At 60.9% G+C, this 56,713-nt stretch carries 52 protein-coding genes and 6 pseudogenes (2 of these 58 cut by a window edge); 28 read left to right on the forward strand and 30 right to left on the reverse strand.

The features are described 5' to 3' along the window. Window positions 1-77 carry the beginning of a response regulator transcription factor gene (locus IVB54_RS23765; RefSeq protein ID WP_007592584.1) on the reverse strand. It extends 598 nt beyond the left edge of the window, so the window shows 77 of its 675 coding nt (coding positions 1-77); its start codon is at window positions 75-77; its stop codon lies off the left edge, out of view. A 306-nt stretch (window positions 78-383) separates the two neighbouring features. On the opposite strand from IVB54_RS23765, the gene IVB54_RS23770 reads away from it, so the two are divergent. Together IVB54_RS23770 and IVB54_RS23775 are read left to right on the forward strand one after the other, a co-directional pair. Next, window positions 384-1,430 carry an alpha/beta hydrolase gene (locus tag IVB54_RS23770; RefSeq protein ID WP_026233795.1) on the forward strand — a complete coding sequence of 349 codons (1,047 nt, stop codon included), beginning with the start codon at window positions 384-386 and terminating at the stop codon, window positions 1,428-1,430. A gap of 227 nt (window positions 1,431-1,657) precedes the next feature. After that, complete coding sequence (locus IVB54_RS23775; protein ID WP_157643099.1) at window positions 1,658-2,638, forward strand: sensor histidine kinase; 981 nt, start codon at window positions 1,658-1,660, stop codon at window positions 2,636-2,638. Between the two features lie 57 nt (window positions 2,639-2,695). Here the strand turns inward: IVB54_RS23775 and IVB54_RS23780 are convergent, their stop codons facing one another. The 4 genes from IVB54_RS23780 to IVB54_RS23795 all read right to left on the reverse strand — a co-directional run bounded on the left by IVB54_RS23780 (window position 2,696) and on the right by IVB54_RS23795 (window position 6,367). Next, window positions 2,696-3,040, reverse strand: coding sequence for a hypothetical protein (locus IVB54_RS23780; protein WP_085395846.1), 345 nt, complete (start codon window positions 3,038-3,040; stop codon window positions 2,696-2,698). A gap of 383 nt (window positions 3,041-3,423) precedes the next feature. After that, on the reverse strand, window positions 3,424-4,515 hold the full coding sequence (locus IVB54_RS23785; RefSeq protein ID WP_018459388.1) for a TRAP transporter substrate-binding protein: 1,092 nt from the start codon (window positions 4,513-4,515) through the stop codon (window positions 3,424-3,426). 218 nt (window positions 4,516-4,733) lie between these two features. After that, window positions 4,734-5,876 carry an Mrp/NBP35 family ATP-binding protein gene (locus IVB54_RS23790; protein WP_018459389.1) on the reverse strand — a complete coding sequence of 381 codons (1,143 nt, stop codon included), beginning with the start codon at window positions 5,874-5,876 and terminating at the stop codon, window positions 4,734-4,736. 53 nt (window positions 5,877-5,929) lie between these two features. Further along, window positions 5,930-6,367: a VOC family protein gene (locus IVB54_RS23795; protein WP_018459390.1), complete on the reverse strand. Its 438-nt coding sequence runs from the start codon at window positions 6,365-6,367 to the stop codon at window positions 5,930-5,932. Window positions 6,368-6,549: 182 nt separating this feature from the next. Here IVB54_RS23795 and IVB54_RS23800 point away from each other — a divergent pair, with 182 nt between their 5' ends. The 5 genes from IVB54_RS23800 (at window position 6,550) to IVB54_RS23820 (ending at window position 11,286) form a co-directional block, all read left to right on the forward strand. Continuing rightward, window positions 6,550-7,422, forward strand: coding sequence for an NAD(P)-dependent oxidoreductase (locus tag IVB54_RS23800; protein WP_026233796.1), 873 nt, complete (start codon window positions 6,550-6,552; stop codon window positions 7,420-7,422). Window positions 7,423-7,444: 22 nt separating this feature from the next. Beyond that, complete coding sequence (gene nhaD / locus IVB54_RS23805) at window positions 7,445-8,722, forward strand: sodium:proton antiporter NhaD (protein WP_247776468.1); 1,278 nt, start codon at window positions 7,445-7,447, stop codon at window positions 8,720-8,722. A 137-nt stretch (window positions 8,723-8,859) separates the two neighbouring features. Continuing rightward, on the forward strand, window positions 8,860-10,455 hold the full coding sequence (locus IVB54_RS23810) for a HAMP domain-containing sensor histidine kinase (protein ID WP_018459393.1): 1,596 nt from the start codon (window positions 8,860-8,862) through the stop codon (window positions 10,453-10,455). 44 nt (window positions 10,456-10,499) lie between these two features. Further along, complete coding sequence (locus IVB54_RS23815) at window positions 10,500-10,703, forward strand: DUF1289 domain-containing protein (RefSeq protein WP_018459394.1); 204 nt, start codon at window positions 10,500-10,502, stop codon at window positions 10,701-10,703. 28 nt (window positions 10,704-10,731) lie between these two features. Then, window positions 10,732-11,286 carry a TIGR02281 family clan AA aspartic protease gene (locus tag IVB54_RS23820; RefSeq protein WP_018459395.1) on the forward strand — a complete coding sequence of 185 codons (555 nt, stop codon included), beginning with the start codon at window positions 10,732-10,734 and terminating at the stop codon, window positions 11,284-11,286. A gap of 33 nt (window positions 11,287-11,319) precedes the next feature. On the opposite strand, the gene dusA is transcribed toward IVB54_RS23820, so the two are convergent. From dusA to IVB54_RS23835, 3 genes and pseudogenes are all read right to left on the reverse strand, one after another. Continuing rightward, window positions 11,320-12,315 carry a tRNA dihydrouridine(20/20a) synthase DusA gene (gene dusA / locus IVB54_RS23825; protein ID WP_018459396.1) on the reverse strand — a complete coding sequence of 332 codons (996 nt, stop codon included), beginning with the start codon at window positions 12,313-12,315 and terminating at the stop codon, window positions 11,320-11,322. 199 nt (window positions 12,316-12,514) lie between these two features. After that, window positions 12,515-12,604, reverse strand: a pseudogene (locus IVB54_RS23830) (DUF3606 domain-containing protein); the annotation flags it as partial. Window positions 12,605-12,663: 59 nt separating this feature from the next. After that, on the reverse strand, window positions 12,664-12,804 hold the full coding sequence (locus tag IVB54_RS23835) for a hypothetical protein (protein ID WP_018459397.1): 141 nt from the start codon (window positions 12,802-12,804) through the stop codon (window positions 12,664-12,666). Window positions 12,805-12,972: 168 nt separating this feature from the next. On the opposite strand from IVB54_RS23835, the gene IVB54_RS23840 reads away from it, so the two are divergent. The 4 genes and pseudogenes from IVB54_RS23840 to IVB54_RS23855 all read left to right on the forward strand — a co-directional run. Continuing rightward, window positions 12,973-13,431, forward strand: coding sequence for a YidB family protein (locus tag IVB54_RS23840; RefSeq protein WP_026233798.1), 459 nt, complete (start codon window positions 12,973-12,975; stop codon window positions 13,429-13,431). 24 nt (window positions 13,432-13,455) lie between these two features. Continuing rightward, on the forward strand, window positions 13,456-13,719 hold the full coding sequence (locus IVB54_RS23845; protein WP_018459399.1) for a GlsB/YeaQ/YmgE family stress response membrane protein: 264 nt from the start codon (window positions 13,456-13,458) through the stop codon (window positions 13,717-13,719). Window positions 13,720-13,783: 64 nt separating this feature from the next. After that, the gene (locus IVB54_RS23850) at window positions 13,784-14,122 is read left to right on the forward strand and encodes a hypothetical protein (protein WP_018459400.1); all 339 of its coding nucleotides are present in this window, start codon (window positions 13,784-13,786) and stop codon (window positions 14,120-14,122) included. A 238-nt stretch (window positions 14,123-14,360) separates the two neighbouring features. Next, window positions 14,361-14,534 (forward strand): annotated as a pseudogene (locus IVB54_RS23855) (DNA ligase); the annotation flags it as partial. A 31-nt stretch (window positions 14,535-14,565) separates the two neighbouring features. Here the strand turns inward: IVB54_RS23855 and IVB54_RS23860 are convergent. Then, the gene (locus IVB54_RS23860) at window positions 14,566-15,390 is read right to left on the reverse strand and encodes a ribonuclease HII (protein WP_018459402.1); all 825 of its coding nucleotides are present in this window, start codon (window positions 15,388-15,390) and stop codon (window positions 14,566-14,568) included. 260 nt (window positions 15,391-15,650) lie between these two features. Between IVB54_RS23860 and IVB54_RS23865 the strand changes: the two genes are divergently transcribed. Continuing rightward, window positions 15,651-16,754 (forward strand): DNA topoisomerase IB, encoded by a 1,104-nt coding sequence (locus tag IVB54_RS23865; RefSeq protein WP_018459403.1) that lies wholly within the window; start codon window positions 15,651-15,653, stop codon window positions 16,752-16,754. Between the two features lie 38 nt (window positions 16,755-16,792). Further along, window positions 16,793-16,930, forward strand: a complete 138-nt coding sequence (locus tag IVB54_RS23870) for a hypothetical protein (RefSeq protein ID WP_018459404.1) — start codon at window positions 16,793-16,795, stop codon at window positions 16,928-16,930. A gap of 169 nt (window positions 16,931-17,099) precedes the next feature. Here IVB54_RS23870 and IVB54_RS23875 read toward each other — a convergent pair whose 3' ends face one another. From IVB54_RS23875 to IVB54_RS23895, 5 genes are read right to left on the reverse strand one after another with little or no spacing between them, the layout of a single operon-like run. Then, the gene (locus IVB54_RS23875; protein ID WP_085385585.1) at window positions 17,100-17,939 is read right to left on the reverse strand and encodes an endonuclease/exonuclease/phosphatase family protein; all 840 of its coding nucleotides are present in this window, start codon (window positions 17,937-17,939) and stop codon (window positions 17,100-17,102) included. Then, window positions 17,939-18,748: a carbohydrate ABC transporter permease gene (locus tag IVB54_RS23880; RefSeq protein ID WP_026233799.1), complete on the reverse strand. Its 810-nt coding sequence runs from the start codon at window positions 18,746-18,748 to the stop codon at window positions 17,939-17,941. The genes IVB54_RS23875 and IVB54_RS23880 overlap by 1 nt, the downstream gene beginning before the upstream one ends. Continuing rightward, window positions 18,745-19,665 carry a sugar ABC transporter permease gene (locus IVB54_RS23885; RefSeq protein WP_018459407.1) on the reverse strand — a complete coding sequence of 307 codons (921 nt, stop codon included), beginning with the start codon at window positions 19,663-19,665 and terminating at the stop codon, window positions 18,745-18,747. The genes IVB54_RS23880 and IVB54_RS23885 overlap by 4 nt, the downstream gene beginning before the upstream one ends. Before the next feature lie 45 nt (window positions 19,666-19,710). Next, on the reverse strand, window positions 19,711-20,964 hold the full coding sequence (locus IVB54_RS23890) for an ABC transporter substrate-binding protein (RefSeq protein WP_018459408.1): 1,254 nt from the start codon (window positions 20,962-20,964) through the stop codon (window positions 19,711-19,713). A 58-nt stretch (window positions 20,965-21,022) separates the two neighbouring features. After that, a complete protein-coding gene (locus IVB54_RS23895) occupies window positions 21,023-22,042 on the reverse strand; it encodes an ABC transporter ATP-binding protein (RefSeq protein WP_018459409.1) in 1,020 nt (339 codons plus the stop codon). Window positions 22,043-22,274: 232 nt separating this feature from the next. Here IVB54_RS23895 and IVB54_RS23900 point away from each other — a divergent pair, with 232 nt between their 5' ends. After that, on the forward strand, window positions 22,275-23,078 hold the full coding sequence (locus tag IVB54_RS23900; RefSeq protein WP_018459410.1) for a DeoR/GlpR family DNA-binding transcription regulator: 804 nt from the start codon (window positions 22,275-22,277) through the stop codon (window positions 23,076-23,078). Window positions 23,079-23,266: 188 nt separating this feature from the next. Here the strand turns inward: IVB54_RS23900 and IVB54_RS23905 are convergent, their stop codons facing one another. After that, window positions 23,267-24,292 (reverse strand): aldo/keto reductase, encoded by a 1,026-nt coding sequence (locus tag IVB54_RS23905; protein WP_018459411.1) that lies wholly within the window; start codon window positions 24,290-24,292, stop codon window positions 23,267-23,269. A gap of 199 nt (window positions 24,293-24,491) precedes the next feature. On the opposite strand from IVB54_RS23905, the gene IVB54_RS23910 reads away from it, so the two are divergent. Both IVB54_RS23910 and IVB54_RS23915 read left to right on the forward strand, forming a co-directional pair. Then, the gene (locus IVB54_RS23910) at window positions 24,492-25,391 is read left to right on the forward strand and encodes an SMP-30/gluconolactonase/LRE family protein (RefSeq protein ID WP_018459412.1); all 900 of its coding nucleotides are present in this window, start codon (window positions 24,492-24,494) and stop codon (window positions 25,389-25,391) included. Window positions 25,392-25,671: 280 nt separating this feature from the next. Beyond that, entirely contained in the window at window positions 25,672-26,892 is a 1,221-nt protein-coding gene (locus IVB54_RS23915) for an IS701 family transposase (RefSeq protein WP_247285483.1), read from the forward strand. A gap of 182 nt (window positions 26,893-27,074) precedes the next feature. Here IVB54_RS23915 and IVB54_RS23920 read toward each other — a convergent pair whose 3' ends face one another. The 4 genes from IVB54_RS23920 to IVB54_RS23935 form a co-directional block, all read right to left on the reverse strand. Further along, window positions 27,075-28,034, reverse strand: coding sequence for an ABC transporter permease (locus IVB54_RS23920; protein WP_018459505.1), 960 nt, complete (start codon window positions 28,032-28,034; stop codon window positions 27,075-27,077). After that, window positions 28,031-29,143, reverse strand: coding sequence for an ABC transporter permease (locus tag IVB54_RS23925; protein ID WP_018459504.1), 1,113 nt, complete (start codon window positions 29,141-29,143; stop codon window positions 28,031-28,033). Before IVB54_RS23925 ends, IVB54_RS23920 begins: the two co-directional genes overlap by 4 nt. Beyond that, window positions 29,136-30,677: a sugar ABC transporter ATP-binding protein gene (locus IVB54_RS23930; protein ID WP_018459503.1), complete on the reverse strand. Its 1,542-nt coding sequence runs from the start codon at window positions 30,675-30,677 to the stop codon at window positions 29,136-29,138. Before IVB54_RS23930 ends, IVB54_RS23925 begins: the two co-directional genes overlap by 8 nt. A gap of 66 nt (window positions 30,678-30,743) precedes the next feature. Next, window positions 30,744-31,874, reverse strand: coding sequence for a sugar ABC transporter substrate-binding protein (locus IVB54_RS23935; protein ID WP_018459502.1), 1,131 nt, complete (start codon window positions 31,872-31,874; stop codon window positions 30,744-30,746). A gap of 688 nt (window positions 31,875-32,562) precedes the next feature. Here IVB54_RS23935 and IVB54_RS23940 point away from each other — a divergent pair. The 6 genes from IVB54_RS23940 to IVB54_RS23965 all read left to right on the forward strand — a co-directional run bounded on the left by IVB54_RS23940 (window position 32,563) and on the right by IVB54_RS23965 (window position 39,287). Then, window positions 32,563-33,564, forward strand: coding sequence for an autoinducer 2 ABC transporter substrate-binding protein (locus tag IVB54_RS23940; protein ID WP_007608730.1), 1,002 nt, complete (start codon window positions 32,563-32,565; stop codon window positions 33,562-33,564). Window positions 33,565-33,666: 102 nt separating this feature from the next. Further along, entirely contained in the window at window positions 33,667-35,151 is a 1,485-nt protein-coding gene (locus IVB54_RS23945) for a sugar ABC transporter ATP-binding protein (RefSeq protein ID WP_026233826.1), read from the forward strand. After that, a complete protein-coding gene (locus IVB54_RS23950; RefSeq protein WP_018459499.1) occupies window positions 35,144-36,148 on the forward strand; it encodes an ABC transporter permease in 1,005 nt (334 codons plus the stop codon). The genes IVB54_RS23945 and IVB54_RS23950 overlap by 8 nt, the downstream gene beginning before the upstream one ends. Beyond that, entirely contained in the window at window positions 36,145-37,152 is a 1,008-nt protein-coding gene (locus tag IVB54_RS23955) for an ABC transporter permease (protein ID WP_018459498.1), read from the forward strand. The genes IVB54_RS23950 and IVB54_RS23955 overlap by 4 nt, the downstream gene beginning before the upstream one ends. 6 nt (window positions 37,153-37,158) lie before the next feature. Continuing rightward, window positions 37,159-38,577 carry an FGGY-family carbohydrate kinase gene (locus IVB54_RS23960; RefSeq protein ID WP_026233825.1) on the forward strand — a complete coding sequence of 473 codons (1,419 nt, stop codon included), beginning with the start codon at window positions 37,159-37,161 and terminating at the stop codon, window positions 38,575-38,577. Next, window positions 38,574-39,287 (forward strand): class II aldolase/adducin family protein, encoded by a 714-nt coding sequence (locus IVB54_RS23965; RefSeq protein ID WP_026233824.1) that lies wholly within the window; start codon window positions 38,574-38,576, stop codon window positions 39,285-39,287. The genes IVB54_RS23960 and IVB54_RS23965 overlap by 4 nt, the downstream gene beginning before the upstream one ends. Window positions 39,288-39,720: 433 nt before the next feature. Here IVB54_RS23965 and IVB54_RS23970 read toward each other — a convergent pair. Beyond that, window positions 39,721-40,333 (reverse strand): annotated as a pseudogene (locus IVB54_RS23970) (PfkB family carbohydrate kinase); the annotation flags it as partial. A 221-nt stretch (window positions 40,334-40,554) separates the two neighbouring features. On the opposite strand from IVB54_RS23970, the pseudogene IVB54_RS23975 reads away from it, so the two are divergent. Both IVB54_RS23975 and IVB54_RS23980 read left to right on the forward strand, forming a co-directional pair. Next, a pseudogene (locus IVB54_RS23975) lies at window positions 40,555-41,001 on the forward strand (class I SAM-dependent methyltransferase); the annotation flags it as partial. A 16-nt stretch (window positions 41,002-41,017) separates the two neighbouring features. Next, window positions 41,018-41,419 carry a hypothetical protein gene (locus IVB54_RS23980; RefSeq protein ID WP_245288542.1) on the forward strand — a complete coding sequence of 134 codons (402 nt, stop codon included), beginning with the start codon at window positions 41,018-41,020 and terminating at the stop codon, window positions 41,417-41,419. A gap of 171 nt (window positions 41,420-41,590) precedes the next feature. Here IVB54_RS23980 and IVB54_RS23985 read toward each other — a convergent pair whose 3' ends face one another. After that, complete coding sequence (locus tag IVB54_RS23985; protein WP_039800822.1) at window positions 41,591-41,869, reverse strand: hypothetical protein; 279 nt, start codon at window positions 41,867-41,869, stop codon at window positions 41,591-41,593. Window positions 41,870-41,906: 37 nt separating this feature from the next. Next, complete coding sequence (locus IVB54_RS23990; RefSeq protein WP_247376855.1) at window positions 41,907-42,950, reverse strand: adenylate cyclase; 1,044 nt, start codon at window positions 42,948-42,950, stop codon at window positions 41,907-41,909. A 1,284-nt stretch (window positions 42,951-44,234) separates the two neighbouring features. Between IVB54_RS23990 and IVB54_RS23995 the strand changes: the two genes are divergently transcribed. From IVB54_RS23995 to IVB54_RS24005, 3 genes are all read left to right on the forward strand, one after another. After that, window positions 44,235-44,516: a hypothetical protein gene (locus IVB54_RS23995; RefSeq protein ID WP_247336339.1), complete on the forward strand. Its 282-nt coding sequence runs from the start codon at window positions 44,235-44,237 to the stop codon at window positions 44,514-44,516. A gap of 39 nt (window positions 44,517-44,555) precedes the next feature. Then, entirely contained in the window at window positions 44,556-44,885 is a 330-nt protein-coding gene (locus tag IVB54_RS24000; protein WP_247776469.1) for a GcrA family cell cycle regulator, read from the forward strand. Window positions 44,886-45,388: 503 nt separating this feature from the next. Beyond that, on the forward strand, window positions 45,389-46,159 hold the full coding sequence (locus IVB54_RS24005) for a ThuA domain-containing protein (protein ID WP_018459492.1): 771 nt from the start codon (window positions 45,389-45,391) through the stop codon (window positions 46,157-46,159). Here the strand turns inward: IVB54_RS24005 and IVB54_RS24010 are convergent. From IVB54_RS24010 to IVB54_RS24025, 4 genes and pseudogenes are all read right to left on the reverse strand, one after another. Continuing rightward, window positions 46,156-46,611 (reverse strand): AAA family ATPase, encoded by a 456-nt coding sequence (locus IVB54_RS24010; RefSeq protein ID WP_247336336.1) that lies wholly within the window; start codon window positions 46,609-46,611, stop codon window positions 46,156-46,158. The genes IVB54_RS24005 and IVB54_RS24010 overlap by 4 nt on opposite strands. A 91-nt stretch (window positions 46,612-46,702) precedes the next feature. Further along, the gene (locus IVB54_RS24015; RefSeq protein WP_245288539.1) at window positions 46,703-46,912 is read right to left on the reverse strand and encodes an adenylate/guanylate cyclase domain-containing protein; all 210 of its coding nucleotides are present in this window, start codon (window positions 46,910-46,912) and stop codon (window positions 46,703-46,705) included. A gap of 493 nt (window positions 46,913-47,405) precedes the next feature. Next, a pseudogene (locus IVB54_RS24020) lies at window positions 47,406-48,697 on the reverse strand (IS1182 family transposase). A 1,312-nt stretch (window positions 48,698-50,009) separates the two neighbouring features. Further along, window positions 50,010-50,495, reverse strand: a complete 486-nt coding sequence (locus IVB54_RS24025) for a hypothetical protein (protein WP_157643136.1) — start codon at window positions 50,493-50,495, stop codon at window positions 50,010-50,012. A gap of 1,480 nt (window positions 50,496-51,975) precedes the next feature. Between IVB54_RS24025 and IVB54_RS24030 the strand changes: the two genes are divergently transcribed. Then, window positions 51,976-52,800, forward strand: a complete 825-nt coding sequence (locus IVB54_RS24030) for an FkbM family methyltransferase (RefSeq protein WP_018459971.1) — start codon at window positions 51,976-51,978, stop codon at window positions 52,798-52,800. Between the two features lie 345 nt (window positions 52,801-53,145). Here IVB54_RS24030 and istB read toward each other — a convergent pair whose 3' ends face one another. The 4 genes and pseudogenes from istB to ligD form a co-directional block, all read right to left on the reverse strand. Continuing rightward, a complete protein-coding gene (gene istB / locus IVB54_RS24035) occupies window positions 53,146-54,009 on the reverse strand; it encodes an IS21-like element helper ATPase IstB (protein WP_346658833.1) in 864 nt (287 codons plus the stop codon). 8 nt (window positions 54,010-54,017) lie between these two features. Continuing rightward, window positions 54,018-55,508: pseudogene (gene istA / locus IVB54_RS24040) on the reverse strand (IS21 family transposase); the annotation flags it as partial. 91 nt (window positions 55,509-55,599) lie between these two features. Further along, on the reverse strand, window positions 55,600-55,788 hold the full coding sequence (locus IVB54_RS24045; RefSeq protein ID WP_247776470.1) for a hypothetical protein: 189 nt from the start codon (window positions 55,786-55,788) through the stop codon (window positions 55,600-55,602). A gap of 5 nt (window positions 55,789-55,793) precedes the next feature. After that, window positions 55,794-56,713: the 3' portion of a DNA ligase D gene (gene ligD, locus IVB54_RS24050; RefSeq protein ID WP_247363340.1), read on the reverse strand. It continues 898 nt past the right edge of the window; only the last 920 of its 1,818 coding nucleotides appear in the window; its start codon lies beyond the right edge, outside the window; its stop codon occupies window positions 55,794-55,796.

The raw sequence follows: 56,713 nt of genomic DNA on the forward strand, positions 1-56,713 counted from the left end.
TCATAGCCGGCCGCCGACAGCCCGCCGGCAACGAGCCGCGACAGCTCGGCATTGTCCTCGACGATCAGAAGGCGCATCGCATTTTCCCGCGGGATGTTCCGGTGTCACCGCACGGCTTCCGCCGCATCTTCGCTGTCTTCCATCATCCGGGGCATCTCGGCCAGCGAAAAAGCACCCGGCGGGCCGGCCGCTCCCTTCCGTCAGGTTCCTGTAAGCCAGTCCGGGCACGAGCGGATGAGGTCGCGGATGGCCCGGAAATTTACCTCCTTGGGCCCCGCCGCCGTCGGCCCTGCCGAGGAACGAACACCCCCGCGAACCGTTCAACTCAGCTGCAACATTTCTCATTTGATGGGGCGTCGTGCAGACCACCTAAGGTAATGCACATGCGCCTTGCACGACGAACACGTTCCAGCTCCCTTCTATCCGATTGCTTGAGCGCCATCACGCGACATCCAGGCGCCGCCGCGTTTGCTGCCGCAGGTACCCTCGTTGCGGCTACCGCAATCATAAACCGGCGGCTCGCGAACAAAGCGCAACGCGATAATCCTCCGCAGGGTCGGTTCATCGACGTCGAGGGGGTTCGCCTGCACTATTTGGAACGCGGCAGAGGCAAGCCGCTGGTCTTGTTTCACGGCAATGGGAGCATGGTCCAGGATTTCGTCTCGAGTGGATTGATCGATCTCGCAGCCGAGAACTACAGGGTCATGGTGTTCGATCGTCCCGGTTTTGGGCATAGCTCGCGGCCAAGGCACGTCGTCTGGACTCCGGATGCCCAGGCGGACCTGTTCAAGAAGGCCCTCGATCAGTTGGGCGTCTCTCAAGCGATTGTCCTTGGCCATTCATGGGGAGCGTCGGTTGCGGTTGCGCTGGCGACAAGACATCCTTCGTTCGTGCAGGCTCTCGTATTGGCCTCGGGCTATTATTTCCCGACTCCCCGCGCGGACAGCGCGGCGTCGGTGCTGTCCGCCCTACCGGTGGTCGGGGACGTCATCAGCTCCACGATTTCGCCGCTAGCCGGTCGGATGATGTGGCCCGCGATGTTGCGCAAGCTGTTTGGCCCCCGGCCGGTCCCGAACAAGTTCGCCGGCTTTCCGAAAGAAATGGCGTTGCGCCCATCACAGATGCGGGCCACAGCGGCCGAAGCGACCATGTTGATCTCCGCCGCATTCTCAGGTTCGAAGACTTATGCAGAACTCAAGATGCCGACGATCATTATCGCGGGCCAGAACGATCGTCTGATCGATATCAAGCAGTCGGTCAGGCTGCATGGCGAGGTCAAGCAGAGCAAATTGCACCGGATCGACGGAGCGGGACACATGATTCATCATTCCGCAACCGCTGATGTGATGGCGGCCATCGACGAAGCTGCTGCCGAGGCGGTGTTGACTCATGGAAGGGAAGGCCCAGGCGTTTCGCGAAGCAACGCGTAATCGCTCACGAACAACGCCGCTGATCGCCGTCGGCGAACCTCACGGCTCGTTTGCGGAGGATCGCTTCTGAGCCAACTCGGGCGCGGGACCACACTTCAACCCGCCCTCTCGGTCGAACGGAGACCTTTTCGACCGGGTATGGTATCTGTCGATCGCCCGTTGGCCGAGGTGCCGATTGGTCAGATAAAGCGGGAAAACGAAGCACAATGGTTCCTAGCCAGGTGACGATGCCCTTGTGGCACGAAAAGCACCTCCGGGCTGCCACTCGCGCCGCCGGTGTCGCTCTATGGTCCTGGAACGTTGATACCGACGCCATCACCATGGATGAACCCGCGTACGACCTTTGGGAGGTGCCCAAGGGCGAGCAGAAAATTACGTTCGAGATACTGTCCAAGAACATCCACCCTGCCGATCTCGAGAGGGTGAGATCGGCATTTGCCGCTACTCGCGCAGTCGTAGGCTCCTACGAAATAGATTTTCGTATTCTGACCGGCAGCGATATCCGTTGGATTTCCGCGCGGGGCCAGGGCGACGATGCCGACATCGCGGATCGAACGATGTTCGGTATTTTCCTGGACGTCACCCAACGCAAGCAAGCCGAGGAAGCCAACGAGCTCCTGGCGGGCGAGATGAGCCACCGGCTGAAAAACCTTCTCACCGTCGCAACGGCGCTGACGCAAATGAGCTCACGCTCGGCAGCATCAAAAGAGGATATGGCCCAGGAGCTGACCAGTCGCCTGATCGCTCTTGGACGTGCTCAGGACCTTGTGCGCCCGGTACCGGGACGAAATAGAGAAGGGACGCTTCTCGGAGACCTCATCTCTGTTCTGCTTGCGCCGTACGATGAGGAAGGAGCCAGCGTTCGTATTCGTGTCTCGGTCCCCAAGATGAACGTGGGAGAGGCTTCCAGCACAGCACTCGCCTTGGTGATGCATGAACTGGCAACCAACTCTGCGAAATACGGTGCGCTGTCCCTTTCAAGTGGCACCCTGGACGTATCGTGCAACGCTCACGAGGACGAGGTCGTGGTCAAGTGGACGGAGCGGGGTGGTCCCCCCGTTGTCGCTCCAACAAAGCTCGAAGGCTTTGGAAGCCAGTTGGTGCACCGAAGTATGGCCGCCCAGCTTGGCGGGACCATAACTTTTGACTGGTCGGAAGAGGGTGTGGTGGTCATCCTGCGCATGAGCAAAGACCGTCTTGCGAATTGATGTTCAGCTGATTCCCCGCGCCCACTCCTCTCACCCGTCTGCGATCGGCCCTTGGCTTTACTTCGTACGACGCTCCTGAAAAGCGGCTCTGAGTTCGGCCAGTTCATCGCTTGTCGCTCCCAATTCCACATCGGCACGGCTTGCGGGCAAATCCTTGTAAGCAATCGGCTGATCGAACTGGCTCGCCGTGAAGTCGTACCGCCGGCCTCTAATGCGATTGTAAAAATGGTCGCCGGCCGGCAGCGGCGTCCTCAGCAACTCGCCGCCGAAGAGCTCGTGAATCAGCAGCGAGGTGACGTTGCATTGCCCTGCCGCCGGATTGCTCGCCGTCCATTGACTGGCGGTTGCCAACGACCAGGCCTTGCGCAGCGCGCTTTGAACCTCATCGGGATCGAAGCTCATCATCAACCCCAGGCCAGCCGCCGAGGCGCTCATTTCGGATTTTGCGATAATGCCTTTATGCCACTGTTTTGCCCGACGAGTCAAACGATCTCGCTGAAGCACGCGCGCCTGCCCGCTTTGACGCCCAAAAATACGAAGTTGCCCTCGACCGCGCGATGCTCGGGCGTGCCTGCCAATTAGCCCATCGCATCAAGCTGTTGGCTACACTCGCAACGCCTTGTCCTCTCACCCCTCGTCTACTGTGCATGGGGTTGTTTTTCAGATTTTTTGTTGGAGGCCCCGCCCGTCCCCCGGCGACAACGCCGCTCCGCAGCGTCGCCCCAAAGAAAAAGCCCGGCCTCGCGAACGAGACCGGGCGTGTCGTCTTGCGACTTGTTCGAAGATCAGCCGCGGGTGCGCGAGCGGATCATGAAGCTGTCGTAGGTGTATTCGGCGACCTGCCACCACAGATATTCGTCGGAGCGGTAGGCCTGCATGGCGTCGATCGACTTCTTGAAGTCGGGATTCTTGGCCGAGATCTCGCCCCACAATTCGTTGGTCGCCTTGAGGCAGGCTTCCAGAACCTCATTGGTGAACGGGCGAAGCTGCGTTCCGCCGGCGACCAGACGCTTCAGCGCGCCGGGGTTCACCATGTCGTAGCGCGCGGCCATCCAGGTGTTGGTGTTGACGGTCGCGTTGGTGAGGATCGCCTGATAGTTCTTCGGCAGCTCGTTCCACTTGTCGATGTTGGCGAAGGCGTGAACGGTCGGACCGCCTTCCCAGAAGCCCGGGTAGTAGTAGTACTTGGCGACCTTGGCGAAGCCGAGCTTCTCGTCATCGTAGGGACCGACCCATTCGGCCGCGTCGATGGTGCCCTTCTCGAGCGACGGATAGATGTCGCCGCCGGCGAGCTGCTGCGGCACCACGCCGACCTTCTGAAGCACCTGGCCGGCAATGCCGCCGATGCGCATCTTCAGGCCCGACAGGTCGGCAACGGTCTTGATCTCCTTGCGGAACCAGCCGCCCATCTGGGTGCCGGTGTTGCCGCAGGGGAAGCCCACCACGTTCGTCTTCTTGAAGAACTCGTTGGCGAGCTCGTTGCCGCCGCCTTGGTACAGCCAGGAATTCTGCTGGCGTGCATTCAGGCCGAAAGGCACCGACGCGAAAATCGCGAAGGTCGGGTCTTTGCCGACGTAATAATACGACACCGTGTGGCACATCTCGACGGTGCCCTTCTGGGTCGCATCCAGCGCCTGCAGGCCCGGGACGATTTCACCCGCCTGGAAGACCTGGATCTGAAACTTGTTGTCGGTCATCTCGGCGACGTACTTCGCCATCTGCTCGGCACCGCCATAGATGGTGTCGAGCGACTTCGGGAAGCTCGACGTCAGGCGCCACTTGATCTCGGGCGAGGACTGCGCGATCGCCGGCGAGGCCACCGCGGCGGTCGCCGCCGCGCCGGCTGCCGACACTTTCAGGAAATCACGACGCTTCATCTTCAGTCTCTCCTTGTTGGGGCGTTTCCCCTAACTTCCTCTTTGCTGCCGCTCATTCCGGCGACGCGTTCTTGGGCCGCGTCGAACCGAAGGGGCTTGACTGCCGTGGGCCTTTAACACGGAAGCCCTGCTTTCGAAACGCGACATTGGCATGACAGGGCTCTACGAAAGTCGCATGTCCCCAAGGTATTGGTTTCAAGGGATCGGCTTGGATCCGCTTAGGCCGCGGCGATGACGCCCTTGAGCTGGTCCCGCACCTGTCCCGCAATGGCGCGGTAGATCGCCGCATGGGGACCATCCGGCTCGCTGTCCACTACGGGCGTGCCCGCATCCGAGGTGGCGCGAATCGCCATGTGCAGGGGGATCTCGCCCAGGAATGGTACCCCGAGCTTCTCGGCCTCGTGGCGCGCGCCGCCATGGCCGAAAATGTCGGATTTCGTGCCGCATTGCGGGCACTGGAAATAGCTCATGTTCTCGACGATGCCGAGCACGGGCACGTTGACCTTCTTGAACATCGCAAGCCCCCGCCTTGCGTCGATCAGCGAGAGGTCCTGCGGGGTCGAGACGATCACGGCGCCCTTCAAAGGGACGTTCTGCGCCAGCGTGAGCTGGGCATCGCCGGTGCCTGGCGGCATGTCGACGACGAGCACATCGAGCTGGCCCCATACGACGTCGCGCAGCATCTGCGTCACTGCCGACATCACCATCGGCCCGCGCCAGATCATCGCGGTCTCTTCCTCCACCAGGAAGCCGATCGACATGATGGCCAGGCCAAAGCGCCTGAGCGGAATCATCTTGCGCTCGTCGTTCAGCTCCGGCTTCTCGTGCAGGCCCGTCAGCCGCGGCACCGATGGGCCGTAGATGTCGGCATCGAGCAGCCCGACCTTGAGGCCGAGATCGCGCAGACCGAGTGCCAGGTTGAGCGCGGTGGTGGATTTGCCGACACCGCCCTTGCCCGAGGCGACCGCGATCACGGCCGCGACGCCCGGAATCTCGGACTGCCGCGCCATCGGCGATTGGGCGCCGCCCTGCGGCGGCGGCTTGTGGGCGTGGACGGGCTGCACGCCCGGCGTGCCGCGGCTGGGAGTTGGCGGCGGTGGCGGCGCCGCGCCGGCCTTCCGCTCGGCGGTCAGCGCCACCATGACGGTGGTGACGCCGGGAATGGCGCGCACCGCGGCCTCGGCCTCGGCCCGGACGGATTCCCAGGCTCGCGCTTCGGCGGCATCGACATTGATCGAGAAGAACACCTTGCCGTCGGCCGCGCTGATCGCGCTCAGCACATTGGCATTGGTGAGCGCGACCCCGCGGGGCGACTTGATCCTGGCGAGGCTGTCGAGAACCTGTTGCTGCGTCACGCTCAAAGCGCATCTCCTAGAATTCAAGATGCCCCATTAGAGCGGAAACGCCCAAAAGGCTACTGCCTGCCGATATCGTCAGCCATCTCGGCGGGCGCGGCCCCCTGCTCCAGGGCCGCCTCGTAGTTGAGCTCGATCATGACCCCGTTGGGGTCGTGGACGAAGATCTGCCAGAGCTCACCGCCGGGCACTTGGCGGGAGTCGAACTTCATCCCCTTTGAGGCCAGCCGCTGCTTCATGCCGTCAAACCCGCGGCTGGCGAAGGCGACGTGGTGGACAACGCCGGAATCCGGCTTTTGTGGCTCGGCAGTCGGAGAAATATCGACGAGGTGCACCACCGGCTTTCCCTCGCTGTACATCCAGGCGCCGGGGAAGGCGAAATTCGGCCGGGCGCCTTTTTCCAGGCCCAGCACGTCCTCGTAGAAGCGGACGGTTTCGGCCAGATTCCGGGTCCGGACATTGAAATGATCGAGCACGCCCACGCTTACGCCGCCCATGCCTTCGCTCCCTTTTTTTGAAGTCCTTAGGTCCACCATCCTAACACAGGCGGGGGCCAAACGAACCCGTTGCCCTCCGGCCTCAAGGGTTTATGGTGCGCCCGATCTGCCGCAATGGCGGAACCGGACGGCCCTCGCCCGGCAAGAACCGTAAAACCCAAACTACGGACAAGGTACTACAGATGGCTAAAGTCGCTTTCCTCGGTCTCGGCGTGATGGGCTTCCCCATGGCCGGACACCTCGTGAAAAAAGGGGGCCATGAGGTCACCGTCTATAACCGCACCGCGGCCAAGGCGAAGGAGTGGGCGGACAAGTTCGGCGGCAAGACCGCGGCGACCCCGAAGGCCGCGGCCGAGGGCCAGGATTTCGTGATGTGCTGCGTCGGCAACGATAACGATCTGCGCGCGGTCACGATCGGTGCCGACGGCGCGTTTGCCGGCATGAAGAAGGGTGCAACCTTCGTCGACCACACCACCGCTTCCGCCGAGGTCGCGCGTGAGCTCGATGCGGCCGCGACCAAGGCCGGCTTCAAGTTCATCGACGCACCCGTGTCCGGCGGCCAGGCCGGCGCCGAGAACGGCGTGCTGACGGTGATGTGCGGCGGCGCGCAGGACGCCTATGCCGGCGCCGAGCCGATCATCACAGGCGCCTATGCGCGGATGTGCAAATTGCTGGGGCCCGCCGGCTCCGGCCAGCTGACCAAAATGGTCAACCAGATCTGCATCGCCGGCCTCGTCCAGGGCCTCTCCGAGGGTATTCACTTCGCCAAGAAAAGTGGCCTTGACGTCGCCGCCGTGATCGAAACCATCTCCAAGGGCGCCGCGCAGTCCTGGCAGATGGAGAACCGCTACAAGACCATGAACGAGGACAAATACGATTTCGGCTTCGCGGTCGAATGGATGCGCAAGGATCTCTCGATCTCGCTGGCCGAAGCCCGTCGCAATGGCGCCAATCTGCCGGTGACCGCGCTCGTCGACCAGTTCTACGCCGAGGTCGAGAAGATGGGCGGCAAGCGCTGGGATACATCGAGCCTGCTCGCGCGCCTGAATCGCTGACACCTCACGAAGTGATCCTGCCTTGCTGACCGCACTCGCCGCAATCTTCATCCTCGCCTATGCGGCGATCGCGCTCGAGCATCCTATCGGGGTGAACAAGAGCGCGTCTGCGCTACTCGGCGCGGGCGTGCTCTGGACAATCTACGCGCTCGCGACCGGCGACCACACGCTGGTCGGCCGTCAGCTTGACGAGTCCGTCGCTGCCACCGCGCAGATCGTGTTCTTCCTGGTTGGCGCGATGACCATCGTCGAGGTCATCGACGCCCATGACGGTTTCGAGGTCATCACCTCCCGCATCAGCACGACCAGCCAGGTCCGTCTGATATGGCTGATTGGCTTCGTTACCTTCTTCCTCAGTGCAATCCTCGACAATCTGACCACCACCATCGTCATGGTCTCGCTGATCCAGCGGCTGATCGCCAAGCGCGACGACCGCTTGCTGTTCGCCTCCCTCATCGTCATCGCCGCAAATGCCGGCGGCGCATGGACCGTGATCGGCGACGTCACCACGACCATGCTGTGGATCGGCGGACAGATTTCGCCCCTGAAAATCATGAGCGCGGTGTTCCTGCCCTCCTTGCTCAACCTGCTGGTGCCGCTCGCATTCATCAGCTTTTCACTCAAGGGCAAGACCATCGCACCACCGCCGAAAGAGGACGGATTGCAGGGCGTCGATCCGTTCGAGCGGAACGTGATGTTCTATCTCGGACTCGGCGTACTGATCGCGGTGCCCGCCTTCAAGACGGTCACGCACCTGCCGCCCTTCATGGGCGTCCTGCTCGGGCTTGGCATCGTGTGGTTGGTCGGCGAGATCGTTCATCGCAAAAAGGATGAGCATGTCCGCGGTCCCCTCACGCTTGCGAATGCGCTGACGCGGATCGACATGGGCTCGATCGTATTCTTCCTCGGCATCTTGCTCGCGGTCGCCTGCCTCGAACATGCCGGCCTGCTCTCCATGGTGGCCAAATGGCTGGACACCGCGATCGGCCGACAGGACATCATCGTGATCGTGCTCGGCCTGCTCAGTGCTGTCATCGACAACGTGCCGCTGGTCGCCGCGACGATGGGCGTGTACAACCTCGCGCATTATCCACCCGACAGCTTCATCTGGGAGTTCATCGCCTATTGCGCCGGAACCGGCGGCTCGATCCTGATCATCGGCTCGGCCGCAGGCGTCGCCGCCATGGGGCTCGAGCGCATCGAGTTCCTCTGGTACGCCCGCCGCATCGCCGTTCCCGCGCTCGCCGGCTATCTGGCGGGCGCCGTGGTGTACATCGCGCAGCACGCGGCGCTGCATTGAGCGGCTCACGCCGGATCCAAAATTAACGCCGGGTTAACGTAATTCTTTAGCTCCTTAAGTCACCTCTTAAGGATTTCTTGCCAGAGATAGACAATGCAGAAGGCCCGTCCCGCGCGGGCAGGAATTGTTGTTGTGCGATGAGTAAACCCGCTGAAAAGCCCGAGGTTGTGCAGCTTCCGGCCGAGCCGGTGAGCGTGCCGTCGGCGAGCCATCGCCGGGCTGCGGCACAGCGGGTGCGCGAGGCGCGCGATAAGTTAACGTCGACCAGTGGAACCCGGCCGGCTTTCGATGCCGAAATGCTGCGCCAGTACGCCCAGACGCGGCTGTCGGCCTCCTATGTCGTGATGCTGCTTGTGGTCGCGACAGGCGTGCTGTTTGGGCTGTGGATGCAGCCGATCCCGGCCGCGGCCTGGACCGCCGGCATGCTTTGCATTCATGCCGCAATGATCCGCAGCTGCCACCGCTTCCTGGCCGAGCCCGCCTCGCCCGCGGCAACGCGCGCATGGCAGACGCGTTTCGTCGTGCTCGACCTGCTCTATGGCCTTTGCTGGATGGCGATCCTGATCCATCCCGTGCTCGACATGATCACGGAAACGCTGATGATGTTCCTGATGCTGCTGGTGATCGCAGTATCAAGCATGCTGGCCGCCAATCTGCCGATCGCCGCCCTCGCCGCCACCGCACCGGTCGCGGTCGCGATGGCGCTGAGCTTCGTGATGACTGGCTCGCTGGATAATTACATCCTGGCCGCGCTCGCCGTCGCCGCCGAAGGCTATTTCGTGTTGCTGGCTCACCGCCTGCACTCTTCGACCTTCGCCACGCTCGAGGCGCGGGCCGAGAAGGACGCGCTGATCGGCGAGCTCGAACAAGCCAAGGCGATCTCGGACGAAGCGCGCCACCGCGCCGAATCCGCCAATGTGGCCAAGTCGCGCTTTCTGGCGCAGATGAGCCACGAACTGCGGACGCCGCTCAATGCAATCCTCGGCTTCTCGGAAGTGATGAAGAGCGAGATTTTCGGCGCGCATGCCGTGCCGGTCTACAAGGAGTACTCGGCCGACATCCACAATTCCGGCGTCCACCTGCTCAACCTCATCAACGAGATCCTCGATCTGTCGCGGATCGAGGCTGGCCGCTACGAGCTCAACGAGGAAGCGGTCTCGCTGGTCGGCATCGTCGCCGACTGCCATCATTTGATGAAGCTGCGCGCCTCGAGCCGTGGCATCACCATCCACGAGGTGTTCGAGCAGGCGATGCCGCGGCTGTGGGCCGACGAGCGCGCGATCCGCCAGGTCGTGCTCAATCTGCTCTCCAACTCGATCAAGTTCACTCCGCAGGGCGGCGAGATCTGGCTCAAGGCCGGCTGGACGGCCTCAGGCGGACAATATCTCTCGGTGAAGGACACCGGCTCCGGGATTCCCGAGGACGAGATCCCGGTCGTGCTCGCATCGTTCGGCCAAGGTTCCAATTCGATCAAGTCGGCCGAACAGGGCGCCGGTCTCGGCCTGCCGATCGCCAAGAATCTGGTCGACCTGCATGGCGGTACATTCACGCTGAAATCGAAGCTGCGCATCGGCACCGAAGTGATCGTCACCTTCCCGCCCGAGCGCGTGATGAGCGCGCTGGCGCCGATGTCGGATGATTCTCCGCCGCTCCAACCCGAGAGTTCCGCGGTGGCGGACGAGAAGCGCCGGCCCCGCCGCAAGCCGATCATGAGCGCGGGTACGGGCTCGTAACGAGATGCTTGCAGACATGCCCGACCATCCGCCACTATGCCCCAATGAGCAAAGAAACGCCGTGCGTGGCGGTCTGCATGATCGACCCCAAGACCAGGCTGTGCTTCGGCTGCGGACGCACATTGCCGGAGATCGCGCGCTGGCACGCCATGGAGAGCGCGGAGCGGCTCGCCCTCATGGCGCTGTTGCCGGCGCGCATGAATCAGGCTGGACTTCCGCCCATCGCGGGATCGCCGAAACACACCTGACCGGTCGGCGCGCATCTGGAAATGCGCAATGATCCGCTTTCTGCTCGTCTTCATCATGCTCGCCTGCACGGCCGGTGCCGTCGTCGCCTATGGCGATTCCGACCAGATCGCGCGCGCAAGCAGCAAGGTCTCGCATATCTTTCGCACGCAGACCGCAGCGCCCGCGCCCGCCGTGCAGATTCCGCGCGGCCAGGGCGGCGAATTCGCGCTGCGCGCGAAGATCAACGGCGTGGCCGCACCGATGGTCATTGACACCGGCGCGACCTCGGTGGTGCTGACCTGGGAAACCGCGAAGGCGATCGGGCTGCCGCTCGAGATGCTCGAATACGACGTCGATCTCGAAACCGCGGGCGGTCATACCAAGGCGGCCCGCCTCACGATCGACCGCCTCTCCGTCGGTCACCTCGTCGAGAAATCGGTGCCAGCCCTCGTCGTACAGCGCGGGCAGATGAAGACCAACCTGCTCGGGATGAGCTTCCTCGATCGCCTGGAGAGCTGGGGCGTGCGCGCCGACAGGCTGATGCTCACGGGTTATCCGGAGCTCCAGACCAGTCGCCGCCGCTCGCGCCTGGCAGTCGACTAGACTCTTGCAATCCGGCTCGTCATGCGATTACGGCTAGGCCGCCGCCTCCGCCGGTGCGCGCGCACCGACACGCGCAATCGCTTCGCGTAGCACCTCGAGGCCAGCGCCCGGCTTCACCCCCTGCTCGGCAAGATGCCGGCGGAAGGCGCGCGCGCCGGGGACGGCGTGGAATGCGCCGACGAAATGCCTCGCCATAGAGTGCAGCCTCGTGCCGCGCGCGAGCTGCTGTTCGATGTAGGGCACCATCCCTTCGAGCGCATCCTGCATCGAGGCATGCGGCGCCGCCTCGCGGAAAATGTCGGTATCGACCGAGAGCAGCCGCCACGGCTCCTGATAGGCGGCTCGTCCAAGCATCGCGCCGTCAACGTGATCGAGATGTGCCCTTGCCTCGTCGACACCGGGGATGCCGCCGTTGATGATGACAGGCACATCCGGCATCGCGCGCTTGAGGCGATAGACGCGATCATAGTCGAGCGGCGGGATGTCGCGATTCTCCTTTGGTGACAAACCGCTGAGCCATGCTTTCCGGGCATGTACGATCAGCGCATCGCAGCCGGAGTCAACGACTGCGTGCGCAAGGTTGTCGAGCGCGACTTCGGGATCCTGGTCGTCGATCCCGATGCGGCACTTCACGGTCACGGGCACGGCCACCTCACCCTTCATCGCCTCGACGCACCTCGCCACGAGATCAGGCTCTGCCATCAGGCAAGCGCCGAAACGGCCGTCCTTCACGCGGTCGGAGGGGCAGCCGACGTTGAGGTTGATTTCGTCATAACCGAACTCCTCGCCGATCCGCGCCGCCAGCGCCAGCTCGCGTGGGTCCGACCCGCCGAGTTGAAGCGCGACCGGGTGCTCGACTAGGTCGAACCCAAGCAGCCGCTTCCGGTCACCATGAATGATGGCGCCAGTGGTCAGCATCTCCGTATAGAGCAGCGCCCGCCTCGTCAGGTGACGGTGGAACACCCGGCAATGCCGGTCGGTCCAATCCATCATGGGCGCCACGGAAAAGCGATATTCTTGATATTCCAAGTAGTTATCCTATCCTTACAATGGACTAGAGCAGGAACAAGTGCACACGTGTGCACTCCAAACTAGCCAAAATTGCACACGTTTGTACCGCGTTTGATCTCCCGGTGCACACTAGCGCACATGAAATCCGGGTGGAGCGCACACGCGGTGCCGACCTTTAAGAAGCTCAAGTCGGGCAGCTGGCGCGTTCAAGTCAGGAGGAATCGTATCGCACTTCGTAGTCCTGGCCGTTAGCCACGCGGGCGCGATCTTGTTTGCGTCCCCGTGCGGTCTCCTTCTTCGCTGCCATCTGCTCCTCCGTCCGCGAAACTCATCGCGGTGCGACGCTTCAAGGAATCGCGAGTTCCTTCAAAGAAGCTGTTGCGAGCGCGAGGCCGAACGAACGCGAGCGACGCAGCATCGCGGCTCCAACTTGGTGGGCTTTTCCATTTTCAGTTCCTCGACCGCCTGCACGAAGGCTTCGTCGCGCCGCATGAGCAAAGCGGCCATTTGGCGCACGTCGCGCGAGCTGGTTTGCTCCGGACTTTCGCCCGGAGCCCGCTCCCGTTTTCTTGCAGATGCTTCTCTAGATCCTCCTAAAACCCACGGCTCGGGAAAACTTGGAACTTCTCAGCCCAGCGTAGGTTGGTTGCCGATCGTTGAACTCAGGAGCCGAAAATGAGCCGCGGAATGCCATCGATGACCGCCCTCTTGGGTATGCTCGCAATCGCGGGGTATCAAAATCGGGACAAGCTGGCGGACATGTTTCGCAATGCGACCTCCGGCCAGCCGGCGGGTGCCAAGGATTCCCTGAGCGGCATGCTCGGCAGCCTTGGCGGCCTAGCGGGCACCGGAGGCGTGGGTTCGCTGCTGAACGGCGGGATCGGCGAATTGCTCGAGCACTTCAGGCAGAACGGGCAAGGCGATGTGGCTCAATCCTGGATCAATCAGGGGCCGAACCGCGAAGTCACCCCGCCCGAACTCCAGCAGGCTATCGGTCCGGACGTCCTTCAAAAACTGGAGCAGCAGACCGGCTTGTCGCAGCAGGAGATTCTCGACCGTTTGTCCCGAGAGCTTCCGACTGCCGTGGACAAATACACGCCTGATGGACGTCTTCCGGCTTCATCGGCGGGATAACACCACAGCGATCGAGGGAGAGACATGAGCATCATCTGGACGATCATCATCGGTTTCATCGCAGGCGTCATCGCGAAGTTCATCATGCCCGGCGACAACGAGCCCTCGGGTTTCATCCTGACCACCATCCTGGGAATAGTGGGCGCGTTCGTTGCGACCTATCTTGGCCAATCTCTCGGCTGGTACCGGCCAGGAGAAGGCGCAGGACTAGTGGGGGCAGTGGTAGGCGCCATCATCGTGCTTTTCGTCTACGGTTTTGTAGCCGGTCGCAGCCGTCGGGCCATCTAACCACAGTGCACGGAATTCTGCGCGTCAGCGGAGAATTCGCCCGGTGTGAAAGGCGATCGGCAAGATGAAATGGATGCTCGTTGTCCTGGTAGGAGGCATGACCCCGGTCAACACCGACCTGGTGTTCGACAAGTTCGCCGATTGCCTTGCCGCCGAGGAGCAGATGCGGAAACATTATACCGACGCCTTCGAAGTCTGGGACCGATGGGCCGCCGCGAATATCGAGCGAAGACGCGAATACACGAAGGTGCGCGACCTCCAGGCCAAACGCCTGCTCAGCAACATCGGTACGTGCGTTCCTCATGCGGGCGGCGACCCCGCGGCGCTTCAGCAGCAGAGCAATCCGACACCTCCCCAAACTCCTCAAGCCGCACCTATGCTTCAGCCAAGTCCGAAAACGTGATGTCTGAACGTTTCGAACAGGCGCAGCCGCAAACGAATGTTGCAGCTGCGCATTCATCGCCCCTGCCTTCATTGTTCTCGCCCGCGCTGACCTTTGGCCTGCTGACGATTATAGGTGAACGCCTAAATGTCGCCCTGACGGACCTGCGGGCTGACGATGTCGGCCGAACTATAGCGCAAGCACCGGCTCAAGGCCCTCCTGCCGCGCCACAAGCTGATCGCGTTCAGCAAGCACCGCAGCCAAAGTAAAGGATGAGCGGGTCACGACCTGGGTGCATCCTTCGTTGGTCGTGGAAGTGAAATTAGCGGAGTGGACCAGCAAGGGCGAGCTGCGCCAGCCGGTCTATCTCGGCCTGAGGTCGGACAAATTGGCCAAGGACGTCGTTCGCGAAAAGAAATGGCCGCGAAAATAGTACGCCGAGACGAAACGTGGACCCCAGGAGTTCAACCAGCGGTGCGCTCGGATGCCGAAGGCCACGGCGGCAGGGGCGGCAGTCCGAGGGCCTTGCGTACTGGTCCGAACGACCTCCGGTGAGCTGCGCATGCACCAAGCCTGGCGAGCGCCTGATAATGAGCCGGCACCGGGTAGCCCTTGTGATCCGCGAATCCGTAGCCGGGGTGACGCACATCGAGCGTCCGCATTATGCGGTCGCGCTCGACTTTCGCGAGGATGGAGGCGGCGGCGATGCTGGCGGACTTGGCGTCGCCTTTAATGATGGACTGCTGAGGGATCTCGATTTCCTTCAACCGCTTCGCGTCAATCAGCAAGTGCTGCGGCGCCAACCCTAGCCCCCGGACCGCACGCTGCATCGCCTGGATGCCTGCCCAATAGATGTTGATCGCGTCGATCTCCTCGACCTCGACGAATGCCACACACCAACTCTCTGCCTTTTCCTTGATCTCCTTCGCGAGTTCTTCGCGAGCGGCGGCATCGAGTTTTTTCGAGTCGTCAATTCCGATTATCCGCGTGCCGGGTTTCAGGATCACGGCGCCGGCGGAGACTGGCCCGGCGAGAGGGCTCATTCCCGCCTCGTCCACGCCTGCCACAATATGATGGCCGCTTGCCCAGAGAGAGGTCTCGAAGCGGAGCATCTTTCGCAGGCGCTGCCCTTCGGACCTGTTTTCGGAGCGCCGTTTATCGATGGAAGCCAGGATGGCACGGGCTCCCGCGCGGGCGTCGGCCCGTAAGACCTGCTCGACGCTGGCCTCGAGGGGTCTTTTCTCGACGACATAGCGCCGCCGCAATTCATCGAGTGAATACTGGGACATGGCGGCCTTCCTGAAGATTGACTGCGGGAAGCGTGTCGGTGAAATTTGTGGCGATTGTCTGAAGCTAGACCATGCCGTCATCGACTGCGCAGCGCCTTGTCGAAAGAACCGGACCGGCTCTCCATCTGAGGTCCCGCTGTTCTGGAGGCCACTGATCCACACCTCGCGTCCACCGACCTCCGAGCGGAACCAACCGGTGTCTTCATCCCTTTAGAATGAGTGGAGCCTCGATCCCAGGGTGCTTCCGAGGGGACCGGCCCATGCTCCGACAAACCAGCAACGAAGAAGAGGTTCTGGACCGCACCGCGGGGGTCGCGGCCACCATCGCGGAAGAAGGCCTCCGGTATGTCAGCGACTCCGCGCCGGGGTACACGCGCAAGCGGACTGGAACCACTTTCAGCTACTACGACAAGGACGGCAAGCGCATCACCGATGCCGCCGTCATCCGACGCATCAAATCAATCGGCATCCCGCCGGCCTACGAATCCGTGTGGATCTGCCCGTCTTCGAACGGCCACATCCAGGCAACCGGGCTCGATGCGCGTGGCCGCAAGCAGTACCGCTACCACGCAAAATGGCGCGAGTTGCGCGACCAGAACAAGTACGAGCACATCATCCAGTTCGCGGCCGCGCTGCCAGCGCTGCGGGAGCGGGTCGCCGCCGACATGAAGCGGGACGGACTGCCCCGCGAGAAGGTGCTGGCCACGATCGCCAGTCTTCTGGAGAAGACGTTGATCCGGGTCGGCAACGCCGAGTATGCCGAGAAAAACAAGTCCTACGGGCTCACCACTATGCGCCGCAAGCACGTCGCGGTCGGGCGCGGCGTCCTTCGGTTCGACTTTACGGGCAAGTCGGGCAAACAGTGGAAGCTTCGCATCGAGGACAAGCGGATAGCCGCGATCGTGAAGCGCTGCGCGGAGATCCCCGGACACGAGCTCTTCAAGTACCTGGACGACGACGGACAGCCCCGCACCGTCGATTCCGGCGACGTCAACGCCTACATCAAGGATATCACGGGCGAGGACTTCAGTGCCAAGGATTTTCGGACTTGGGCGGGAACGGTTCTGGCAGCGTTGGCCCTGACCGAATTCAAGAAGTACGATAGCCAGGCCGAGGCGAAGCGCAACGTCGTCGCCGCCATCGAAAGCGTCTCGAAGCAGCTCGGCAACACACCGGCGATCTGCCGCAAGTGCTACGTGCACCCGGAAGTCCTGAACGCCTACATGTCTGGTGACCTCGTGAAGATGATTGATGCCAAGATCGCGCAGAAGTTCAAGCGCCAGTACGCCAAGCTCACTCCCGACGAGATCGTGGTGCTGGCATTTCTCCGCAAGCGTCTCAATTCTCTGAAGGCGCCCGCCTAGCCTCGCGTACCAGTCTCCGGACGCCCGCGTCCTCCTCGATGCTTGCGCGCACGCCTCGGCAGGTGCCGGAAGCTGTCGAAGGCGAACAGAAGCTGGCCGGCGTGCTTGTTATTGTCGGCTTGCTTGCCGCCTTCGCGCTTTCGGCCAAACGTAAAAGGGCATTGGACGCCTTCTGAATCAATCACGTGTTGGCCCACCTGCCAGAGTGCATAAATTCAGGCGGGGCTTTGGGGTCAGCCGCCGTCGCGTTCATCGTGGCGTGTTTGACCGAGTTCAGACGTATCGCGATGTAGACCGAGGAAGCCCCCCTTGCAACGACAACTTTTTAGTAGCTCCTCTATTCCTCTATTCCGAAACTTCGATTGCAATGGGTTGGTGATCGGATGCATCCGTCGCTTCGTTGACCTCGATGCTGCGAACGTAGCCGGTCAAATCTTCCGTCACGAAAATGAAGTCGCGGCAGTCGGGCCCCTCGGCCCACTGCGCGCGGTCGTAGATTCCGCAAGTCGGCGCACGCGCGCGGCCGGGACGATCGGCGGTCCATGCATCCCGATACGCCAGACCAGGCCGGCCAGATCGGGCAATCAATGCGTGCTGAGGGTCGGCAACGTCAAAATTGAAATCACCACACAGCAGGCTCGACGCCGCGACGGTCTGACTTTCATACGGCTCATCGTGCCGGGAGCCGGCCTGCTTCGGACTCATTGACGCGTCCTCCTGCAAATCCAGCAGGCGAGCGATCTGTGCCTCGCGCTGGCCGGCCGAATGGAACTCGAGATGCGTGTTGACGACGCGGACCACGCCAAACGAGGCCTGAACCGTCACCTCCAGGGCGTGACGGCGCATGCTCCGCACCGCGGCTGCGGCGGGCCATGGCAGCAGATGGTTTGCAATCTGCAGCACCGGCAACCTCGACAGCGTCATGTTACCGAAGCGATGGAGGTTGCCATCAGGATCGACAGTTTCGATCGCGGGCCGGAATATTGCGGAGTAGCCGGGCAAAAGGGCTGCCAGCTGTTCGCTCTGATCCGCTCCATCACCAAATCTCGAGAAGTTCGCGCTCACCTCCTGGAAGCAGAACACGTCCGCATCGAGCGTCTGTCGGGCGACGGCAACGATCCTTGCCAGATCGGTCACGCCGTCGCAGCCCTTTCCGCACTGTATGTTCCAGGTGAGAAGTCTCATTAACGGATGCCTGCACGCATGAATGACTGGACGAACTGACGCTGGAACAGCAGAAACGCGATCAGCAGCGGCGCCATCGTCATCACGGTTGCCGCCGTGATCACTGACCAATCCACGCCGGTCTCAGGCGCGCCGAACACGGCAAGCCCCACGGTGAGCGGCCGCGCTTCCACCGAATTCGTGACGATCAACGGCCACAGGAAATTGTTCCAGTGATAGCTGACGGAGACGAGGCCAAAGGCGACATAGGTCGGGCGAGCCAGCGGGACATAGACCCGCCACAGGATTCCGAGCGGACCCGCTCCCTCGACCCGCGCGGCTTCGACCAACTCCTGGGGCACACCCTTGAAGGTCTGCCGCAGCAGGAAGATGCCGAAGGCGCTCGCGAGATAGGGCAGCGCGATCGCAGGGATCGTATCGAGCAATCCCAACCTTGCGATCGCGCGGTAGTTCTCGACGATCAGGACGTCGGGCATGATCATCAGCTGGAGCAGAACGAGGGCGAAAGCGATGCCGCTGCCCCGGAACCTGAAGCGCGCAAAGGCATAGGCGGCCAGCGTCGACAGGATGAGCTGACCAACCAGGATCAGCGTCACCAGCACCACCGTGTTGAGATAGTACCGAGCGAACGGCGCCTGGTTCCAGGCCCGGGCAAAATTCTCCAGCGTCCAGGGCGCGGACAGGCTGAACGACGTGGCGTAAGCGGCCGGATGCAGCGCGCTCCAAAAGGCATAGGCCAATGGGGCAAGCCAGATCAAAGCCAGGAGCCATGCTGCGACGGCCTCAATGGGGCGTGTCCGGCCTCTCATTGATAGTGGATCCTGCGATCGAGGTAACCGAACTTGATCAGCGCAACCGAGCTCAGCAGCATCAGAAGCACAACCGTCAGCGTTGCCGCGTAAGAGGAATCTTGGAAGGTGAAGGCAACTTCATAAATGTAGTAGAGCAGCAGCGTGCTGGCGTTGTTCGGACCGCCCTTGGTCATGATGACCAGATGGTCCACCAACTTGAAGGAGTTGATGACTGCGTTGATCGTCACGAACAACGTGGTCGGCATCAGCAATGGGAACGTGATCCGGCGGAACGTATACCACCGGCTCGCGCCTTCGATGGACGCGGCCTCTTCGAGGTCCGGCGAGAGCTGCTGCAGCGCCGCCAGGTAGAAAATCATGAAGAAGCCGGCCTCCTTCCAGATCACCATCACGACCAGACAGCCCATCACCGTCGAGGGATCGCCCAGCCAATTCCAGCCGCCGAAACCGAAAAGGCCGCGCAATTGATCCACCAACCCGTAATCCGGCGTGTAGAAGAACAGCCAGATATTGGCGACGGCGATCATCGGCAGCACGGTCGGCGTGAAATAGGCCAGTCGCAGAAAGCCGCGGCCGCGTATGTTGCGATTGACCCAGATCGCCATCACCAGGGCCAGGGCAATCGAGGTCGGGATCGTGCCGAGCGCGAACCAGAAATTATTGACCAGCGCCTTCCAGAAGATCGGATCGGCCGCCATGGACCGATAGCTGTCAAGCCCGACGAAGGCGTCCGTGCCGTTCCGCCGTGTGACGAATAGCGAATGCCGGATCGTCGCCAGAATCGGAAAGTGCGTGAATGCGATCAGCAGGACGGCCGCCGGCAACAGCAGCAGCCAGGCATTCACGGCGTTCCACCACGCCTGCGATCGGACGCGGCGCGGGGCAATCGGCGATGAGGCGATGGAGTCGGACATCTGTGAGCCGGCGGGATGGCGGTGGCGCGCCATCCCGCCACGTCCCTATTTGTAGGCGCGCAAGACGCGGTCGGACTGCTGTTGCGCGGAGGCCAGCGCCTCCTGCGGCTTCTGCGCGCCCGTGATCGCGGCCTGCACGGCATCCCCGATGAACTTGTAGATGCGGCCGTTCTCATGAACGGAGAGCTCCGGCACCGCGTGCTCCAGCTGATCGCGCGCAACTGTGGCCTGCGGGAACGCCTTTGCGTAGGCCTCCATCGTCGGCGTCTTGTAGGCGGCCGGCGACACTGCCACGTAGCCGGTCTTCATGCTCCATTCGGCCGCGCGATCCGGAGCCGTCATCCATTGAATGAACTTGACGGCCGCCTTCTGCTGTTCGGGAGACGCACTCTTGAAGATGTAGAAATTGCCGCCGCCGGTCGGTGATCCGCGCCGCTCTCTGGCCGGCAGCATGGCCACACCGAACTGGAATTTCGCGGCGTCCTTGACCGCCGTCAGATTGCCGGTGGTGTGCCACATCATCGCCGTCTTGCCTTCGAGGAAATCGTTGCGCAGCGTCGCCCAATCGATGCTGCCGGCCGGGGCGACGTTGTGCTTGCGCGACAGGTCGACCCAGTACTCGAGGGCAGCGACCGTCTTCGGAGCGGTCAGATAGACCTCGTTGCCGGGTTCGTTCATCATCTTCTGCCCGTTCTCGATCGCCAGCGCCTGCAGCATCCAGTAGGCATATCCGGTCGAGGGAATTTCGATGCCCCAGCGCGTCGTGTTGCCGCCATCCTTCTTGACCAGCTTCTTCGACATCTCGACCATTTCGTCCCAGGACGCCGGCGCCTTCTCGGGATCAAGGCCCGCCTCCTTGAAGGCGTCCTTGTTCCAGTACAGCACGATGGTCGAACGCTGGAACGGCTCGCTCCAGGTCTTGCCGTCGATCTGCCCGTTCGCCATGAACGCCGGATAGAACTCCTTGAACCAGGCCTTGTCGCCGACGAGATCGTCAAACGGCACGATCGCGTTCTCGTCCATCAGCGTGAACACGTCGGTCGACAGCAACACCGACAGTTGCGGCGGCTGCCCGCCCTTCATGGCGGTCATCGCCTTGGTCATCGTATCCGTGTAGTTGCCGGCATAGACCGCCGTCATCTTGATGTCGGGATTGTCCTTCTCGAAGCGCGAGACCATGTCGTCGATGATCTTGGTGACGGGACCGCCGACCGCGACCGGATAGTACATGGTCAGATCCACCGCGGCGGCCGGGCGTGCAGCCATCGAGAGTACGGCAAACGCCGCTGCCATCAACATCGTTCGTCGCGCAAACATGGGACAATCTCCTTCGTTACTGCGTTTGAAACAGCCGCTGCTATCGACCGGATATCGCCCGCTGGCCCTCTGTGACGATGGTCTCCAAGCGAGTTTCCAAACTTGAATCGAACCGATGCTCGAGCCCGGGTTCCCACGCGATCCGGACATCCTCGCCTGGCCGAACCTTGCTGAAACCTTCGAGCCGCACCGAGATGGGCTGACCATCGACCTCGCACAGAACGATGCTGTCGGCCCCAAGATGCTCGATCGCCCTGACGCGCGCAAAACGGTCCCCGCCCGACACGATGCGGATATGCTCCGGCCGGATGCCGATGAGATGATCACCCTGGCGCAACAGGTTCATCGGCGGCGTGCCGATGAACCGCGCCGTGAATGCCGTCGCCGGCCGGTTATATAGCTCCTCTGGTGTGCCATTCTGCTCGATACGACCATCGCGCATCAGCACGACGCGATCCGCCATCGTCATGGCTTCGGTCTGATCGTGGGTCACGTAGACCATCGTCATTCCGAGCCGCTGTTGCAGGGCGCGGATCTCCGTCCGCATCTCATGCCGCAGCTTGGCGTCCAGATTTGAAAGCGGCTCGTCCATGAGGCAGACCCGCGCTTCCGCAATGATGGCTCGTCCCAGTGCAACCCGCTGGCGCTGGCCGCCAGATAGCTGCGACGGCTTGCGTTCAAGCAGATGCGCAAGGCCAACAATCTCGGCCACACGCCGGAGCCGCTCGTCTCGTTCCGCGCGCGACACGCGACGCACACGCAGTCCGAAGACGATGTTCTCGGCTACGCTCAAATGCGGAAACAGCGCATAGGACTGGAAGACCATGGAGATATTCCGCTGCGCCGGGGTCAGATGGGTCACGTCGACGCCGCCGATGGCGATCGTACCGGCATCAGCATCCTCAAGGCCGGCGATCAGCCGCAGCGTGGTCGACTTACCGCAGCCGGACGGTCCCAGCAGCACAAGCAGCGAGCCCTCGTTCGCCGTCAGACTGACGTCATCGACGGCGCGCATCGCGCCCCAGAACTTGGAGACATGACTCAGCGTGATCGCTGACATGGCCTGTTCGCTCTCACCGTGATGCAGCTACGCCGCTGGCGACGGCTCGCTGCAACGGACCAATGCAACGCCGCTCACCGCAGACAGACCGGTCCATGCGCCCTCCCTCGTGCCACGCGCATTCGTCGGCGTAGCCACTACGATGTTCATTTGAACATAGCGTAACACCATATGAAACAGAAAATTGCGTCCTTGGAGTTCAAATGATACTTTCGTTGAGAACGGAGGGCCTATGCTCAGGACCGCCACGACCCGTCAGACCTACATACTAGAGATCGTGCGCGAGCAAGGCTTCGCCTCCATCGAGCAGCTCGCGGTGCGTTTCGACGTCACTCAGCAGACCATTCGCCGCCTCGTGAATGCACTCTGCGACCAGGGCCTGCTCCGGCGGGTGCATGGCGGGGTCGGCCTCCCGGTCCAGAACCAGAACCTCGCCTATGGCAGCAGGCACAGGTTGAACGCCAGCGCGAAACGGCGGATCGCGCACGCAACCGCCAACCTCATCCCTGACGGGACGTCACTGATGATCGGACTTGGCACGACGCCCGAATACGTCGCGCAGGCGCTCTCCCGCCGTCGGGATCTGCGGGTGATCACCAACAGCCTGAACGTGGCCGCAGCATTCGCGCACAATCCGGACGTGGAGATCAGCATCGCGGGCGGCACGCTGCGGCAACTCGATCGCGATATCATTGGCGAGTCGGCTGCGCGCTTCTTCGCGGGTTTCCGCGCCGACTTTGGTATATTCGGTGTCGGGGGGATTGATGAGGACGGCACGCTGCTCGATTTCCATGCCGATGAAGTCAAGGCGCGTCAATCCATTGTGGCCAATTCGCGAACGTCCGTGCTAGTGGCCGACATCACCAAGTTCGGTCGCAATGCGACGGTCCGGGGCGGCCATCTCGACGACTGCCACCATCTCGTCATCGATGATCGATTGCCTGGATCGTTTAAGCCAATCGCGGACAGGTATGGCGGTCTGATCCACACGGCCCGCGACGCCCGCGCAGATTTCGAACGCCTTGGCCATACCTAGCGGACAACATAGAGTCCCTTGCTCAGATCGATCGCGGACTTCAACGCACGCCGACAATCCGCGCCGCAATCGGCACTGAGCCAGTCCCACGTGCCGCGCACCTACGGGGGCGAGCTCGAGCGGTGGGGAGCTGTTTTCCCGGTGATCCGAGCCCTCGGCTTGAACCAATTCAAGCGTGTTCATCCGGTCTACCTCGGAACAGGCGCTTCCGATTCCAGCAGGGACGCGGCCTTGAGATCGCTCCAGAGCGCGCCCGGCACTGTGGTGGTCAGCGCTGCCACATTGCGCTCGACCTCCTGCGCATTATGCGCCCCGAGAACCACGCTCGCGACCGCGGGATGACCCAGCGCAAAATGTAGAGCGGCCGTCGGCAGCGCTACGTCATGAGCTGCGCAGATACGCTGGATCTCAGCAACCTTCGAAAGGATCTGCGGCGGTGCGTCTTGATAATTGTACTTGGCGCCCTTGATGGCGCCCGTCGCCAGAATCCCCGAATTGAACACGCCGCCAAGCAGCACCGCGATGCCCTGCTTCAGCGCCAGCGGCATGAACTCCTCGAGTGCTGGCTGCTCCAGCAGCGAATAACGCCCGGCGAGCAGCATCACCTCGAAGGACCCGGCCTGCGCAAAGCGCACGCACATCTCCGCCTCGTTGACGCCGATCCCGATGCCCGCGACCACACCTTCGGAACGAAGTTTGTCCAGCGCTACATAGGCCCCGGACATCGCTTCGCGAAACCGATCCTCGATCGCGTCCTTACCGTGGGTCCACACATCGACATCATGGATCAGCAACAGGTCGATCCGGTCGGTGCCAAGCCGCAACAGCGACTGCTCGACCGAGCGCATGGTGCCATCATAGGAATAGTCGACGACGGCTCGGTGCGGCTGTCCACCAATAAATCCGGACCGAGTCTCCGGCTGGTGAAACGGATCCATCCAGCGACCAGTTTTTGTGCAAAGCACCACATCCTTGCGCGGCACGCGCCGGAGCGCCGTTCCGCAGCGATGCTCCGACAGGCCGTTGCCATAGTGCGGCGATGTATCGAGCAGATTGATGCCGAGCTCGAAGGCACGGCTCGCTGCGGCAATTGCAGTGTGGTCGTCGAGCTCGAGAAAGAGATCGCCGAGCGGTGCGGTTCCGAACCCGAGGATGGAAACTTCGAGACCGGTCCGGCCAAGTGTGCGGCGCGGCAAAGCCGATTGCGAAACCATGGTGGATTGCTCTTCCTTCTCCGCGCCTCGATCCGCGCTAGTCTCATTGCAGCGACGCGCAGCGTATGTATTTGCCGTCAGGTGTCAACGCGAGGATTACGGGTCTCGTACAAGACTATTCCGCTCATACATTCGGGTTGCTAAGAAAAGCGGAACCGGCACGCGGGCACTTCACGGCCCGCGGCAACGAGGAGGAACGATGCTCCCCTATGTTACGCACGATGCACGCTTTGCTCGCCTGGTCTTTGGTCACGCCAATCTCGAAAAACTCACCAGCGGCTGCCGCTGGGCCGAAGGACCCGCTTACTTTCCGGCCGGCCGCTATTTGATCTGGTCCGACATTCCGAACAACCGGATGATGCGCTTCGACGAGACGGATTCATCGGTGTCGGTGTTCCGCTCGCCGAGCTTCAACTCGAACGGCAACACGACCGATCGCGAGGGGCGGCTCGTCACTTGCGAGCACTTCATGCGCCGCGTCACCCGGACCGAGCATGACGGCTCCATCACGGTGCTTGCCGAGCAGTTCGAAGGGCGTCGGCTGAACTCGCCCAACGATGTCGTGGTGAAATCGGACGGCTCGATCTGGTTTTCGGATCCGACATACGGCATCGACAGCGATTACGAGGGCCAGCAGACCAAATCCGAGATTGGCGCCTCCCACGTGTATCGGATCGATCCAGCGGGCGTCGAGATCAGCCTCGTCGTCTCTGACCGCGTGCAGCCGAACGGGCTGGCGTTCTCGCCAGACGAGAAGCTGCTTTATGTCGCCGATACCGGCGCGACCCACGTCGACGGGCTGCCCGCGACGATCTGGTCCTACAAGGTCCAGGGAAACAAGGTCGCTGAGCCCTCGCTGTTTTCCACCTGCCCCGACGGCCTCTACGACGGATTTCGCTGCGACATCCATGGCAACGTTTGGACGTCGGCGGGACGGAGCGTGTTCTGCTACGCAGCCGACGGGACACATATCGGCACCATTCCCATCGGCGAGATCGTGGCGAATGTCTGTTTCGGCGGTCCGCAGCGCAACCGTCTCTACATTTGCGGACAGACATCGCTGTATTCGATCTTCCTCAATACGCGCGCGGCCGTGTGAGGGAAAAGGCGGCGCGGGGCGGCGTGCGGCGCCATCCTCAGCCGTTCTGACCGCGCTTTCGCCGGCCGTCGGTGCCCTCGTCACCCTGCAGATCGGATTCAAGTTCCTCGATAGCGCGCGATCCGAACTTGCCGGTCTCTGAGCTCGCGGATACTGTGTCGAGCAAGGCAGTTCGTTTCGCTAAAATTTTGATTTACGATGATTTCCAATTTGTAAAGAAGGCGGGCCACCTTAGCATTACAGTTGCTTTTGTTGCGGGCTTCTGAATCCATGGGCAACCATGATTCGAATGTCGTGGGCGCGGGCCGCGTCGGTTGAGGCGACGCTTGCGTTGTGGGCGGCGTCGCTTCGAGAGATCAAGCAACGGATACGTCCGTTGTTCACGCAAGAGCGTGTTGCGACGAATGCAGGTCTGTTCCTGGAAGGTCTGCTCGGAGATGAGCAGCGCAAGACCGGTTGGATGCGCGCGGAGGCGGCTGGCGATCCCGGCCCATGGCGGCAGCAGGCGATTCTGGGTCGTGGAGACTGGGACGCTGATGCCCTGCGCGATATCGTGCACGACTATGTCATCGAGCATTTGGCGGATGACGATGCGGTGCTCGTGATCGACGAGACCGGTTTTCTCAAACAGGGCAAAGCGTCATGCGGAGTGGCGCGGCAATACACTGGTTCGGCAGGAAAGATCACGAACTGCCAGATCGGCGTCTTCGCTGCCTACGTTTCGCGTCATGGCCATGCGTTCATCGATCGCGCGTTGTATCTTCCGAAGGAATGGACCGACGATCCAGATCGTCTGGAAGCCACATATGTGCCTGCCGATGTCGGCTTTGCGACCAAACCAAAGCTTGCGACGAGAATGATCGCACGCGCGATAGCCGGGTCTGTACCATTCAAGTGGGTTGCCGGTGATACCGTCTACGGTGTTGGCAACATCGAACAGCAACTACGTCGGGCAGGCAAAGGCTACGTGCTTGGGGTCAGCAGCGCTCATGTGTTTCGATCCTGGGGCAAGCGACCGCCGGTCGCCGGTACGGCTGCAGACCTCGCCCGGACGCGGCGCTCATCCGACTGGAAGCGCCTGTCGGCGGGAGCCGGAACCAAAGGACCGCGGCTGCACGATTGGTGTTATCTCGAATTGGCGGATCTCGAGGCCGAGCAGTCCAACAGTGCAAATGACGGTTTGTGGACACGCGGTCTACTGATCCGTCGTCGCATTGCCGATGATGACCTCGCCTTCTTCACCACCTGGTGCCCAGCGGGAACAGCCATTGAAACGCTGGTCGCGGTCGAAGGCCATCGATGGGCGATCGAGGACAGCTTTGAAACGGCGAAAAACGAGTTCGGGCTCGATCACAACGAGAGCAGATCCTGGCATGGCTGGCACCGTCATGTGTCCTTGGTGATGCTCGCCTTCGCCATGATGGCCGCGATCCGACATCGCGCTAATCCGCCACCGCCCAAAAAAACGAAACGGCGCCCCCCGGCAAAAGCCAAAACATAACCACCCCACCACTGATCCGTTGGTCAATCCAGGAAATCCGCCGCATTGCTATCAGACTTGCGCGGAAGCGGATTCAACCCGCACACATCATCGCATGGTCCTTCTGGCGCAGAGCTCACCAGGCTGCCGCTCAACGCGCCCACTTCAAATCAAAAAAGCAACTGTAATGTTAGGCTGGCCATCTAGCTCGTGACGCGTTCGCCCCGCCCGTAGACGAGCAGCATGAAGATGATAACGAGACCATAGATCACTTGGCGGCCCGCCTCCGGCATCTCCATGATCGACAATACACTGTTCAGGAGCACGATCAGGACGACGCCGATCAGCGTGCCGAGATAGCGGCCGCGGCCGCCGAGGATGTTGGTGCCTCCAATCACGACGGCGGCGATCGAGGGCAGCAGATAGGCGTCTCCCATGCCTTGGTAGGCCTTGGTGGAATAGCCGGCGAGCAGCACGCCCGCGAGCGCGGCAGCAAGGCCGCAGAGGACGAAGCAGACCACCGTGACGCGGCGCGTGTTGACGCCGGCGAGATAGGCCGCCGCCTCCTTGTTGCCGATGGCGTAGATGTAGCGGCCGAGCGACATGCGCTGCAGGATCACGACCACCAGCACGGACACCCCGGCCCAGACGAACAGCGCGTTGGGAATGCCGAGCGTACGATCGCCCGCCAGCATCCGCATCAGGTCGGTCGCCCCGGTCTGAGGTGCGTAGCCGCCAGTATGCGCGACCATCAGGCCGCGCATCACGGCATTCACGCCCAGCGTAAAGATCATCGAGGGGACCCGCAGATACGCGACCCCGACGCCGTTGACGAGCCCGACCAGAACGCCGACCCCGAGCCCGACCGGAATTGCGAGAGGACCGCCGACCGAGGTCGCCATCATGGCCGCGGCCGCGAGCGTCCAGGGCACCGACAGATCAATCTGCGCTATCAGGATCACGATCATCATGCCGGCCGAGACGATCCCGAGGAACGCACCGATCTGCAATTGCTGCAGAAGATAGGCCGGAGACAACAGGGGAGCGCTGCCGAAACGGGCGAATGTGTAAACCGTACCCGCGACGAGAATGACGACGATGAACACCGCCGCAATCAGGATCGGGCGATCGTCGCGCGAGAGGCTGAATGAGGCCGCCGTCATCGAAACAGCTCCAACGTGTTCTTGACGCGCAGCATACCCAACGCGCCGATGCTGACGGCAGCGAGCAGGATCACGCCCTCGAACAGCGGCTGCAGAAGAGGGGCAATGTCGAAGATGCGGAAGAAGAAGGAAATCACGCGCAAGACCATAGCGCCGAAGATCGACCCGATCGCACTGCCGGTTCCGCCAAGCAGCGAAGTGCCGCCGATCACCACGGAGGCGATCGAGTTGAGCGTATAGGCGCCGGCCTGCGGAATGTCCGCATTCCCAGACGAAGTCTGGATAGCAAGGAAGAGACCGCCGCAGCCGGCGAAGAAGCCCGCGAGCGTGAAGGCGGCGATCTTGGCGCGCTCGATCGGAAGGCCGGACATATAAGCTGCGCCCTCGGCCGAGCCGATCGCATAGACGGCGCGGCCGAGAACGGAGCGGCGGAACGGCACCCATACCAGCAGCGGAATGAGAACGAGAAGCACGAAGGGGACCGGGATCCAGGCGAACGGCGCAAACCAGGCAGCCGCGCCATCGTCGAAGATGTGCACGGTCGAGGCGAAATCGCCGAGCGAGTTAGTCAGCGCCCAGTTCAGATCAACATCGATCTTGCCGCCCGGGGTCGGACGCAGGAAAAGCGCGATGCCGATGTAGACCGCGCCGGTCGCAAGCGTCGCGATGATCGGCTGGATGCGCCCATAGACGACGACGCAACCATTGATAAAGCCGGCAGCCGCGCCGATCACAAGGCACACGGCGATCCCGAGCAGAATGCCGCTCACGCCGCCCGGAAAGGTGCCGAGGCCGAGATGCACGCCGAACAGGTCGAGATGCAGCGGCGCACCACCTGCCGCGCCGGTCAGGAGGTAGCTTGCAAAGCAGCCGACCATGGTCATGACCGCTCCGACGGAGAGATCAAGGCCCGACATTAAGACCGGCACTGTCTGCGCCATCGCCAGCATGGCGAGCGCAAAGATTTCGTCGCCATTCTGCACCAGCACGGCGGAGGAGAAGCCGCGGGGATGCGCGGCGTTGTAGAAAATGTAGAGAGCACAGAACAACAGGATGGCGGTGACCAGACCAATGTTCTGGCGGATCCTGATCGCGAGATCGTCAAGCATGCGCCGCCCTCGCTGCGGTATCGGTGTCGACATTCAGGGAGCTTGCGACAATGTTGGTCTCGGTGAGGTCGTCGCCCTCGAGCTCGCGCACGATGCGGCCGTCATACATGATGACGACGCGGTCGCAGCAGCCGATCAGCTCGTCATAGTCGGTTGAGTAGAACAGGATTGCGGCGCCCTGGTCGGCGAGTTCGCGCATCAGCCGGTAGAGCTCCTGCTTGGTGCCTACGTCGATTCCGCGCGTGGGATCGTTGAGCAGGATGATGCGCGGATCGGTCATCAGCCATTTGGCGAGCACGACCTTCTGCTGGTTTCCGCCCGACAGCGTCGAGACCGCATCACTCGCGGCGTCCAACTTGATCTGCAGCCTCGCGATGGCTCGCTGGATCGCGGTGCGTTCCTTCCCGGTATCGATGAATGGGCCAGTCGAAAGCGCGTCGAGCGATGCGATCGCAAGATTGTCTGCGATCGACATCGGCAGCATCAGTCCTTCGGTCTTGCGGTCCTCAGGCACGAGTGCGATGCCGACCGATTTTGCCGCCGCCGGGGAGCCGGGACGTACCTCGCGATCTGCCACCGTGAGGCGACCAGTGACACCGCGCAAAACACCGAACAGCGCAAGCAACAGGGATTTCTGGCCCTGCCCGTCGAGACCGCCGAGCCCGACGATCTCGCCGGCGCCGATGCTCAGTGAAATGCGATCGAGCTGCCTCTCCCAGCACAGGTTCTCGAGCGCCAGCACCGGCTTCGCGGCATTTCGCGCCGGCTTGGGCGGATACTGGGCCGCGATGTCACGCCCAATCATGAGCTGGATGATATCGGCGGTCGAACGCCTCCCCTTGTCGAAGGTCTCGATATGGCGGCCGTTGCGAAACACCGAGGCCCGGTCGGCGAGCGCCTCGACCTCGTGCATGCGGTGCGAGATGTACAGGATTGCGACGCCCTCGGCCTTGAGCCGCGCCAGCATCGCATAAACCTTCTCCACATCGGCGCTCGTCAGTGCCGATGTCGCCTCGTCGAGGATCAGCAACTGCGGCCGCTTGCCGAGCGCCTTCGCGATCTCGACCACCTGGCGCCTCGATAGGGGCAGATCGCGCACGCGCCTCAGGGGGTTGACGTCCTCACAGCCGATCTCGGACAAAAGCTCTTCGGCGCGGCGGCGCTGCGCCTTCGCATCGATCAGGCCGAACCGCCGCGGCGGGGATGCAATGGAGATGTTGTCCGCGACCGAGAGGTCGGGCATCAGCGATAGTTCCTGAAAGATGCAGACGACACCGGCCGCATTCGCCGCCGACGGCGTGGCGAAGCTGACCTCGCTCCCCGCGAGGCGCATGCGACCGCTGTCGGGCTGCACCACACCGGCAATGATCTTGATCAGGGTCGACTTGCCGGCGCCGTTCTCGCCCAGCACGGCATGAATCTTGCCGCGTTCGCAGGCGAAGTCGACGCCTTCAAGCGCGCGAACGCCGGCATAGCGCTTGGAGATGCCGGCAAGCTCCAGGAAGGCGGATTGCGTCGGATCGGCAGCCGGCATGGCCGGGCCTTCACGCAACGACGGCCCGGCGAATGCCGGGCCGTGACAGAGACATCGCTGGAGCCGTCACTGGGTGTTCTTCTCGCTCTGCGACATGATCTCCGGTGCAGTGAAGTTCACGCCGCACGGTGTGAACTGGTTCGGCGCAAAGAAGTTGGCATTGAGCTCGGGCCAGTAATTCGTGCCCGGCTTGAGATCCTTGTAGGTCGCCACTGGAATCGGGATCGAGATCAGCTGCGGCATAATGTTGCCCTGCAGCGCCGAGATCGCCGCCTTGGTCGCGATCGCCACCAGCGCCGGCGACTGGCCGTAGGACATTCCCTTTAGTCCGTCCTTGGCGTGATCGGCAATCTGTTTGCGGTACTCGTTTTCGCCCTCGCCCGACATCGGCACAAAGGGATGCTTGGCAGCCATCAGTGCCTGCACGGTGCCGTCGGATCCGCCTTGGGTGAATACTCCGTCGAAATGACCATGCACAGCTAACGCATCTGCAGTCACCTTCTGCGAGGTGCCGGTGTCCCAATTACCAACCACCTCGGTGATTTTGAAGCTGTTGCCGGGCGATTCTATTACCTCGCGGAAACCGAGATGACGGTCGCGGTCAACGGAGTTTCCCGGGAGGCCACGGACTTCGAGGATGTCGCCGGATTTCTTGCCGCTCTCGTCGATCAGCCATTTGGCCGACATGCGGCCCATTTCCTTCTGGTCCTCGTTGACCATCATCACCTTGTCGGTGTCGAGGACGTTGTCGAACGGCACCACCACGACGTTGTTCTTGTCGGCAAGACGGATGATGCGATCAAAACCGTCGGGAGCTACCGCAATGGTAACGATTGCGTCGAAGCCTTGGTTGATGAAATCCTCCATCGCGCCAAGTTGCGCCGCGACATCGGTCCCGGTGGAAACAACCTTGAACTCCTTGATGTTCTCCTTGATACCCGGCTGATCGGCGAAAGCCTTGGCAGTCTTCACCATCTGGATGCGCCAGGTGTTGCCGACAAAACCGTTGACCAGCGCGATTCTGTAGGGGCCCGCCTTCTTGGGCCACTGAAAGAATTTGGTCTCGGACGACCACGGCTTGAAGCAGGCGGGGTCGGCGCCGGGACCGGAGACGACCTTTGGACCTGCCAGAGCACTCACCGATGACAACAGCAAGCCGGCGCAAGCCAGCCCCGCCAGACGAAGCGTCCACACCATGTCGTGTCTCCCTGAGCGTTTGTGTTCCACCCTAACGCGGCGCGTAGCCATGCCGGGAATTGACTTTCCCATGCGCGTGTCGGGCTAGGATGGCACGCAGCTTGCGATGCTGACAAGCCGAGGGCGGACGCTCCGGCGCGAGACACGATCTGAACGCACGGCCAAACCGACGGCAATTGTGGAAGCAGAAAACGTAACAATGACAGTCGGGTGTTCGTGGGCGGCAAGGGATTGTGCAACGGCGAAGCTGGCGATGGCCGGGCTTTCATGGTGGCATCCACGCGCGTGACGAAAAAAATGACACTCAGGGAAAAGTGTGAATCGCTACGCGAAGCCGAACGAAGCCCGCTTGCGGAAGCCGGGTTTTGAAAACCAGAGGCTGGGACTACTTGCTTTCGTCCGGCGGCCTGGCGCTCCTCCGCTAAGATAATGGCTGTAGCAACGCCGATCGCTCGCAGCTCCTCACTCAGCAGCTCGACGGCGAGATCAGGTATCGCACCGCGACGGTGGCTGGCGAACATGTCACTTGCTTGACACGTTCTGAAGCGCCGGTCTCTAATGTCCTTCAAGGTCCTGCGGTTGGACAGGCAACACTTTCTGCCCCCAAGCAAGAACAGGCTCGACTGCCCCACCCAGCGACTGTCAGGTCAAGGGTGCGGAATCCAAGATCGTTTCCTGGGAGGGAACAATGGACAGACGCCAGACGCTCAAGCTGATCGGTGGTACGGCCGCGTTGGCCGGTGCCGGTTTTCCGGGCTTTGCCTTTGCGCAAGCCCAAAAGGAAATGGTCACGGTCGTGAAGATCGCGGGAATTCCGTGGTTCAACGCACTTGAAAAGGGAATCCAGAAGGGTGCGAAGGATTTCAGCATTAATGCCACTATGGTTGGCCCGGCGAACGTCGATCCGGCACAGCAAGTAAAGCTGCTTGAGGATCTGATTGCCAAGAAGGTCAACGTGATCGGCTTGGTGCCGCTTGATGTAAAAGTCTGCGAGCCCGTACTGAAGCGCGCCCAGGCCGCCGGAATCAAGGTCATCACGCATGAGGGTCCGGAACAGGAAGGCCGTGACTGGAATGTGGAATTGATCGACTCCGTTCGGTTCGGCGAGGTGCAGATGGAACGTCTCGCCAAGGACATGGGCGGCGAAGGTGATTATGTGGTTTATGTCGGGACTCTTACGACGCCACTTCACAACAAATGGGCCGATGCCGCGATTGCCTACCAGCAGAAAAATTTTCCAAAAATGAAGCTCGTCGCCGACCGCTTCCCTGGCGCCGACGAGATCGACACCAGCCAGCGCACGACGCTTGACGTGATCAAGGCCTATCCCAACCTGCGTGGTATTCTCGGCTTCGGTTCGAACGGACCAATCGGGGCCGGAAATGCTGTGCGTCAGCAACGTCTTGGCAAGAAGATCGCCGTTGTCGGCACCGTGCTGCCAAGCCAGGCGAAGTCGCTTATCGCGGATGATACGATCCGCGAGGGTTTTCTGTGGAATCCCACCGATGCGGGTTACGCGATGGTCGCGGTGGCCAAACTCGTGCTCGATGGCAAGCCGATCACGGATGGCGTCGATGTACCCGGCCTTGGCAAGGCAGCTGTCGACGTTGCAGGAAAGCAGATCAAGGTGGACAAGATCATGCGCATCAACAAGGAAACCATCGACGGTCTGATCGCCGGAGGGCTCTAGGCCGGACCGGTTTAGTCGCCTCGTCGCGCTGCATTCCCGGCCCTTCCGGTCGGGAATGCGGGACCACTCGAGTGATCGCACGACTCCATTGCAGGCGAACCTTTGGTGACTTTCCTGGAAATGTCCGGCATATCGAAGCGCTTCGGCGGCGTGCACGCGCTCCGCGACGTCGATCTCACTCTGGAAGTCGGCGAGGTGCATTGCCTGGTCGGTGAAAACGGCTCCGGCAAGTCCACCCTGATCAAGATCATTTCGGGCGTCGAGGCAGCGGAGCCTGGCGGCCGTATCGCAATTTCCGGCAAGGAATATCCTAAACTGAACCCGGTCTACTCCACGCATTGCGGCATTCAGGTCATCTACCAGGATCTTTCGCTATTCCCCAACCTCACCGTCGCCGAGAATATCGCGATGGCGCACCATCTTGGCGGCCTCCATTCGGTGAACTGGGCCTCAATGCGCGCCACCGCGAAGGCCACAATGGCAAAGATCGGCGTTGCGTTCGACCCGGACGCGAAAGTGTCAGAGCTCAGCATTGCCGGACGCCAGCTGGTCGCGATCTGCCGCGCCTTGGCTGCGGATGCCAAACTCCTGATTATGGATGAGCCGACGGCATCGTTGACCCGCCACGAGGTGAACGCCCTGATCGCGCTCGTAAGCGAGCTGAAGCGTGCCGGCATCTGCGTCGTTTTCGTCAGCCACCGTCTCGATGAGGTGCTTGAAATCGCCCAGCGCGTAACGGTGCTGCGGGATGGCGCCAAAGTCGGTACTTTTGCCGCAGACACAATCGATGGGCGGAAACTCAGCCAGCTGATGACTGGCAAGTCCTTCGAGTATCAGATACAGGCGCCTGAGCTTGCCGCTGGCCCGGTTGTGCTGGAAGTTAAGGGCCTGGGCCGCGAGGGCGAGTATGAGGATGTAAGCTTGCAGTTGCGCGCGGGCGAAGTAGTGGGTCTCACCGGTCTGCTCGGCTCAGGGCGAACCGAATTGGCGCTATCCCTGTTCGGCATGAAGCCGCCCGATCGCGGCACTATCGCACTTGACGGGCGGCCCATCGCCCTCCGTACAAATGCAGAGGCGATCGATCGAGGGATCGCCTACGTATCCGAAGATAGGCTTACGCTTGGTCTCATCCTGAATCAGTCCGTCACGGCGAACGTCACGCTTACGGTGCTGGATCGTCTGGCTGGCGCGTTCGGCCTGATTGCCGCACGCGCGCGACAGACCCATGTCGCTCGGTGGGTTGCTGAACTCGGGATCAAGGTCTCCAATCCCGCCAACCCGGTGAAGACGCTCTCCGGGGGCAACCAGCAGCGGGTCGTGCTCGCCAAATGGATGGCGACCAATCCGCGGGTGCTTATCCTCGATAGCCCCACGGTGGGCGTCGACATCAGCGCCAAGGACGGCATTTACGAAATCATCCGGCGGTTGGCCCGCGACGGCGTCGCGGTCTTGATGATATCGGACGAAATCCCCGAGGTCCTTTATCATAGTCATCGCGTCTTGGTGATGCGGGAAGGTCGTTTGACAACCGACGTGCCTGCCGCAGCCACTTCCGAAGATGCGCTTCGGCAGGCCGTCAATGCCTGAATCGCACATGGCATCATTCGGCAGGTTTCGTCGCAGCCATGAGTTCTGGCTGCTGATAGTGATCCTTGGGCTCTGCGCCAGCTTGGGCTTCGCGAACGCCCAATTCCTGACCATGCAGAATCTGTTTGATCTGCTGACCTCCTATGCATTTGTCGGCATCCTAGCGCTCGGGCTGCTGGTCGTCCTGATCGCCGGCGGAATCGACATCTCATTCACCGCGACCGCGTCGGTGGCGCAATATGTCACACTTTCGCTTGCCAATGCTTACGGGGCGAACTGGATCGGCGTCTTCGCCATCGCGATTGGAATTGGCGGTGCGCTCGGTGCCCTCAACGCGATTTTCATCCAGAAACTTCGAATACCATCGATCATCGTTTCGGTCGCGACGCTGAACATCTTCTATGGGCTTCTGATCTTCTTCACCGGCGGCAAATACATCTATTCGTTGCCCGACTGGTTTGCGACCGGAATATTCTGGTTCGAGTTCGAATGGGGCAAGGATAGCTCGTACGGTGTCAATCTGCAGATCCTCGCGCTCGTGCTGGCATTTCTCGTCACCTGGCTCCTGCTTAACCGAACCAATATCGGCCGGCAAATCTATGCCATGGGAGGCAATACCGACGCCGCACAGCGGCTCGGCTTCCACATTTTCGGCCTCAATATACTGGTCTATTGCTACATGGGTGTCATGGCCGGAATCGCCTCTCTGATTCAGGCACAACTCGCGCAGTCCGTTGCCCCGACGGTGCTGGTGGGCAAGGAACTCGATGTGGTCGCTGCCGTCGTGCTCGGCGGCGCCAGCCTGATGGGCGGCGTCGGCACGGTCTTCGGCACGTTTTTGGGCCTGACACTGCTCGCGGTACTCCAAAATGGAATCATTTTGCTGGGCGTTTCGTCCTACTGGTCGCCGTTCTTCGTCGGCTTGGTTATTCTCATTTCGGTCTCTGCGACCGCCTGGTCGCAGCGCGAGCGGCGAACCCGGAGCGCGCCCCGATGAGCAACGCCCCTGCCCTCTCGCTTCGCCGGCGCATGGTCGGTCTCGCCAGCAGCGGCACAGTCGCCACCCTCATCCTGCTGTTGTTCGCACTCTGGGTCGTGTTCGCGATCACGATCGGCGATCGGTTCTTCTCGGTCAACACGCTGCAATCCATGGCTTTCCAGATGCCCGAACTTGGCATCCTCTCACTGGCGATGATGCTGGCCCTGCTATCTGGTGGACTCAACCTTTCCATCATCGCAACCGCCAATCTGTCCGGACTGACCATCGCCTTCCTGCTGACGCGCTACATCCCGGGGAGCCAGGGCCTTGCCTGGGTCGGCATTCAGGTCTTTGCGATCGCTGCAGGATTTGCAGTGGCTGCATTGGTCGGCCTCCTCAATGGTTTTGTCATCGCCTATCTCGGCGTTTCGCCGATCCTGGCCACGCTCGGCACGATGACGCTCTGCAAGGGTCTCGCGATCGGCCTGTCGCGCGGTAACGTCATCTCCGGATTCCCGGAGCCGATTGTGTTTATCGGCAACGGAACGGTTTTCGGGGTACCCTTTGCTCTGATCGTACTTGCGTTCTGCGCCTTGCCCGTCGCGCTCATGCTGAACGCGACGCCGTTCGGTGCAAAGGTTTACATGATCGGCTCGAACGAGAAGGCGACCCGTTACTCAGGCGTCAATACCCGCGCCGTCCTCCTCAAACTCTATGTATTTTCCAGCTTGCTCGCGGGCGTGGCGGCGGTCGTCATGTTGGCACGTTTCAATTCGGCCAACGCGGCATACGGCGAGAGCTATCTGCTGGTCACCATTCTCGCGGCCGTGCTCGGCGGCATCGATCCGTTTGGCGGCTTCGGCAAAGTCGGCGGGCTATTGCTTGCGTTGATCATCCTTCAGGTGATCTCCTCGGCATTCAACCTTCTGAACCTCAGCCAATTCCTCACGCTAGCGATCTGGGGTGGAATCTTGATTGCCGTCGCGGCGGTTCCTCATGTCGCCGGCAAAGCGCCGCGGTAGCCGGCGATGATGCGCTCGATCGTCTCGAACCCTATTGCAGTTCTCGACATCGGCAAGACCAATCTCAAACTGGTCGTGGCGAGCGACGACGGCTGGCCGCTCGAAACACATGGGCTTCCAAATGTGCCTATGGCTCAGGGGTCGTACCTCGCCTATGACCTTGCCGGGTTAGAAGAGTGGTTTCTCGATACCCTTGCCGACGTGTCTCAACGCCATGCCATTGGCGCCGTGATCGTGGCTGCGCATGGATGCGGCGCGGTTCTCGTCGACGGTGATACGCCAGTGCTGCCGATGATGGACTATGATGCCGTCTCTCCGCCCGCAATCGATGAAGCATATGCCCGGATCGCGCCTGGTTACGATGAGGTGTTTTGCGGAATCGGAGGGGCGATGCGGCTCGGAAAACAGCTGCTTTGGCAGGAAAGCGCGTATCCCGTCGAATTCGCTCGCGCAAAAGCCTATCTGACCACCGCGCAGTTTTTCGCCCTGCGGCTTGGTGGACGTGCGGCCAGCGAAATCTCGCAGCTCGCGGCTCAGAGCCATATCTGGGACCTCATCCACCGTCAGCCTTCTTCTCTTATGCGTAAGCGCGGTTGGAGCCATCTGTTGCCCGAATGCGTACCCGCCGGTGAGGTGCTAGGGACGGTTTCGGAATCTGTAACCAGGCGCACGGGCCTGGCGCAATCGACCGAGATCCTCTGCGGCGTGCATGATTCCAACGCCAACCTGTTTCGCTACAAGGCCGCCGGCATGGCCGATGCCTCGATCCTATCGACCGGTACTTGGATGATCGGCTTTCAGCGCGGCCTCCCCCTGGACAAACTCGATTGCGCGCGCGCGATGGTTCTCAATATCGATGTCGATGGGGAGAATGCACCTTCGACGTTGATCGCGGCCGGCCGCGAATACGACCTCATCCGCGGGGAACATTTTACTTCTGATGCAGCCGTCCTTGCCGCATTGCCCACCCTGCTGTCGAGAGGAACCCTGGCGCTCCCCTCATTCGTCGGCGATGATGGATTGTTTCCGGGCGCTGCTCGCCGCGGACGGGTCATCGGGCCGCCCCCCGAAACGCCTGCCGAATGGCAGGCATTGGCGGTGCTCTACGCAGCGTTCAGCGCAAACCGCTGCCTTGATGCGCTCGAGAGCTCAAAACGCATAGTCATCGATGGTGGCTTTGCCGCAAACCTGCCCTTCGCCCGTTGTCTTGCGACTTTGCGATCCTCGCAGAGTGTCTGGGTGAGTCGATCTCCCGACGGAACGGCGCTTGGCGCTGCGCTGCTGTGGCGGCGATTCTCGCGTACGCTGCCGGTTTCAAGCGTGATCCTTGAAGCCGTCACATCACTCAGCAACGATAGGTTCGAACCGCGCGACCTTTCCACCGCTTACCAGTCCTGGATCGCTTTCTCGGAGCCCGCTTCATGACAGACCGTAATCATGCCGATCTCCGCCAAGGCATTGTCGATACCTGCAGGGAGATGAATCGAAACGGTCTCAATCAGGGCACATCCGGCAATCTTTCGCACCGGATTCCAAACGGCATGCTAATCACGCCTACCAGTCTGCCCTATGATCGGATGCAGCCAGAGGACATTGTCGCGATGGATTTTGCCGCGAACTACCAGGGCAACCATCGGCCTTCATCCGAATGGCGCTTTCATCGCGATATTCTGCGAGCACGCGAAGACGTCAACGTCGTGCTGCATACGCATTCCACCTTCAGCACGATTCTCGCCGTTCACGAACGTGATATTCCCTGCTTCCACTATATGGTCGCAGTTGCGGGTGGCAACGATGTCCGGTGTACGCCATATGCTTGTTTCGGCACGCAGGCACTATCGGACTACGCCCTCAAGGCCCTCGAAGATCGCGACGCTTGCCTCCTTGGCCATCATGGCTTGATCGTGACGGCCCAGACCTTTGAAAAGGCGCTTTGGCTCGCCTTGGAGGTGGAGACGCTGGCGAAGATGTATGTCCATGCGTTGGCTATCGGCGAGCCGCCGCGCCTCAGCGACGCTGAAATGGCGCAGGTACATGAGCAGATGAAACGCATGGGATACGGCCAGGCGCCTGACCTTGACGATGTCGGCGATGTTCCGCGCGCCCTACTGGACTCGAAACGGACAGCACATTGATGGTGGATTTGCTGGACAGCTGCCAGCGAGTTCCTCAGTACCGGCCACGCAGAACGGAGGCCGCGGCCGGATGGGCGGGGTTGACCGTCACAGCTCTTGGGCAGAAGACGCGAGCGAACAATCTGATTTGCTCCCTTCACCACTCAGCCGATCAACGACTTAGCTTGTCGATCGGCGCCGCGTGAATACGGCAGGATGCGCCGTCGCCAACCTTCAGCAGCTTATTCTCATGTCTTGGCGCATGCTGCCTTTCCCATTGTAGCCAGCATGCTCGGGCATGCGGCACGCTGGGTACCGACCTCGCTTGCGGAGCGAACGTCGCGACGGGAGCGCATCGTCAGCACACCGGACCCGACCGCCCGCATCTGCCCTTCGCCGCACCGCCGACCAGATAGAGACATGCTTGATCGGATCGTTCCGCATCATGAGCAGGTCATCCCTTCAACAAAGTTTCAATCTCAGCGCGCCCCGGCATGGCAGGCGCAGCGCCCGCGCGTGTGACGGAAATCCCCGCTGTCGCCGAACCGAAGCGCGCCGCTTCCAGTGGACCGGCGCCACCCGCGAGCGCGCTTGCGAAGCCGCCGACGAATGCATCGCCCGCGCCCGCGGTTTCGACCACCCTTGCCGGCGGCAAACGACGGCACGTGCAGCGAGCGATCCTGCCCGTGAAACAATGCTCCGGCTTCGCCGAGTGTGATCAGCACGGTACCCGCCCCTTTGCCCAGCAGCGCATCTCCGGCGCGGCGGGCGCCGGCAAGATCGCTCACCGGGATTCCAGTCAGCGCCTCGGCCTCAGTCTCGTTGGGAACGACGTAGTCGCATAAGGCAAACAGGCTGTCGTCGAATGCGTCCGCGGGTGCCGGGTTGAACACGGTGATGCTGTCCGCGGCGCGCGCGATCTCGAGGCCGAGCTGCGCAGCTGCGACGGGTTGCTCGAGCTGGGTCACGAAGACGCGGCTAGTGCGGATCGCATCCGCCGCCGCATCGACGTCGGCGGGGCTGAGACCGTCGGTCGGTCCGCTCACCGCGATGATGGCGTTGTCCCCGCGTGTGCGCTCTAAATCGCGTTTCCTTCCGAAGCCTTGTGTCAGTGCGGCTGGCGTAAGTTGTTGGCGCTCTGTTCAGTCGATGGCCAGCTTTCATCGCCTATTCTAGTCTATTGTCCGTACGCGCCAGATCGCCCTAGTACTCAGCGAGACAAGCCGTCCCAGGAAGGATCGGGATGATGGACTCATTGCCCAGCCGCACCGCACTGACAACGTCGCTGATGAGAGCGCTGCATTCGCGGTTCGACCCGTCTCCCCTTTTCGACGATCCCTGGGGCGATCGACTCGTTTCCGAAGCTGAACGCGAAAGGATGACTGAGCGGGTATTGGCCCGCATGGATAAGGACGCGCGTGCCCGTGCCTTGCAGGGACCCGGTTCAGTGTTGGACAACTTCCTGCTGACCAATACCGCACTGCCAGGAGTGGTAATCCGCTCTCGTTATGCGGAGGACGCGTTGCGCGCGGCGACAATCAGGGCATAAGTCAATACGTTCTTATCGGTGCCGGCTGGATAGCTTCGTGTTTCGCCGCCCGCTTTTTCCGACGCCCTGACGATCTTCGAGATAGACCATCCGGTGACACAAACGATGAAGATCCAGCGTATTAACGAATGCGGCATATCGCTTCCGCCGTCGGTGCATTTCATCGCTGCCGACCTCACGAACGAGGATTTGGTGTCTGCTTTTGCTTGCTCTTGCTTCCGGGAAAGACAAGAAAGCATTCTTCTCGTGGCTCGGCGTTTCGGTGTACCTGACACGTCAAGCCAATCTGGCAGCCTTGCGTGCAGTGGCAACTTGCGGTGCCCCGGGAAGCGAACTTGTATTCACTTATATTGACCAAGCCGAGTTCGCCCAGAACACATCTCAAGCACCACACAACGAGAATGCCAATCTGGTAGCGCAGACCGCCGAACCTTGGATTTCGGGATTCTATCAGGATGACATCGTCAACGATCTCGCCTCTGTTGGACTTGACCTGGTCGAAAATCTGGACGGAAAGGCAATGTGGGAACGCTATCGGCGAGCAAAGCACCACACTCGCACAACCCCCTGCCAGCTTGCACATAGCCCTGGCGCGAGTGGGTAAGGGACATTGGTGAATACTGTCGACGCGGCACGGATGTGGGTTTTCGGGGACAGGTGCTTGTTGAGGCGTCTGGCCCTCAGCGACAGCGGACGTTACCGCGCCTCAAGCGCGTTTCGGCTTAGGGCCAGAAGAGACTCTTCTGGTGAGCAAGCAACGAAGATTCTGGCGACCTCACTGTTCGCGTACGCCAGCCTTTCTAAGTCCATCAAGGATGTTGTCGTACTCACGACGAAACTGCGCATTGCTCGAACGTGCGTAGCCTATTTGACGGAACCATTGGACCGTGAAATCCGGCAGGATTGCATCCAATTCGGCCGTCATTTGCGGGATCATTTCAAGTTGGCCTGTGGCTCCATAGGCTGAAACCAGATCCACATACGGCATCCAGTATAATTTATTCAGATTGATCGAGCGCCTGCATTCCTCAATGGCTTCCTTGTATTGCTGCACATGGACGTGAGCGTGACACAGGAAGAAATGCCAGGTGCTACGCGCCGGATCTTTGGGGCTTAGGCGCAAAGCAATCTGAACTGGTCGAAGGAGATTCGTGCGCGCGTCCCGCTGTAACAAGTGCAATTCCCTTTGTTGCGTCTGCAATCGGCGAATTTGGGTCGGCTTCCGAAGCGGCGTCGAATTCAGGTAATGCCGCCTCGGGATCTCGATAGAGTAAAATATTTCCTTTGGTTATGTGCGCATTCGCGCTCGTTGAAATAACTTGATCAATTAAGCTGGTGGCGATCTTTTTGTCTTCCGTCACGGACGTTGACCATCCGCTGAGTATGCCGTTGGCTATGCGCCACGCTTTACCGAGCATTGCATCAATGTGGTCCGGATCGAGATGCAGCGCGGCCTCAAACAAGTCCTTTGCCTCGGTGATCGTTACCTTGCCCTGAGGTCCATAGACTTTTGCCCACCCGCGCATGGTGAAATCGACGGCATCTGGATTCGCGGGCTGGTCCATCAGACTGCGCCGACTTTCGGCTTGGATGAGTTCAACGTTGAGAGAGCGGGCAAGCCGCGCCGTGACCTGGTCCTGCAAGGCGGCGAGATTCATCCGATCGCCGTCAAAACGATCCGACCAGACGTCACGACTGGCCGAAAGGTCTGCAAGGGATACGTTCATCCGGACCCGATCTCCGGCCCGTTGCACAGCTCCCTGTACCGCCCATCGAATACCAAGGTCCTTGCCGAAGGTCTTGAGATCGACCTGCTTATTCCTATAGGTGAAAGCCGTCCCGCGCCCGATCACGAATGTATCGAGCATTTGCGCGAGGCCGGTCGTCAGATCGGTCGTAATGCCATCGGCGAAATAGTCCTGCTCTGCGTCGTTGTTGAGGTTTGCGAATGGCAGGACAACGAGAGACAAACGGGGAGCAATGTCGGGCCGTGCCGTAGCCTCCTTCTGCGTTTTTTGGCTCTCCGAAAACACGTCTGTGCGGAGCGTCTTCCATACGCTCCAGTAGTCGACGAGGCCGCCCTCGATAGCACCGACGGCGGCAATCGACGCGAGCGCGCCGCCGATCAACTGCAATCGTTCCCGCAAGCGAATCACTTAAACTGCGATCAGATAGGGGCTTCCCCGGTCGCTCCTGATCGGATGCTGGTTTGTCCGGCTGCCTATTTTCGGATGGCGGCTCGCCAGATGGATCGTTGGAGACATCCCAGTTTGTCACTGCTCCCTCCCCGCGCATGGGCCACACGCCCAGATTTTTACCCTAGCAGAATTGCACGGCTTCAGGTTGGGTGGCGGCCTCTGACTCATTCGCGTTCTTTTGAATTGCCGGCTGCTCGAAATATTTTCTCGATTGGGCCAGCCGACGTTCAGAAATTCACTTCACGTCGGCTGGCGGCTTCGGGTTAAAAGCGGTTGGCGCGGCAAGTGCAGCTGGCGTCCGGTTTACCAGCGATTGTGTTGCAAAAGTCGAAAGTTGCAGGGGTCACGATTTTTCGCGAAAACGCTACGCAGCGAGCGACCGCTGATTCGTATGACCTCAATCGCGTTACCGAAGTCGCCTGTGAATTTTGCGTGAGGCCGTGAGGTTCTCGCATCTTGTACGCGAAAGTCGCGCCCACGGCCCGCAGAATTTTGGTCATCGGCGAAAGACGAGTTTTGCAACAATATCCCAGCGACTGCAGACATTGGGGCGGTTGAACCGCTCTTCGGTTTAGGGCCAGAAGCTGACGTGGCTGCGTCCAGTCGATCCTCAGAGAACGGGTTCGTCGGAAGCGCCCGCGAGCAACGCGGGGGCATTATCGCCAGCTGTCGATCGGAAGCGCCAAACAAGAATGGCCTCAGCTCCAAGGGATTGGGGGAGCTGGGGCCCGACTGCATTACGCACTTTGGGACGCGTGCCGGGAACACTCGGTAATCGGCGAAGCGTTCCAAACGCCGCACCGTCGCAAAGACTCGGCCGGCTCAGAGCCTCGGACGAAGTCAAGGGAAGGCTAAAGTTGGCGTGCCACAACTTCAAAGAGATGAACGGGCTGGGGAAACTCGAAAAGGCGTATGCCGCAATGTCGCTCGCGAACGGGACGGAGCGGTTTCGACGGTGATCAGCACGCTCCGCTCCGCTTCGCGCACGCGGGCCCGAAGACACTCCAGTTCGGACAATTGAGACGTAAGCCGTTCTAGGCGCTCATGCAGCCGCACAGTGGCGTCAACCGCTAGACCAGGATGTTCACGCATGTCGTGTAACCCCCAACCAAGCCTTCTAACAAGCTTGGATCATGGCCCGGCGGCGGACCAATCGGGAAAATGATGCAACGGAGACTGAAATCCGCCGACGTTGTTCCAGCATCCACATATGTGAATCGTATGTTGCTGTTGGAAGTTAATTCGGCGGAGTGCATCAGGCGCCGCGCGAAGGCGCAGCCGAACTGTCCGGTGGTGAGCGCCATTCCGCAGCGATGCAGGGCTTTACGTTCGGTCGACCTGTCCCAGCTCAGCGACCCAGCTCTTCTCGCCAGTTGTCCGAACAAGAGACGCGGCGCTGGCTGGGATTTCGTCCACGTCTGCATAGACGACCATTCCCGCGTCGCCTTCTCCGAGATCAAGCTCGACGAACCGGCGGCCGTACGCGAGCCGGACGAAGACTAGATTGACGCGTGTTCGGCCGTGGGTGCTATAATATCCCCCATGGGCTGGGATGCGAAAGACATAGGGCTCCTCATCAGCCTCTGGTCCGCAGGACATAGCGCGGCGCAGATTGCGCGCCGGCTCGGATGCAGTCGTAACGCGGTCTGCGGCATGCTGACCCGTCAGGGCCTGAAGCGCGGTCGCAAGCTGCCAACGGCGAGGCCCAAGATAAGGCCGACCCCAAAGCTGAGGGCGACGTCGTCGGCAGCTTGCGCCGGTCCAGTCGCAAAGAAGGTGTCGCGAGACGCAGCGGAGAGGCAGCGGCCTAAGCAATTCAGCAAGCAGCAGCTTTACGAGATACTGGCTGAGGCGGTCAAAAATACTGGCTAAGAGGTCACCGCGAATGCCGTTGCGCTGCGCTCAGTACCGGCTCGGCTCGACGGTTCGGGGGTCGCGCCCCTTCCCAAGTTCGTCTCATTCGGGTCAAAGTGCGAAGAACCCGACCTGAGCAAAACCAGTCCGCTTCCACCCAGATATTGTTGCAAAAGTCGTCTTTCGCCGATGACCAAAATTCTGCGGGCCGTGGGCGCGACTTTCGCGTACAAGATGCGAGGGACCTCACGGCCTCACGCAAAATTCACAGGCGACTTCGGTAACGCGATTGAGGTCATACGAATCAGTGGTCGCTCGCTGCGTAGCGTTTTCGCGAAAAATCTTGCCCCCTGCAACTTTCGACTTTTTCAACACAATCACCCACGAAGCTGACCTCAATGAGACGATTCGCCACTTCGCTGATGGGCCAGCAGCGTTGCATAGGACGCCAGAGGGCGATGCCCGAAGGCCGGTGCTGGGCTGATCTGTGCTAGGCTTCTTCAAAACATGGTTGGTTGGCGTTGGCGGAGGCGATTGTGAGGCGACGTGAGTTCATCGCGCTCCTCGGCGGCGCGGCGGCAATCCGACCACTCGGCGCGCATGCGGAGCGTCCGCCAGAGCGCATCCTCTATTTCACATACTCCGCTGGCTACCGGCATGATGTCATACCGCTTTCCAAGGCAATCCTGACCCAGCTCGGAAGCAATTCGGGTGTCTTTGAAGTCATTGCAACGGAAGACACGTCCGAATTTTCTACCGAAAACCTCGAGCGCTACGCGGCGGTGATGTTCTACACAACCGGAGAACTTCCAATGAGCGCCGCGCAAAAGAGAGCTCTTCTCAACTTTGTGCGCTCGGGCCGCGGGTTCCTCGGCGTTCATTCGGCGGCGGACACATTCTACACTTGGCCGGACTATCTCGATCTGGTCGGCGGCTACTTCAATGGTCATCCTTGGCATCAGGCCGTGAAGATCGAGGTGGTTGATCCTGGCGATCCCCTGGTGGCTTTGCTCGGGAATTCGTTGCAAGTCGAGGACGAGATCTACCAAATCAGCGACTTCGACTATCGTGGTTCACGCGTGCTCCTGCGCCTCGACCCAAGCTCGGTGGACCTTGGCAAGACCGGCGTGCATCAACGATTCTATGGCTGGCCTCTCACCTGGACCCGATTCTATGGCGAGGGACGAGTATTTTATTCGGCGCTAGGCCACGAGCCGTCAGTTTGGCAGGACGCCCGCTACCAGCGAATCCTCACGAACGCTATCCTCTGGTCTGTGCGAAGGTCGCCCTAGGAGATGCCGCCGCACTTCGCATTTGCGCCACCGCCGGATTCGTCGGGTGGTCTCCGTGCCAGAGGGTTGGCCAGAGGTAGCACTACGCGGTCGGCATCAGCGCCTGACCGAACCAGCAGAGCTTCAAGCTTGGCGAACTTCTCTGCTGCCGGGTCGCTCCGCTCGAGCTGGGCAGTGCGTTCGAGCTGACGGATGAATGGATACAGCGCACTATTAGTGTGGTGCGCCGAGCAGAACTGCCGCACCCTGATGTGCGGTTGGGCGGGGAGTCGCTCATCAAGCGCCAAGGCAATATGCGACTTGCCGATACCGGGCTCACCGGTGAGCATCACCGCGCAACCTTCGCCACGCCTGGCGTGCTGCCAGCGACGGAACAGCATCTCGATTTCCTCGTCGCGCCCAATTGGTGGCGCCAATCGGGTTTTGTGCTGTGCCTCGAAACGGCTATCCACTTCGGTCGTTCCCAGGACCTGCCAGGCTGGTATTGGCTCCGCCCATCCCTTAAGCTCGACAGGACCGATATTGCGGAATTCGAAGTGCCCATCAGTGAGCCGGTGCGTACTCTCTGAGATCAGCACGGTACCGGGATTGGCGAAACGTCAGCAGGCGCGCAGCCAAGTTCGGCGTCCCGCCAATGACGACCTGCTCTTGAGCAGCGCCTTCGCCGGTCAGATCGCCGACGACCACCATACCGGTAGCGATGCCAACGCGAACCTGGAGCTCGGTGGCGGGCTCTGCCTGGAGCTTGGCCACGGCATCGACCAGCGCCCGGCGCGTGTCGCCTGTTCGGCATCATCCTCGTGCGCCTGCGGATAGCCGAAATAGGCGAGCACGCCATCTCCCATGTACCGCGCGATAACGCCCTCATTCCGGGCAACAACCTGTGCGATGCAGCGGTGATAGGTGCCCATTACGGCCCGCAGGTCCTCCAGATCAAGGCGGGCCGAGAGTGCCGACGAGCCGACCAAATCGCAAAACGTGGCCGTAAGTTGACGCCGCCCGGCGTTGTTCGCCGACGCCGGCTTGGTGACCGTTCGAGAACTGTTCGACGCTTCACTACTCCCTCAGGAGCTGCGCGATGCGCTGGAGTCCGCTTTGGGTCTTGGTTGTGTGGAAACACAGCTCAAAGGCGGCGGTGGTCGACAATCGTTGCAGGCCGCCGATGTTTTCGCGTCGGATCGTCTATGTAACCGGCTGAGGTGGTTATTGGGACGCGCGGCGTCGCTTTTGGACGCACTTCCCGCCTTCAGGTCGCTCGGATAGCTGCAATCAGGCTCGGTTTGCCGACGATGTTCATCACCCGAGTGAGGTTATAGGCCAGGACGTGCAAGGCCATCTCAGCGGCTACATTCCGTAGGCGCTTCATCAGGAAGTGGGTCGCACCCATACGGGCTTTGATCGTGCCGAAGGGATGCTCGACCGTCTCGCGCCGCGTCCGCATGGCGTCGGGATTGGAATCCAGCCGTCTCTGAACCTCCTCGATCACATACTCATGCTCCCAGCGCGTTATGCGGCGCTCCTTTGACGGCGTGCATTGGCTCTTGATCGCGCAGCCCTGGCACGCTGCTGTCGACCAGTAACGGCGCAGCGTCATTCCGTGCTCGATGTTGGTGTAGTGATGGGGCAGCAGCTGGCCGGATGGGCAGCGGTAGACGTCCTCATCGGGCAGGTAGGCGAAGTCCTGTTTGCCGAACCGGCCCTCCGCCTTGGCGTTCGACGTCATGGGCTTGGGCAAGGTGACTGTAACGCCAGCCTGTTCGCAGGCTAATATCTCCTCTCCATCGAAGTAGCCACGGTCGGCGACTGCCTCGAGTTTGTCCGCTTCGAGCACTTCCTTGGCTTGCTTCGACATCCGAGCAAGCTGCCCACGGTCGTTGCCGACGTTTACGACCTCATGCGTAACGATCAGATGGTGTTCGGTGTCCACCGCGACCTGGACATTGTAGCCGACGACGCCCGATCCGCGTCCACTGGTGGCCATCGAACGGGCATCCGGATCGGTGAGCGATATCTGTTGATCCGGCGTGTTGCGCATCTGCGCATCTAGCATTTCCAGACGGCTCATCTCCTGCTTCAGCCGAGCGATCTTTTCCTTGATCCGCGTCGTCTTGATGCTGATCGCCTCCGATGGCTCCTGCCGATCGGCGCTATCGAGTTGACGCAGATATCGGCCGACGCTTTCCTCGATCTGCGCCATCCGCCTCGCCATCTTGGCATGCGTGAAGTTGCGGTCGCGGTTGTTCACCGCCTTGAACTTGCTGCCGTCGATCGCGACGCTTGGGCTCTGCAACAGGCCCATTTGCCGGCATAGTGCGATGAACTTCGCACAAACCTTCCTGATCGCCGCACCATTGTCCCTCCGGAAATCGGCGATCGTCTTATGATCGGGACCCAGGCGACCGATCAGCCACATCACCTCGAGATTGCGGCACGCCTCACGTTCCAGGCGGCGACTGGATTGCACCCGATTGAGATAACCGTACAGTCCGGCAAGAGCGTCAGCTGGGATCTGTCCGCGCCTTCAACGAAACGTCCCATCCGTATCCTCCAATCAGGAAGCGGAGGAATAGTAGCCGACTCGTGGCTTTTCACACACCCAGGGTCACTAGCGTCGGTTTAGTCCGCCCGCGATGACTTCCGTTAGCCCCGATGAGCAGACATCTTCGGCGTCCATCGCAGGGTCCAAACGGGCCACAAGGGCTGTAGTCCACTCGGGTGCGCGGACCCGGCAATCTCCGGTCATCAGTATGCAGCGTGATGATATCGAGCAGCCTATGTCGGAGATTTAGTTCGCACTCAGCGACGAGTGCGCGATGTTCCGTGGCTAACTGACGACTTTGAGCGATGGTTTCGTTGGCTCGCTCGAGCAGGCGACGTGTCTCGGCGCTGAATTCTTCGGCCATTCTGCGCTCCTAACATACAAGGCGGAACGCGGAATTCTCTCAGCCACCGACGCCTACAGTCAGACCCTCGGCCGGCGATACGTATCAACGTGCGGAGCCGCCTATCGTTGCTGGCGGTTCCCTGGGGCTCGTCCACTCCCCCTCAGGAGGAGTCAAGGCGCGGTAAGCCAGCCCTTGGAGAGGTTTTAGGAGGAAGCCCACCATGCCTCGGGGAATGGCGTCAGCAAAGTCCGATTGACTTGGTTGTCGTTGCCAGGGGGCCCGATAGCTCCTGCATCCAGCTTGGTGGCACGCGGCGACGGAAGCGGACAGACAGGGCGCCTGGTTCACGACTTCGCAGGCTGCGCGAAACGGGATGTGTCAAGCGTAATGGAGGCACACCGAGGGCCCTCCGCTGCTTCTTCGACTAGACCCCGAAGATATTCCAATTCTGAGAGCTGAGAGGTGAGTTCGCCAAGTCCTTGGGCATAAAGGATTGCGCGAGAGCTTCGCATAAATGTCCTCCCCACCACAACAAAATCACTATCAGGACAGCATCAGAGCAAATGAGAAGACTAAATCAGGGACCGCGCTCGGCTTCATTAAAGCATGTGAATCCCGTCTGCGAGCCCGAGTAGTTCCGGAAATTCGGAACCCCACTGTCTCCACTCAGGTAGGGGGCTGCCGTCTGCTCAAAATGAATTTCTTGACTGCTTGAATCGTGCGAGCAAGCTGTCGCCGCCGGCGCGACCTACGCGGTGGGGTGACTAGCACAACGAAGAGCAGGTTCAGCAGCAGCCAGCAGCCGGCCGCGATGAAAATGTACTTCATAACTCCTCAGAGGTACCCTCGGCTCGCCTGCGCCCGACTCGCGATCGCATCCGACGTGAGGGATGTCGACTGGAGTAGCCTACGGCAGGTCGCCGATGGGCCGATACCCGCCATCAGCTCTTGGCAATCAATGGCGTTCAACGCGGATCTCTCCTGATACCTTCTAGCTCACCCCACGGAAGTCCCTCGCCATTGCACGATGAGTTCACCGCTACGCTAATGACGGGCGTAATGTGCTTAATCAATCCAAGCTCGCGAAGAAATTTGGACCAAAAGTAATCGAGTACTGTCCAGAATACGGGCTGTTGGACGTATACCGTGCCGCGAAAGACAACGAACGAGCAATCTGTAGCTGCAGCAAGATGCCGAATGAGATCCCGGTTCGAGCCATCGGGAATAAGTGTCGCGATCTGCAGATGGCACGAGGCTCTGCTCGCCCGGATAATCGGCGTGTAATTCACGACCTCGTCGGTCACGACGACGTTGAAGTGGTTGCGTTCAAAGAATTTGATAAGGTCGTCCTTTAAATAGTTTTGAGTTTCGGGCTGGCTTGCGATCTTCCATCCAATCGTCAACAAAAGCACGGCAGCAATAGACCACCTAAATGCGCTGGAATAGTTCACGCCGCACCCCAAGAACACTGAAGCCGACTATCAGGCCGAGTATGATTGTGTTGCCGACCGTGTCTCCCCACGGTCCATGGACGGCGGCGTAATGCCATTGGCTCAAACCCATCAAACTTATCCGCGTGACGTTCACAGCTATTACTGAAACGCAGGCCAAAAGGCACCACGACACGTCGTAAACGGATTTCTTGGAGCCCGCTAATTGGCTCAAGGTAACCCAACACAGTACTGCAAGAGACACGTTCGCAAGCGAAGAACAAGCTGGCCAGATTACAAGAACTCCGGATCCGTCAGCAAATTCCACAATGTCTCCGGTCCGATGCGTCCCCAGTATCCAACCAACGAGTGACGCGTCGATCTGCAATATTAGATTTGCAAAAAACTGAAATAGCAATCGGCTCCAAAGCATGGGCACGGTGGTAGCCAGTAATATGAAAGCGCCCCGTCGAGATGAGGCGACATCAGCGGAGATAATGATGTAGAGACTAAGAGCGGTTACTGCGAGCCAGCTTAGGGCTCCGATCGGAAGAATGACCAGAAAGAGAAAACCTGCCCCCAGGGCCAGCCCTGACGGACGCACCCCAAACGTTCGGTCTCGAAGAACAAGAGATACCCCGGCGGCACACGAGATCCACACAATTATGCTAATCCCGAAAGTATTGAAAAGCGCCTCCGCCCATCCAAGCCGGTTAACTGATTGGATGATGCGTGATGCGAGGCCACTTACACAGCCGAGAGTGAATAGTCCCGCAAAGAATTCTCCACGTGACAACCGCCTCGATATTCGCAATGTACCACGTGCAATCCACTCGATTGAATATGCGACCACAAGCCAGCGCCTCGCCTTGTTTTCAGCCGCCGAGTATATGCCAAATCACCATCGAGTCTTGCTTGAGAACCAGAATCCCTTGAACTCTGGCGTAGATGAAAGCGGACACAACGATTTCGTCCGGCTAGTATCAGCGGAGATTGCGATTAACTAACTGCAACGCCTCGCGTGCGCGGCGTGCTCATTACAACAGGCTAGCAATCGCTCTCTTCGGGATTGGCGTGCAGCCCGTTGCGACCGCTTGAAGTACCCACCGAAATATCAGGTAAGACAGGCTGCCCCGGGAAGGCGAGCTACCAGTGTCAGCCAACCTTACGACGGCGTTTAACCAACCAGTAGACACCGTAGCCAATGGCGAGAATCGGACGGCCGGCGCCAGCAATCGGACCGGGGGCTCCCCTCACTTGGCCGGGCGCGTTTTCGCAATTTCCATTGCCGTTGCAGGCTAGGGCGGGCGGCGCACAAATTATTAGAGTGAAGGCCAGAGCTAATGCAGACAAAACTCCCGAGGCGATCTTCATTGCTCTGCTCCACATTTTTAAACGGGTCAGATCTTGTTTTTCGGATTTATTGAGCTTTAATTTGCATTAAATGATAGTTAATGCCTACCAAAACGTCAATTGCTGGAAAAACCCCCGAGTGGCAGTCATGCTGACCTTTAAGCGGCTCCTGCAGAATATCGCCTTTAACAAGATGTCGATTGGAATCGCGCATGCGCATCGTTTCCCCCTGCTGCATGAGAAGCATGCGCTCCGCGAACTGCTCGTCTATCTCGACGTCGATTGCGTTTTCGACGTGGGCGCAAACGAGGGGCAATATGCCGAGTTGCTGAGATCTATCGGTTACGACGGCCAGATTGTTTCGTTTGAACCTGTCCCGCGACTCGCAAAGGCGCTGCACGCAAAAGCTGTCTACGACGCGAGTTGGCATGTTGAGAGCGTTGCATTGGATTCAACGCGACGACATGTCGAATTTAATGTGGCATCGTCCCATTCACTATCGTCTCTGCATACGCCGCTGTCGGGTGGCGTGTTTGAGCGGGATATAGCCGCGTCAGAGAGAATCGGCATCGACACAGACACGCTCGATGATTGCTTTCGCAAATATCAGAAAACGCTTGGGTTCAAGCGTGCCTTCCTGAAAATGGATACTCAAGGGCATGACCTCTCCGTTGCCGCGGGAGCCGGCGAGATGCTCTCAGAATTCTATGGCCTCCAATCCGAAGTGGCAATCGCTCCGTTGTACCAAGACCAGCCGAGCCTGAGAGAAGCCGTAACATTTTACGAAGAACGAGGCTTTGCCATAAATGCAGTCCTTCCCACGCACTACGCCTTTCCCACGCTGATCGAGGTCGACTTCCTATTCATAAACAGGCGTCGCATCCACACTGACCCAACAACGAGCTATCGACGGCAGCGCCGTAGATCCGCTGAGGTATGGCCAGGCGCGAACGAAACTAACAAGGTCGTATAGAAGCCCAGTCGTTTTGGCGGTGTTCAGCGGTGGTCCTTCCGCACGATAGATCTAAACCATTCAACTGCAGGCCGCACCAGCTGCCATTCTCGCGACCCAAGAACCTTCTTGCAGGCGAGAAACCACCAACGACGCGATCTTTGAACGCTCGGATCAATACTCAGGGCAAGTTTAGACAGGCGTGCTGAGCTCTCCATCGCGCCTTCATTGAAGGCAGCGCTTGCGCAGCCGATCGCTTCAAGTGCCAACATGTGGTTCATCCGGATACGAAGATCAGCAGCGTTGGTGAACCTCGCGGCGCTACTATCCAGGAAATGTTCTATCGCTGCCTTGCGTTGGAGCATGTCAATCGGCGTTCAAATTTGACCCCGTATCGGCGTCCAATTTTGACCCCTTCGAGCGGCGGGTTTTGGCGGTAGCGCTCGCACCGTCGGAGCTGGTCGGGGTTGCGGAGACGGTGCGAGCGCGGGTTGCGTGATCGTCGTCGCGGCTTTTGAAGCGCCAGCTGTCGTTGCCGGTCTCGACGATGTCGCAATGGTGGGTCAGGCGATCTAGAAGCGCGGTGGTCATTTTGGCGTCGCCGAAGACGCTGGGCCATTCACCGAACGCGAGATTGGTGGTGACGACGATGGACGTGCGCTCGTAGAGCCGGCTGACGAGGTGGAACAGGAGCTGGCCGCCGGATTGGGCGAACGGTAGATAACCGAGTTCGTCGAGGACGATGAAGTCCATCCGGGTCAAATGCTCGGCAATCCGACCTTGCCGTCCATTGCGGGTCTCGATCTCCAGACGGTTGACGAGGTCGACCACGTTGTAGAAGCGGCCGCGGGCACCGGATCGGATGCAGCTTCTGGCGATTGCGATGGCCATATGTGTTTTGCCGGTGCCGGTACCGCCGATCAGCACGGCGTTACGTTGCTGGGCGATGAAGCCGCCGCCGGCGAGATCATTGACCAGCGTCTGGTTGATGGGTGTGCCTTCGAACTGGAAGTCCTCGAGATCCTTGGCCAGCGGCAGCTTGGCGATGGTGAGCTGGTACTTAATCGAGCGGGCCTGCTTCTCGTTGATCTCGGCGTTGAGCAGGTCGCCGACAATGCGCTGGGGTTCGTGCTGGCGTTTGACAGCGGTCGCCATGATCTCGTCGAAGGCAGCCTTCATGCCGTAGAGTTTGAGCTCGCCCATGAGGTCGAAGAGTTGAGTACGTTCCATCAGATGGTTCTCCTGAGGTTGTCGTAACGGGCACAGTCGGCGATCGGGGCGTGGCGCAATGTCAGTGCGGCCGGGGTGAGAATGTTGGCTGGCGGCGCAGGATCACGCTGGCGGGCCAGGATGTTGAGCACGACATCGGCGGAATGAACGCCGTGAGCGATCGCCTCGGCGCAGGCTGCTTCGACGGCCGGCAAGCCGTCGGTCAGAACCGCGTTGAGGATATCGACCATCTGCCGGTTGCCATCGTCGGCACTGGTAAGCTTACGCCGCACACGTTCGATCGCAGCCGGAAGCACCCAGTCCTTGAAGGGAGCGCCGTTGCGCAAGGCACCGGGTTTGCGAGCCAGTACCGGCACGTAATGCCAGGGATCATAGGTCGTCTCGCCGCGGCCGAACGAGCGAGCATGCTCGGCAACGATGCGTCCGTCCTGACGGATCACAATGCGGTCGGCGTAGGCGTGAACCTCGACAGGCCGCCCGACAGCGTTGGCCGTGACCGAGTATTTATTGTTGTCGAACCGCACCAGACAGGTCGTCGAGACCGATGCCGGCACCGCGTGGAATCCGTCGAACCGGCCGGCATAGGGAACGAGCTTCGGCCGCTCGGCTTCGAACACCTCCCAGACCGTCTGTTCGGCCAGTTCTGGATGCCGGTGCGCCTTGGCGTAGGCGATGCACTTGTCCAGCAGCCACGCGTTCAACTCGTCGAGGGTTTTGAACCGCAGCCGCGGCGTGAAGAAGCGCTCCCGGACAAGCCCAACCTGGTTCTCGACCTGGCCCTTCTCCCAACCCGACGCTGGCGTGCAGGCAACCGGATCGACCAGGTAGTGGCTGCACATCTGCATGAAGCGGCGATTGTAGAGACGCCCTTTGCCGACGAAGATCGTCTCCACCGCCGTCTTCATGTTGTCGTAGATGCCGCGCACGCAGGTGCCCTTGAACAGGGCGAACGCCCGGTCGTGGGCGTCGAACACCATCTCCTGTGTCTCGCGCGGATAGCAACGCACGAACAGCATCCGGCTGTGGCAGAGCCGGACATGGGCGGCCTTCACCATCACCGTCACGCCATTGAGCAGGACGACCTCGTGGCTCCAGTCAAACTGGTAAGCTTCTCCGGGCGCAAAGCTAAGCGGGACGTAGGCAGCGGCCGTGGATTGTCCGCGCTCCTTGCTCCATCGCCTGGCGTAGCGCCGCACGGCGTCGTAACCGCCGTCATAGCCGCGCTCACGCAGCTCCTCGAACATCCGGATCAATGTCAGTTGCTCGCGAGCGGACTTGCCCGCGTTCCCTGACAACAACCCGTCGAGTTCTGCTGCCCATCGTCCCAGCTTCGGCCGCGGCTGGACAACACGCTCGTACTCGAATGAGGTCTCTCCCGATCTCAGCACCTTCCGGACTGTGTTCCGCGACACCTTCAGGTCACGGGCGATCTCCTTGATCGTCTTGCCCTTGATGAAGTGCTCGCGCCGTATCCGGGCGATTGTCTCCACGATCAGCATCCCCGACCACCTGCTTCATGACGAAGCAGGCAGCGCAACAGACCAACCTGTAGGGGGTCAATTTTGGACGCCGATCCCCCGGCTTAGGGGGTCAATATTGCAGGCCGAATGACACGCGAGCCGTGTCATGGCGGCGTACCACCTCGTTGACCCTCTGCCGGTTGGAACGATCGGTTTCAGGCAGCGACGTCACCGCCGCATAGAGTTCGGCGGGAATGCTGCGCCTGTCGCCGGGGGGCTTGGAGCGCCATTCCACCCATTGATCGAATGCGTCCGACATCTTGTTCACCTCCTTGGTTTGGCGCGGAACGGACTGTCGATGGTGAAGGCGTCCGGCGCGATCCCGCTCTCGATGCGCTTCCAGGTCACGGGCGCTGCGATCGGAAATCCCTCTCGCGCTCGCGGGGAATAGGTGCCGATCGCGGTGGTGCCACGGCCATTGCGCAGATAATCGAGGAAGATGCGATCGCGACGCTTTGCCTGAGCAGAGAGGAGGTAGCGGTCTGGATGGCGCGCTGCGAGGGCGGAGACCAGCTGATGCGCGACCCGGTGCGCCTTGTCGTGCAGCATCGGCTGATCCAGCGGCGCCATCAGATGAATTCCTTTGCCGCCGGTGAGCTTGGGCCAGGTCTCAAAACCCTCGCGCTTCATCAGCGTGCGTAGATCGAGCGCGGTCTCCACGACGCCATCCCAGTCGATGCCCTCTCCGGGATCGAGATCGATCACGATGCGGTCGGCGTGTTCGAAGTCTTCGACGGTCGCATTCCACGGGTGCAGTTCCACAGCCCCGATTTCGACGAGCCCAAGGAAACCATCCAGGCTGTCGACCCACAGGCGCGTTCCCTGGCCGCCCTCGCGCTTCTGAATACGAAGCTGGTGCACGGCGGCCGGAATGTCCTTCGGCAGCGGCCCCTTGTGATAGAAGGTCGTGCCGTGCACGTGACGGACGAGCTTCAGCGGACGGTGCCCGAGGTGCGGTAGCGCCTTCTTCCAGACCCGGGTCCAATACTCGGCGAGTTCGTCTTTGGAGGGAGCAACGGCTTCAGGCAGAAGTTGCAGGATGTTCTCGCGCGACACCCACAGCTTCGGCCGGCCGGCGACAGACGGCACCAGCCGTGGCGCCTTGATCTTGCGCAATGCGAGATCATCGCGAAAGCCCTTGAACACAGCTTCGCGGAGCAGGCCGTCATCGGTTAGCGCGCCAT

It is taken from the genome of Bradyrhizobium sp. CW1, assembly GCF_023100665.1.
Classification (GTDB): Bacteria; Pseudomonadota; Alphaproteobacteria; order Rhizobiales; family Xanthobacteraceae; genus Bradyrhizobium; species Bradyrhizobium canariense_D.

Bases quoted from the DNA above. Each gene is read 5' to 3' on its own strand.
- IVB54_RS23770 (WP_026233795.1), top strand. From the start codon at position 384: ATGCGCCTTGCACGACGAACACGTTCCAGCTCCCTTCTATCCGATTGC.
- IVB54_RS23775 (WP_157643099.1), top strand. From the start codon at position 1,658: ATGCCCTTGTGGCACGAAAAGCACCTCCGGGCTGCCACTCGCGCCGCC.
- IVB54_RS23780 (WP_085395846.1), bottom strand. From the start codon at position 3,040: ATGAGCTTCGATCCCGATGAGGTTCAAAGCGCGCTGCGCAAGGCCTGG.
- IVB54_RS23785 (WP_018459388.1), bottom strand. From the start codon at position 4,515: ATGAAGCGTCGTGATTTCCTGAAAGTGTCGGCAGCCGGCGCGGCGGCG.
- IVB54_RS23795 (WP_018459390.1), bottom strand. From the start codon at position 6,367: ATGGGCGGCGTAAGCGTGGGCGTGCTCGATCATTTCAATGTCCGGACC.
- IVB54_RS23800 (WP_026233796.1), top strand. From the start codon at position 6,550: ATGGCTAAAGTCGCTTTCCTCGGTCTCGGCGTGATGGGCTTCCCCATG.
- IVB54_RS23810 (WP_018459393.1), top strand. From the start codon at position 8,860: ATGAGTAAACCCGCTGAAAAGCCCGAGGTTGTGCAGCTTCCGGCCGAG.
- IVB54_RS23815 (WP_018459394.1), top strand. From the start codon at position 10,500: ATGAGCAAAGAAACGCCGTGCGTGGCGGTCTGCATGATCGACCCCAAG.
- IVB54_RS23820 (WP_018459395.1), top strand. From the start codon at position 10,732: ATGATCCGCTTTCTGCTCGTCTTCATCATGCTCGCCTGCACGGCCGGT.
- IVB54_RS23835 (WP_018459397.1), bottom strand. From the start codon at position 12,804: ATGGCCGCTTTGCTCATGCGGCGCGACGAAGCCTTCGTGCAGGCGGTC.
- IVB54_RS23840 (WP_026233798.1), top strand. From the start codon at position 12,973: ATGAGCCGCGGAATGCCATCGATGACCGCCCTCTTGGGTATGCTCGCA.
- IVB54_RS23845 (WP_018459399.1), top strand. From the start codon at position 13,456: ATGAGCATCATCTGGACGATCATCATCGGTTTCATCGCAGGCGTCATC.
- IVB54_RS23850 (WP_018459400.1), top strand. From the start codon at position 13,784: ATGAAATGGATGCTCGTTGTCCTGGTAGGAGGCATGACCCCGGTCAAC.
- IVB54_RS23860 (WP_018459402.1), bottom strand. From the start codon at position 15,390: ATGTCCCAGTATTCACTCGATGAATTGCGGCGGCGCTATGTCGTCGAG.
- IVB54_RS23865 (WP_018459403.1), top strand. From the start codon at position 15,651: ATGCTCCGACAAACCAGCAACGAAGAAGAGGTTCTGGACCGCACCGCG.
- IVB54_RS23870 (WP_018459404.1), top strand. From the start codon at position 16,793: ATGCTTGCGCGCACGCCTCGGCAGGTGCCGGAAGCTGTCGAAGGCGAA.
- IVB54_RS23875 (WP_085385585.1), bottom strand. From the start codon at position 17,939: ATGAGACTTCTCACCTGGAACATACAGTGCGGAAAGGGCTGCGACGGC.
- IVB54_RS23880 (WP_026233799.1), bottom strand. From the start codon at position 18,748: ATGAGAGGCCGGACACGCCCCATTGAGGCCGTCGCAGCATGGCTCCTG.
- IVB54_RS23885 (WP_018459407.1), bottom strand. From the start codon at position 19,665: ATGTCCGACTCCATCGCCTCATCGCCGATTGCCCCGCGCCGCGTCCGA.
- IVB54_RS23890 (WP_018459408.1), bottom strand. From the start codon at position 20,964: ATGTTGATGGCAGCGGCGTTTGCCGTACTCTCGATGGCTGCACGCCCG.
- IVB54_RS23895 (WP_018459409.1), bottom strand. From the start codon at position 22,042: ATGTCAGCGATCACGCTGAGTCATGTCTCCAAGTTCTGGGGCGCGATG.
- IVB54_RS23900 (WP_018459410.1), top strand. From the start codon at position 22,275: ATGCTCAGGACCGCCACGACCCGTCAGACCTACATACTAGAGATCGTG.
- IVB54_RS23905 (WP_018459411.1), bottom strand. From the start codon at position 24,292: ATGGTTTCGCAATCGGCTTTGCCGCGCCGCACACTTGGCCGGACCGGT.
- IVB54_RS23910 (WP_018459412.1), top strand. From the start codon at position 24,492: ATGCTCCCCTATGTTACGCACGATGCACGCTTTGCTCGCCTGGTCTTT.
- IVB54_RS23915 (WP_247285483.1), top strand. From the start codon at position 25,672: ATGATTCGAATGTCGTGGGCGCGGGCCGCGTCGGTTGAGGCGACGCTT.
- IVB54_RS23920 (WP_018459505.1), bottom strand. From the start codon at position 28,034: ATGACGGCGGCCTCATTCAGCCTCTCGCGCGACGATCGCCCGATCCTG.
- IVB54_RS23925 (WP_018459504.1), bottom strand. From the start codon at position 29,143: ATGCTTGACGATCTCGCGATCAGGATCCGCCAGAACATTGGTCTGGTC.
- IVB54_RS23930 (WP_018459503.1), bottom strand. From the start codon at position 30,677: ATGCCGGCTGCCGATCCGACGCAATCCGCCTTCCTGGAGCTTGCCGGC.
- IVB54_RS23935 (WP_018459502.1), bottom strand. From the start codon at position 31,874: ATGGTGTGGACGCTTCGTCTGGCGGGGCTGGCTTGCGCCGGCTTGCTG.
- IVB54_RS23940 (WP_007608730.1), top strand. From the start codon at position 32,563: ATGGACAGACGCCAGACGCTCAAGCTGATCGGTGGTACGGCCGCGTTG.
- IVB54_RS23950 (WP_018459499.1), top strand. From the start codon at position 35,144: ATGCCTGAATCGCACATGGCATCATTCGGCAGGTTTCGTCGCAGCCAT.
- IVB54_RS23955 (WP_018459498.1), top strand. From the start codon at position 36,145: ATGAGCAACGCCCCTGCCCTCTCGCTTCGCCGGCGCATGGTCGGTCTC.
- IVB54_RS23960 (WP_026233825.1), top strand. From the start codon at position 37,159: ATGATGCGCTCGATCGTCTCGAACCCTATTGCAGTTCTCGACATCGGC.
- IVB54_RS23965 (WP_026233824.1), top strand. From the start codon at position 38,574: ATGACAGACCGTAATCATGCCGATCTCCGCCAAGGCATTGTCGATACC.
- IVB54_RS23995 (WP_247336339.1), top strand. From the start codon at position 44,235: ATGTTGCTGTTGGAAGTTAATTCGGCGGAGTGCATCAGGCGCCGCGCG.
- IVB54_RS24000 (WP_247776469.1), top strand. From the start codon at position 44,556: ATGGGCTGGGATGCGAAAGACATAGGGCTCCTCATCAGCCTCTGGTCC.
- IVB54_RS24030 (WP_018459971.1), top strand. From the start codon at position 51,976: ATGCTGACCTTTAAGCGGCTCCTGCAGAATATCGCCTTTAACAAGATG.
- istB (WP_346658833.1), bottom strand. From the start codon at position 54,009: ATGGAACGTACTCAACTCTTCGACCTCATGGGCGAGCTCAAACTCTAC.
- IVB54_RS24045 (WP_247776470.1), bottom strand. From the start codon at position 55,788: ATGTCGGACGCATTCGATCAATGGGTGGAATGGCGCTCCAAGCCCCCC.